54 protein-coding genes (1 of these 54 cut by a window edge) are annotated in these 57671 nt (G+C 56.7%); 22 read left to right on the plus strand and 32 right to left on the minus strand.

All coding sequences use genetic code 11. The annotated features are described in order from the left end of the window. Nucleotides 1-568: glutamate racemase (locus GSQ81_RS11100; protein ID WP_158910809.1), on the plus strand; the 568-nt coding region annotated here is incomplete at its 5' end. A gap of 17 nt (nucleotides 569-585) precedes the next feature. Here the strand turns inward: GSQ81_RS11100 and GSQ81_RS11105 are convergent. The 3 genes from GSQ81_RS11105 to GSQ81_RS11115 all read right to left on the minus strand — a co-directional run bounded on the left by GSQ81_RS11105 (nucleotide 586) and on the right by GSQ81_RS11115 (nucleotide 2474). Beyond that, nucleotides 586-1038 carry a DUF1569 domain-containing protein gene (locus GSQ81_RS11105; protein ID WP_158910810.1) on the minus strand — a complete coding sequence of 151 codons (453 nt, stop codon included), beginning with the start codon at nucleotides 1036-1038 and terminating at the stop codon, nucleotides 586-588. A 100-nt stretch (nucleotides 1039-1138) separates the two neighbouring features. Continuing rightward, nucleotides 1139-1813, minus strand: coding sequence for a dihydrofolate reductase family protein (locus tag GSQ81_RS11110; RefSeq protein ID WP_158910811.1), 675 nt, complete (start codon nucleotides 1811-1813; stop codon nucleotides 1139-1141). Nucleotides 1814-2180: 367 nt separating this feature from the next. Continuing rightward, on the minus strand, nucleotides 2181-2474 hold the full coding sequence (locus tag GSQ81_RS11115) for a hypothetical protein (RefSeq protein ID WP_158910812.1): 294 nt from the start codon (nucleotides 2472-2474) through the stop codon (nucleotides 2181-2183). Between the two features lie 421 nt (nucleotides 2475-2895). Between GSQ81_RS11115 and GSQ81_RS11120 the strand changes: the two genes are divergently transcribed. The 3 genes from GSQ81_RS11120 (at nucleotide 2896) to GSQ81_RS11130 (ending at nucleotide 4687) form a co-directional block, all read left to right on the plus strand. Beyond that, complete coding sequence (locus GSQ81_RS11120) at nucleotides 2896-3279, plus strand: EVE domain-containing protein (RefSeq protein ID WP_158910813.1); 384 nt, start codon at nucleotides 2896-2898, stop codon at nucleotides 3277-3279. A 44-nt stretch (nucleotides 3280-3323) separates the two neighbouring features. Continuing rightward, nucleotides 3324-4085: an enoyl-ACP reductase gene (locus GSQ81_RS11125; protein WP_158910814.1), complete on the plus strand. Its 762-nt coding sequence runs from the start codon at nucleotides 3324-3326 to the stop codon at nucleotides 4083-4085. A 92-nt stretch (nucleotides 4086-4177) separates the two neighbouring features. Beyond that, entirely contained in the window at nucleotides 4178-4687 is a 510-nt protein-coding gene (locus GSQ81_RS11130) for a DinB family protein (protein ID WP_158910815.1), read from the plus strand. A gap of 6 nt (nucleotides 4688-4693) precedes the next feature. On the opposite strand, the gene GSQ81_RS11135 is transcribed toward GSQ81_RS11130, so the two are convergent. The 4 genes from GSQ81_RS11135 to GSQ81_RS11150 all read right to left on the minus strand — a co-directional run bounded on the left by GSQ81_RS11135 (nucleotide 4694) and on the right by GSQ81_RS11150 (nucleotide 8347). Beyond that, on the minus strand, nucleotides 4694-6511 hold the full coding sequence (locus GSQ81_RS11135) for an ABC-F family ATP-binding cassette domain-containing protein (RefSeq protein WP_158910816.1): 1818 nt from the start codon (nucleotides 6509-6511) through the stop codon (nucleotides 4694-4696). A 50-nt stretch (nucleotides 6512-6561) separates the two neighbouring features. Then, on the minus strand, nucleotides 6562-7092 hold the full coding sequence (locus GSQ81_RS11140; RefSeq protein WP_158910817.1) for a hypothetical protein: 531 nt from the start codon (nucleotides 7090-7092) through the stop codon (nucleotides 6562-6564). 93 nt (nucleotides 7093-7185) lie between these two features. Further along, nucleotides 7186-7494 carry a hypothetical protein gene (locus GSQ81_RS11145; RefSeq protein WP_158910818.1) on the minus strand — a complete coding sequence of 103 codons (309 nt, stop codon included), beginning with the start codon at nucleotides 7492-7494 and terminating at the stop codon, nucleotides 7186-7188. Between the two features lie 82 nt (nucleotides 7495-7576). Next, nucleotides 7577-8347: a DUF4239 domain-containing protein gene (locus GSQ81_RS11150; protein WP_158910819.1), complete on the minus strand. Its 771-nt coding sequence runs from the start codon at nucleotides 8345-8347 to the stop codon at nucleotides 7577-7579. Nucleotides 8348-8509: 162 nt separating this feature from the next. Here GSQ81_RS11150 and GSQ81_RS11155 point away from each other — a divergent pair, with 162 nt between their 5' ends. The 3 genes from GSQ81_RS11155 (at nucleotide 8510) to secA (ending at nucleotide 13090) form a co-directional block, all read left to right on the plus strand. Beyond that, nucleotides 8510-9343 (plus strand): rhamnogalacturonan acetylesterase, encoded by an 834-nt coding sequence (locus GSQ81_RS11155; RefSeq protein WP_158910820.1) that lies wholly within the window; start codon nucleotides 8510-8512, stop codon nucleotides 9341-9343. A 50-nt stretch (nucleotides 9344-9393) separates the two neighbouring features. After that, nucleotides 9394-10002 carry a hypothetical protein gene (locus GSQ81_RS11160; RefSeq protein WP_158910821.1) on the plus strand — a complete coding sequence of 203 codons (609 nt, stop codon included), beginning with the start codon at nucleotides 9394-9396 and terminating at the stop codon, nucleotides 10000-10002. A gap of 97 nt (nucleotides 10003-10099) precedes the next feature. Then, nucleotides 10100-13090, plus strand: a complete 2991-nt coding sequence (gene secA, locus GSQ81_RS11165) for a preprotein translocase subunit SecA (RefSeq protein ID WP_158910822.1) — start codon at nucleotides 10100-10102, stop codon at nucleotides 13088-13090. Between the two features lie 56 nt (nucleotides 13091-13146). Here secA and GSQ81_RS11170 read toward each other — a convergent pair whose 3' ends face one another. The 4 genes from GSQ81_RS11170 to GSQ81_RS11185 all read right to left on the minus strand — a co-directional run bounded on the left by GSQ81_RS11170 (nucleotide 13147) and on the right by GSQ81_RS11185 (nucleotide 19740). Next, a complete protein-coding gene (locus GSQ81_RS11170; protein ID WP_158910823.1) occupies nucleotides 13147-13731 on the minus strand; it encodes a hypothetical protein in 585 nt (194 codons plus the stop codon). Continuing rightward, entirely contained in the window at nucleotides 13728-15671 is a 1944-nt protein-coding gene (locus GSQ81_RS11175; RefSeq protein ID WP_158910824.1) for a PAS domain-containing sensor histidine kinase, read from the minus strand. The genes GSQ81_RS11170 and GSQ81_RS11175 overlap by 4 nt, the downstream gene beginning before the upstream one ends. A 2-nt stretch (nucleotides 15672-15673) precedes the next feature. Continuing rightward, nucleotides 15674-17128, minus strand: a complete 1455-nt coding sequence (locus GSQ81_RS11180; RefSeq protein WP_158910825.1) for a sigma-54 dependent transcriptional regulator — start codon at nucleotides 17126-17128, stop codon at nucleotides 15674-15676. 212 nt (nucleotides 17129-17340) lie between these two features. After that, nucleotides 17341-19740, minus strand: a complete 2400-nt coding sequence (locus GSQ81_RS11185; RefSeq protein WP_254060128.1) for a transglycosylase SLT domain-containing protein — start codon at nucleotides 19738-19740, stop codon at nucleotides 17341-17343. Between the two features lie 414 nt (nucleotides 19741-20154). Here GSQ81_RS11185 and GSQ81_RS11190 point away from each other — a divergent pair, with 414 nt between their 5' ends. From GSQ81_RS11190 to cobA, 5 genes are all read left to right on the plus strand, one after another. Further along, a complete protein-coding gene (locus GSQ81_RS11190) occupies nucleotides 20155-20778 on the plus strand; it encodes an RNA polymerase sigma factor (protein ID WP_158910826.1) in 624 nt (207 codons plus the stop codon). After that, entirely contained in the window at nucleotides 20775-21017 is a 243-nt protein-coding gene (locus tag GSQ81_RS11195) for an anti-sigma factor (protein ID WP_158910827.1), read from the plus strand. Before GSQ81_RS11190 ends, GSQ81_RS11195 begins: the two co-directional genes overlap by 4 nt. A gap of 218 nt (nucleotides 21018-21235) precedes the next feature. Beyond that, the gene (locus GSQ81_RS11200; protein ID WP_158910828.1) at nucleotides 21236-22957 is read left to right on the plus strand and encodes a nitrite/sulfite reductase; all 1722 of its coding nucleotides are present in this window, start codon (nucleotides 21236-21238) and stop codon (nucleotides 22955-22957) included. 67 nt (nucleotides 22958-23024) lie between these two features. Beyond that, nucleotides 23025-23663: a bifunctional precorrin-2 dehydrogenase/sirohydrochlorin ferrochelatase gene (locus GSQ81_RS11205; protein ID WP_158910829.1), complete on the plus strand. Its 639-nt coding sequence runs from the start codon at nucleotides 23025-23027 to the stop codon at nucleotides 23661-23663. Next, nucleotides 23660-24442 (plus strand): uroporphyrinogen-III C-methyltransferase, encoded by a 783-nt coding sequence (cobA, locus tag GSQ81_RS11210; RefSeq protein WP_254060129.1) that lies wholly within the window; start codon nucleotides 23660-23662, stop codon nucleotides 24440-24442. Before GSQ81_RS11205 ends, cobA begins: the two co-directional genes overlap by 4 nt. A gap of 3 nt (nucleotides 24443-24445) precedes the next feature. On the opposite strand, the gene GSQ81_RS11215 is transcribed toward cobA, so the two are convergent. The 4 genes from GSQ81_RS11215 to GSQ81_RS11230 form a co-directional block, all read right to left on the minus strand. After that, nucleotides 24446-25111, minus strand: coding sequence for a PEP-CTERM sorting domain-containing protein (locus GSQ81_RS11215; RefSeq protein ID WP_158910831.1), 666 nt, complete (start codon nucleotides 25109-25111; stop codon nucleotides 24446-24448). A gap of 282 nt (nucleotides 25112-25393) precedes the next feature. Further along, nucleotides 25394-26188: a response regulator transcription factor gene (locus GSQ81_RS11220; RefSeq protein ID WP_158910832.1), complete on the minus strand. Its 795-nt coding sequence runs from the start codon at nucleotides 26186-26188 to the stop codon at nucleotides 25394-25396. 3 nt (nucleotides 26189-26191) lie between these two features. Beyond that, complete coding sequence (locus GSQ81_RS11225) at nucleotides 26192-26518, minus strand: PilZ domain-containing protein (protein WP_254060130.1); 327 nt, start codon at nucleotides 26516-26518, stop codon at nucleotides 26192-26194. A 169-nt stretch (nucleotides 26519-26687) separates the two neighbouring features. Then, nucleotides 26688-27404, minus strand: a complete 717-nt coding sequence (locus GSQ81_RS11230; protein ID WP_158910833.1) for an esterase family protein — start codon at nucleotides 27402-27404, stop codon at nucleotides 26688-26690. Between the two features lie 176 nt (nucleotides 27405-27580). Here GSQ81_RS11230 and rpsP point away from each other — a divergent pair, with 176 nt between their 5' ends. The 8 genes from rpsP to pdxH all read left to right on the plus strand — a co-directional run bounded on the left by rpsP (nucleotide 27581) and on the right by pdxH (nucleotide 32563). Then, a complete protein-coding gene (gene rpsP, locus GSQ81_RS11235; RefSeq protein WP_158910834.1) occupies nucleotides 27581-27835 on the plus strand; it encodes a 30S ribosomal protein S16 in 255 nt (84 codons plus the stop codon). A gap of 280 nt (nucleotides 27836-28115) precedes the next feature. Continuing rightward, a complete protein-coding gene (locus tag GSQ81_RS11240) occupies nucleotides 28116-28409 on the plus strand; it encodes a KH domain-containing protein (protein ID WP_158910835.1) in 294 nt (97 codons plus the stop codon). A gap of 28 nt (nucleotides 28410-28437) precedes the next feature. Next, nucleotides 28438-29073, plus strand: a complete 636-nt coding sequence (gene rimM / locus GSQ81_RS11245; protein WP_158910836.1) for a ribosome maturation factor RimM — start codon at nucleotides 28438-28440, stop codon at nucleotides 29071-29073. Nucleotides 29074-29114: 41 nt separating this feature from the next. Beyond that, nucleotides 29115-29939, plus strand: a complete 825-nt coding sequence (gene trmD / locus GSQ81_RS11250; RefSeq protein WP_158910837.1) for a tRNA (guanosine(37)-N1)-methyltransferase TrmD — start codon at nucleotides 29115-29117, stop codon at nucleotides 29937-29939. A 65-nt stretch (nucleotides 29940-30004) separates the two neighbouring features. Beyond that, nucleotides 30005-30361: a 50S ribosomal protein L19 gene (rplS, locus tag GSQ81_RS11255; protein ID WP_158910838.1), complete on the plus strand. Its 357-nt coding sequence runs from the start codon at nucleotides 30005-30007 to the stop codon at nucleotides 30359-30361. Between the two features lie 86 nt (nucleotides 30362-30447). Next, nucleotides 30448-31215, plus strand: a complete 768-nt coding sequence (locus GSQ81_RS11260; protein ID WP_158910839.1) for a ribonuclease HII — start codon at nucleotides 30448-30450, stop codon at nucleotides 31213-31215. Between the two features lie 5 nt (nucleotides 31216-31220). Further along, nucleotides 31221-31937, plus strand: a complete 717-nt coding sequence (locus tag GSQ81_RS11265; RefSeq protein WP_158910840.1) for a PIG-L deacetylase family protein — start codon at nucleotides 31221-31223, stop codon at nucleotides 31935-31937. A 29-nt stretch (nucleotides 31938-31966) separates the two neighbouring features. After that, entirely contained in the window at nucleotides 31967-32563 is a 597-nt protein-coding gene (gene pdxH, locus GSQ81_RS11270; RefSeq protein ID WP_216846421.1) for a pyridoxamine 5'-phosphate oxidase, read from the plus strand. A gap of 10 nt (nucleotides 32564-32573) precedes the next feature. Here pdxH and GSQ81_RS11275 read toward each other — a convergent pair whose 3' ends face one another. The 3 genes from GSQ81_RS11275 to bglX are packed head-to-tail and all read right to left on the minus strand — an operon-like array spanning nucleotide 32574 to nucleotide 36481. Beyond that, entirely contained in the window at nucleotides 32574-32930 is a 357-nt protein-coding gene (locus GSQ81_RS11275; RefSeq protein ID WP_158912188.1) for an SMP-30/gluconolactonase/LRE family protein, read from the minus strand. Beyond that, nucleotides 32914-34134: a glycoside hydrolase family 5 protein gene (locus GSQ81_RS11280; protein WP_158910841.1), complete on the minus strand. Its 1221-nt coding sequence runs from the start codon at nucleotides 34132-34134 to the stop codon at nucleotides 32914-32916. The genes GSQ81_RS11275 and GSQ81_RS11280 overlap by 17 nt, the downstream gene beginning before the upstream one ends. A 13-nt stretch (nucleotides 34135-34147) precedes the next feature. Further along, nucleotides 34148-36481, minus strand: coding sequence for a beta-glucosidase BglX (bglX, locus tag GSQ81_RS11285; protein WP_158910842.1), 2334 nt, complete (start codon nucleotides 36479-36481; stop codon nucleotides 34148-34150). A 287-nt stretch (nucleotides 36482-36768) separates the two neighbouring features. Between bglX and GSQ81_RS11290 the strand changes: the two genes are divergently transcribed. Further along, on the plus strand, nucleotides 36769-37839 hold the full coding sequence (locus tag GSQ81_RS11290) for a LacI family DNA-binding transcriptional regulator (protein WP_158910843.1): 1071 nt from the start codon (nucleotides 36769-36771) through the stop codon (nucleotides 37837-37839). Between the two features lie 13 nt (nucleotides 37840-37852). Here GSQ81_RS11290 and GSQ81_RS11295 read toward each other — a convergent pair whose 3' ends face one another. The 3 genes from GSQ81_RS11295 to GSQ81_RS11305 form a co-directional block, all read right to left on the minus strand. Continuing rightward, complete coding sequence (locus tag GSQ81_RS11295) at nucleotides 37853-39493, minus strand: CRTAC1 family protein (protein WP_254060131.1); 1641 nt, start codon at nucleotides 39491-39493, stop codon at nucleotides 37853-37855. A 189-nt stretch (nucleotides 39494-39682) separates the two neighbouring features. Continuing rightward, nucleotides 39683-40861, minus strand: coding sequence for a tetratricopeptide repeat protein (locus GSQ81_RS11300; RefSeq protein ID WP_256369668.1), 1179 nt, complete (start codon nucleotides 40859-40861; stop codon nucleotides 39683-39685). A gap of 85 nt (nucleotides 40862-40946) precedes the next feature. Continuing rightward, nucleotides 40947-44360 (minus strand): carboxypeptidase-like regulatory domain-containing protein, encoded by a 3414-nt coding sequence (locus tag GSQ81_RS11305; RefSeq protein WP_254060132.1) that lies wholly within the window; start codon nucleotides 44358-44360, stop codon nucleotides 40947-40949. A 550-nt stretch (nucleotides 44361-44910) separates the two neighbouring features. Between GSQ81_RS11305 and GSQ81_RS11310 the strand changes: the two genes are divergently transcribed. After that, nucleotides 44911-45930 carry a LacI family DNA-binding transcriptional regulator gene (locus GSQ81_RS11310; RefSeq protein WP_158910846.1) on the plus strand — a complete coding sequence of 340 codons (1020 nt, stop codon included), beginning with the start codon at nucleotides 44911-44913 and terminating at the stop codon, nucleotides 45928-45930. Here GSQ81_RS11310 and GSQ81_RS11315 read toward each other — a convergent pair. The 11 genes from GSQ81_RS11315 to GSQ81_RS11365 all read right to left on the minus strand — a co-directional run. After that, nucleotides 45927-48341 (minus strand): glycoside hydrolase family 2 protein, encoded by a 2415-nt coding sequence (locus tag GSQ81_RS11315; RefSeq protein ID WP_158910847.1) that lies wholly within the window; start codon nucleotides 48339-48341, stop codon nucleotides 45927-45929. The two genes, GSQ81_RS11310 and GSQ81_RS11315, sit on opposite strands and share 4 nt — an antisense overlap. Nucleotides 48342-48379: 38 nt before the next feature. Then, nucleotides 48380-50026 carry a DUF5597 domain-containing protein gene (locus GSQ81_RS11320; protein ID WP_254060133.1) on the minus strand — a complete coding sequence of 549 codons (1647 nt, stop codon included), beginning with the start codon at nucleotides 50024-50026 and terminating at the stop codon, nucleotides 48380-48382. Between the two features lie 126 nt (nucleotides 50027-50152). Beyond that, complete coding sequence (gene glyS, locus GSQ81_RS11325) at nucleotides 50153-52255, minus strand: glycine--tRNA ligase subunit beta (protein WP_158910848.1); 2103 nt, start codon at nucleotides 52253-52255, stop codon at nucleotides 50153-50155. 41 nt (nucleotides 52256-52296) lie between these two features. Continuing rightward, entirely contained in the window at nucleotides 52297-53247 is a 951-nt protein-coding gene (locus GSQ81_RS11330; protein WP_158910849.1) for a glycine--tRNA ligase subunit alpha, read from the minus strand. A gap of 84 nt (nucleotides 53248-53331) precedes the next feature. Continuing rightward, entirely contained in the window at nucleotides 53332-54084 is a 753-nt protein-coding gene (gene recO / locus GSQ81_RS11335; protein WP_158910850.1) for a DNA repair protein RecO, read from the minus strand. A gap of 94 nt (nucleotides 54085-54178) precedes the next feature. Beyond that, nucleotides 54179-54439 (minus strand): ferredoxin family protein, encoded by a 261-nt coding sequence (locus GSQ81_RS11340; RefSeq protein ID WP_158910851.1) that lies wholly within the window; start codon nucleotides 54437-54439, stop codon nucleotides 54179-54181. A gap of 153 nt (nucleotides 54440-54592) precedes the next feature. Next, a complete protein-coding gene (locus tag GSQ81_RS11345; protein WP_158910852.1) occupies nucleotides 54593-55468 on the minus strand; it encodes an inositol monophosphatase family protein in 876 nt (291 codons plus the stop codon). Nucleotides 55469-55499: 31 nt separating this feature from the next. Continuing rightward, nucleotides 55500-56429, minus strand: a complete 930-nt coding sequence (locus GSQ81_RS11350; protein WP_158910853.1) for a VWA domain-containing protein — start codon at nucleotides 56427-56429, stop codon at nucleotides 55500-55502. Next, nucleotides 56426-56878: a molybdenum cofactor biosynthesis protein MoaE gene (locus tag GSQ81_RS11355; RefSeq protein ID WP_158910854.1), complete on the minus strand. Its 453-nt coding sequence runs from the start codon at nucleotides 56876-56878 to the stop codon at nucleotides 56426-56428. The genes GSQ81_RS11350 and GSQ81_RS11355 overlap by 4 nt, the downstream gene beginning before the upstream one ends. Beyond that, the gene (moaD, locus tag GSQ81_RS11360; RefSeq protein WP_158910855.1) at nucleotides 56875-57141 is read right to left on the minus strand and encodes a molybdopterin converting factor subunit 1; all 267 of its coding nucleotides are present in this window, start codon (nucleotides 57139-57141) and stop codon (nucleotides 56875-56877) included. Before moaD ends, GSQ81_RS11355 begins: the two co-directional genes overlap by 4 nt. A 26-nt stretch (nucleotides 57142-57167) precedes the next feature. Next, a protein-coding gene (locus GSQ81_RS11365; RefSeq protein WP_158910856.1) for a DUF488 family protein crosses the window boundary here: on the minus strand, nucleotides 57168-57671 show its 3' portion. It continues 48 nt past the right edge of the window; 504 of the gene's 552 nt are visible here — the last part of the coding sequence; the start codon falls outside the window, past its right edge; its stop codon occupies nucleotides 57168-57170.

A 57671-nucleotide genomic window follows, 5' to 3' on the forward strand; every position in this document is an offset into this window, starting at 1 on the left:
AGACATCCAGCAAGCCATGCCCATCCCAGTCGTCGGCGTCATCCAACCCGGAGCCGAAGCCGCCCTCGCCGCTTCGGAAGCCTCTCCGACTCAAAAATCAGTCCTCGTCCTCGCCACCACTGCCACCACCCAGTCCCACGCCTACGCCCAGGCGCTCAACACCCTCGGCCTCGCCGCCACCGAAAAGGCCTGCCCTCTGCTCGTCCCTCTCGTCGAAGAGGGCTGGATCGACCACCCTGTCACCGCCGAAGTCCTCCGCATCTACCTCAACGAGGCCTTCGCCGAAGCACCCAACGCCCAAACCCTGCTGCTCGGCTGCACCCACTACCCTCTGCTCCAGCCTCTGATCGGACGCACCCTCGCCGAGCTGAACCACCCTATGACCATCATCGACTCCGCAGCCGCCACCGCCGCCAGCGTAGCCGAATACTTCCCCGCCAACCCCACCGGCGCACCCGCCACCAGCCGCTTCTACGCTACCGATTCGATCGAGAAATTCCAGCGCCTCGGCTCCGCCTTCCTCAATCAGCCGCTCAGCGAAGTCCACCTGCTCGATCTAGGCGGCTGAAGTAGAGTAAAGAACCGCTAAACCCCAAACTGTCTCAGATGATGGTCCAGATGCTTGTACATCCACGCCGACCACTCCTCCGGCGTTAGCTTCCCAAAGAAGCTATGCGGATGCGTCGTGCATCCCTCCGGCCCGGCTGCGGCAAACCGGTCGATCATCCTGCTCAACTGCTCCCGCTCCACCGCCAGGTCCCGCTCATCCTCCACCACCAGCCCCGGAACCGTCGGCGAGTTTCGACGCATGGGTTCGTCTTCCTTAAATGCCATCGGCTTTATGATCCAGCCGATAGCTCGCCCCACCAGCATCCGTGGCGGACACCTGTCGCCAGTGGCCAGCTCCATCCCTCTCGCACAATGCGCTACCGCCTGCGGAGCGTTCATCCTGCCCCATAGCCGCTCGCTGTCCGGCCTCAGCCGCGACATCCGCTCCTTGATCTCTTCCACCGTCTCTGCTTCAAAAAGATTCTTCATGGGTAAGAGTCTCCTTCCTCTATCCGCGAGTGACCTTTGGCGGCCTATAGGAGTGCATTCAGTGTTCCCGTCAGTTGGAAACTGAACGGCAGACATTCCGTCACGGTTCTTCGCCGTTGGGCATGCGTTCGGTCCTTCGGATGACGACGTGAAGTGCACCCTCTCCGGGCGTAGTTGTGTCAGGGGCGTAACCGAGTTTGGGCAGGTCCAACCCGCCGAAGAGATGTTCTCCTTCACCAAGCAAGACCGGCGAAACGGCCAAATGCATTTCATCGATCAGACTAGCGGCCAGGTATTGGCGAATCACGGAAACGCCACCGCCGATCCTGATGCCTTTTCCCTTTGCCGCCTCTTTCGCTTTCGCCAAAGCCGCCGCCGGCCCATCCGTAACAAAATGGAACGTCGTGCCGCCTTCCATCGTAAGGTCGGGCCGCGGGTAATGCGTGAGCACAAAGACCGGCGTATGGTAGGGCGGATCTTCGCCCCACCAGCCTTTCCAGGAATCGTCTTGCCATGGACCGCGAATCGGCCCGAACATATTGCGGCCCATGATCCATGCGCCAATATTCTCGAAAGATTGCACGGCAAAATCGTTGTCGATGCCCACCGATCCGCCGCTCTTTCCGATCACCCTCTTCTGAAAAGTTTCCGTCGGGAAGAACCATGAGTGCAGTTCGTGTCCGCGAAGTCCCAGAGGATTTTTCAAATCCTGTTCAGGGCCTGCTCCAAATCCATCCAACGAAATAGAAAAAGCGGCGACTTTGAGTTTGCTCATCGGCTCCTCGGTCTTTGAATTGTTCCATTCATCCTAAATCGCCGAGGCACCCACCAAAAAAGAGGTCCGGCTTGTTTTACCCGCCCCCATAACAGCAAAATATCTTCAGCACTCAACACAAATGCAGTCATCGAAGCGGCGCTCTCGCGCGAAGTGCCACAAAACGCGTAGGATGGAAGACGTTAAAAGGAGAAGGTTGCATGAGTGCGTCTAGTTCATCGGAGTCGTGGTTGGATCGCTGGTTTCCCCTGCTGGTCATCCTCTTTGGATTGCTCTTTGTCACGTTGCTGGTGTCGTTTAAACCCCTGGGATAAATAGGGGTGCGGCGCAAGCCCTGCCATTGGCAACAATAAAATTTCACAGCGCCTCAGGCCCAGAACGATAAGGGCTCACTCGCCTGCTCTTCCTCGGCAGACTCGGATCGTCTCGCAGCATTGGCGTCGTCCTGTCTCTGACTCTGCCGTTGTCGAGAGCTTCCCTCCGGCTCCCTGCCGACCATAAAACTCTCAAACGGATTCGTCTCACCCTCAATATCCGGGCCGCCTCTCAGCAGCTGGCCGCGAACCTCGGCAGCCCGTTGCGCGGAGGCTGCCTTTTCCGTCGCCCTCGTCGCCGAGAGATCAACCGCATTGAAGTTCGTGGGGTGGCTATGAACGTGCATTTCGCCTCCTGCTGATCGAGTCCACAAAGTTACGGTGCAACTATCGCGCCACATTGCTGCTGGTAGAGATGAGAAAACCCTTATCTGGAGGTCTTGGGACGACATCTGCTTTTCCACAAGTCCTGCCCCTCAAAAACCTGTCAAGCACCCAATCTCATAACTCACACATAAGAAATGAAATAAAGCCGCTTAAAATTGCAAATGAGTTTCCTTCGATCCGCTAGACTGAAATAAGAGATCGAGGAAGAAGTCCCGGCGATCCCCGGGGCTTTTTTCATGGGGCACCACGACAGGAAATCGACCAGAGGTACTAGCCGAAGTCCAGAAAGTCCAGACCTATATCACTTCTTTTGAAGACTTTAGGACTTAAGTACAGGGGGAGGGGTACCTCTTTTCACCCCGCAAGCGAACAGGAGCGAACGTGCCATACCTGCTGAAGACTGAACCGAACAAATACTCCTACGACGATCTCCTCCATGATGGCGAGACCACATGGGATGGCATCGCCAACAACCAGGCCCTGCTCTACCTGCGCAACATGAAGCCCGGAGAAAAGCTGGTCATCTATCACTCCAACATCGGCAAGGCCGCCATCGGCACCGCGAAGGTGGTCTCGGTGGATGCCACCGACCCGAAGAATCCGAACGTCCGCATCAAGCCGGTCAAGCGGCTGAAGCACGAGAAGACGCTCGAAGAGATTCGCCAGTCCGCCGTCTTCAAGGACTCGATCCTCTTCCGCCAGTTCCGCCTCTCCGTCGTGCCGTTGACCGACGAGCAGTACGACTGGCTCACGCTGACCCGCTAACTTGCTATCCTAACCATCGGAATCCAACAGGAGTACATGACACCATGATCGATCTCAAAGGCAAAGTAGCCGTCGTCTTCGGCCTCGCCAACAAGCGCAGCATCGCCTGGGGCATCGCTCAGAAGCTCTCCGAAGCAGGCGCCTCGCTCGCCATCTGTTATCAGAACGAGCGCCTTCAGCGAGACGCCGAAGAACTTGCCGCCGATCTGCCCAGCGCACGGACCTTCCAGTGCGATGTCGCCATCGACGCCGACATCGACAAGGTCTTCGAGCAGCTCAAGTCCGCCTACGGCAAGCTCGATATCCTCGTCCACTCCATCGGCTTCGCGCCCAACATCAAGAACACCGTCCTCCAGACCACCCGCGAAGACTTCCGCGTCGCGCACGATGTTAGTGCCTACTCGCTGATCGCTCTGGCCCGCGCCGCCGAGCCGCTGATGACCGAGGGCGGTTCGATCCTCACGCTGACCTATTACGGCTCTACAAAAGTCTTCCCCAACTACAACATCATGGGCGTCGCCAAGGCCGCGCTCGAAGCCGCAGTGCGCTATCTCGCCGCCGATCTGGGCAGCAAAAAGATCCGCGTCAACGCCATCTCAGCCGGCCCGATCAAAACGCTCGCCGCTCGCGGCATCGGCGACTTCAGCAAGATCCTCAACGCTGTCGAAGAGCGTGGTCCGCTGCATCGCAACGTCGAGGTCGCCGAAGTCGGCAACACGGCGCTCTTCCTCTCGAGCGACCTGGCCAGCGGCATCACCGGCGAGATTACCTTCGTCGACTGCGGCTACAACATCACCGGGCTCTAGTATTCTTTGTCGCTTCGTAGCATTTGTCATTCCGTAGCGAAGCTGAGCAATCTGCTTTGCGCTAGCGTCTGTCATCCACGAAAGGAGCTGAAATGACCATCGCCGAAGTTCTTCTTGAGGACTATGACATCGAGATATCGAACACGCGCCGCACCTTGGAGCGCGTTCCCGAAGGCAGGAACGACTTCAAGTGCCACGACAAGTCCATGCCGCTCGGCAAGCTCGCCATGCACTGCGCGAGCCTGCCGCTGTTCGGCTACTACGTCCTCGAAGACGAAGGCATGGACCTCGCAGCGCCGAAGCGTCCGCATGTCCCGCTCGTCTTCACCACGCGCGAGGCCGCACTCAAGCAGCTCGACGAAGCAGCCTCCCAGTGTCGCGCCGCACTAGCAGCAGCCTCAGACGAGCACCTGCAGAAGCTCTGGAAGTTCAGCTACGGCGAACAGGTGATCTGCAACAACTCTCGTACTTTGACCTTCCGCCAGATGTTCTTCAACCACCTCATCCACCACACTGCACAGCTCGGCGTCTATCTCCGTCTCAACGATGTTCCCGTCCCCGGACTCTACGGCCCCTCCGCCGACGAGGCCATGGCAGGCTGAGCCGATTTAGCCAGCCTTCTCCGTCAACTCCGCCCATCGCGCATACAGGTCATCCGCAGCCGTCTGAGCATCTTCCATTTCGGCCAGAGCCGCGGTCAACTTTGCCGCATCGGTCACAACATCCTGCCGCTCGATCATCTCGCGAGCAGCCTGCAACCGGTCCTCCGCAGCCTCGACCGCAGGTTCAATCCCGGCAAACTCACGCGCCTCAAGATAAGACAGCTTCTTCTTGCCGCCCGCAGCCGGAGCAGCCGCAGACGTAGCGGAAGCAACTGCCTTGCCCGTGGCCCCCGGCGCGATGGCCTCTTCGACCTTCGCGCCTCGCCACTGCTCCCACTGCGAGTAGTCCGAAAATTTCTCCGAACCGCCTTTGCCGTCGAGCCCGAGCACAACGGTCGATACGCGATCCAGCATGTAACGGTCGTGGGTCACTAATACCAGCGCGCCCGTGTACTCCAGCAAACTCTCTTCGAGAATTTCGAGCGTAGCAATATCCAGATCGTTGGTCGGTTCATCGAGCAGCAACAAGTCTGCAGGCTCCAGCATGAGCTTCGCAATCAGCACACGTGCTCGCTCGCCGCCGCTCAATCTCTCGACCGGCTGATTCAACTGCTCGCTGGTAAACAGGAACTTCGTGGCATAGCTCGCTACATGCACCACGCGTCCCTGATAGACGACCGAGTCCGAATCCGGAGCAAGCGCTCGCCGAAGCGTCACATCCTCATCCAGTTCCCGCATCTGGCTGAAGTAGACAATCTTCAGCAGCGGAGCTTTCTTCACCACGCCAGCCGAAGCCTCCAACTCGCCGGTCAGCAACCGCAGCAGCGTCGTCTTTCCACTCCCATTGGGACCGACAAGCCCGACGCGAACACCCGAGGTGATGAGGAAATTTAGCCCTTCGACGATCTTCCGGTCGCCGAGCGTAATGGTTACGTCTTCCAGTTCGACCAGACGCTTCGTCTGCCGCTCCGTCGCAGAGAAATCGATTCCCGCAGTCGCTGTCTGGACACGCGAGTTTACTTCCTTCAACTGCCCGATCAAGTCGTTCGCATTATCGATGCGAGCCTTCGCCTTCGTAGACCGCGCCTTTGGCCCGCGCCGCAGCCAATCCACTTCGATCTTTACGCGGTTCTTCAGCGCATCCTGCAGCTTGGTCTGCGCCTCCATGTAAGCCTCTTTGCCCTCAAGGAACTTGGAATAAGTCCCCTTCAGCCGCAGCAGACCGTCCGCATAGACGCGGTTGAGTTCGACTATTTCTGTCGCAACATTCTCAAGAAAATAACGATCATGGCTAACAAGCACACAAGCAAAAGCAGCCTCATTCAGCAATCCCTCCAGCCATGAAATCCCAGCAAGATCAAGATGGTTCGTCGGCTCGTCCAGCAACAGCACATCAGGCCCGCTTACCACTGCTTCAGCAATGGCCAGCCGCTTGCGCCAGCCTCCGCTCAGCTTCGACGCCTCTACATCCAGCGACGGAAATCCGATTCGTCCCCCCGTCTCGCGCAGCCGCCCTTCGCGCTCTGCCTCGGAGATATGCGCCCGCTTGAGCGCAGCTTCCAACACATCGCGAATCGTCAGGCCGGTGGCAAACTCCGACTCCTGCTTGACATAACCGACGCGTGCCCGCTTGCGAACGGCAACATCGCCCGCGTCCGCATCTTCTTCGGCGGCCAGTACCTTCAGCAGCGTACTTTTGCCCGCACCATTCGGCCCGATCAGGCCGATGCGGTCTCCGTCGGAGACAGTAAATGAGATATCACGAAACAAGGCGATCGCGCCGAAGGCCTTGGTCAACCCCTGCGCATTTAAGATTGGTGGCATCTCTTCAGTCTACCGCGCCTGAAAATGCGTGACGCCGACAGCCAAAGAAGCTACTGCTGGGGCGGAGCAGATGGCTGAACTGCTGCCGCTGGCGGTTCGGGTCGAGTTGGGACGTCTTTGCCATGCTCGGGGTCATAGTCGTGCTTGACCATCCAGGTTTTGAATGCCTCTACCGGCTCCGAGTTCATCCTGCCATTGTGTTCAGCATAGGCAAAGTCCTTGACATCGGTTTCGAGATTGCAGGTCCAGTAGGCATTGGACTTCCCGAATACAGGCATGAGAACGGTCAGCTCCCGGCCCGGCTTCTTCCACTTCGCCGGATAGCTCTCATAGCCGAACGAGGTCTTCAGCTTGTCCGAGCAGGCATAGTTGAAATCGACTCCCCGGGCTTCGCCCTTCTCGAAGAGGTTCGCACGGCCCTCCCCCTTCGACTCGTCGAGGCTTCGCGCGTGATAGAAAGTTGTTTGGTTGCGACCAAAGATGTGGATGCGCAGCGGGTAGTCGGCAGGATTTCTGCTTGCGCCGCTGAGTACGGCAGGCGTGAGAAGAAGGCAAAGAGACAGGGACAACGAGAGGCGCATGAGAACGGGCTCCTGATCAGGCTGAATCTTACCCGACGGCTCGCGTGGCGGCAACTGTCATTTTGTCAATTTCCATGCCGATCAAAATCAGCCCTAGTCGAGATCGAAATCCCGCAGCGGCCGCTCCCCCAGAGGACTTTCCTTGGCCTTCTTGACCGCCTCGGCAAACTTCTTTGCCAGCACATCGTCCTTGTTCTTCTGGGCGTCGACGCTCTGCGCAAAGAGCGAGTCACGGCGCGCATCTGCCTCCCGCAAAGCCTTTGCCGCTTCGCCGAAGTCCTCGAACATCTTCTTCCGGGGAGCCGGCGTATGCGCGATCACCGCGCGCGTCACCGGATCGATCTTCAACATCGCCCCGCAATCCGGACACATCACCTCAAACGCCTCGTCGCTCATCCCCATCGTCCATCACCTCAGGCATTTATTCTAAAACTGTCCACTGAAAACCGCCTGGCGGGGTCACTATCTGTCCTTTATCGCGTGACTACGGCACTGGACTCTGCTGCATAATCACCAGCGCCCGCTGCAAAGGCGTCGACGTTACGGAGACCGCTCCCTCAAACGGCCTTGCCAGGTCCGCAATCGCCGCAAGCGTCACCGCCACCACAAATGCCAACGCCAGCACCTGGCCATAGTGCAGCCATTTCTTGTCGTTCCCCAGAAGACATGAAGAAATCACAGTCGCCATGCCGCCAACAATCAACAATACCCAGAGAACGGTAGGCAGCTTGCTCTCGTGCTGTTCATCGCGCATCCTGCGCCGCTCGCCCAGGTTGCTCATCGCCGTGGTCAGATGGTCCACGCTGCTGGTCTCTCTGAAGGTCTTGGCCTGCGCCGCGATGAGGACCTGCCACATCTGCTCTAAGACCACATCGCCCGCTTGGCTAACGCGTTGCGTCTGCATCGCGGGCCACTCCTGGTTCACGACCGCGTCCGCATACTTCAACGTAAGCGCGCCCATCGCCTCCCGCTGAGGCGATGGCAACCCTGCGGCGATGCGATGCACGTTCAGCAGAGAGGCCGTCTCCAGGGCCACATCGATCTCTGCCGCGCGAAAATCCGTCCACACCGTGAACAGCATGAATCCCAGGATTACCCCATACGTCGTCCCCAGAACGCCCATCTGCCACGCATTGACGTCGTTGATGATCTTGCGGTTCTCGACCGGCCAGAACCGGTTGAGCAATGCGACCAGCAACATGGCGGCCACCAGCGATAGAACGATGGCAAAGGTGCTCTGCCCATAACTCAACATCAGCAATTTCCCCTGACGATATCTTTTGGATTCACCCGCCAGCCTACGCTGAGATTCTGTCCAATGCCATCTCTATTGCGAGCGTGTCTCGTGAAAAGCTTCAAATATCAGAAATATTATTTCTATTGAAATTTATTACTTCGGTCAGCTACTCTTACGGCCATGTCCAGTATCAAGCTCGCCGCCGCTCGTCTCAGCCGCTATTCCGCTCTCCTTCTACTCACTGCCGCAGTGGCCTTCGCGCAAAACTCTCTCCAGCCGCCTCCGACTCCAGAGCAAACCTCGGTCGCGCCTTCGGCTCCGCTGAACCCCAATCTGCCTACAGTCTTCGTCGTCGGCGACTCTACCGCACGCAATCAGGCCGACCTCGGGTGGGGCGACCACTTCGCTCACTCCTTCGACACCACGCGCATTAACGTGGCCAACCGCGCCCGCGCCGGACGCAGCAGCCGTACCTTCCTCAATGAAGATTCCTGGGACCGCGTCCTTGCTGAGATGAAGCCCGGCGACTTCGTTCTCTTGCAGATGGGCCACAATGACGGCGGAAATCTTGACGGCCCCAAGGCCCGTGGATCGCTGAAGGGGCTAGGCGATGAGACCAAGGACGTTACCCTGCCCGATGGCCACACAGAAACGGTCCACACCTATGGCTGGTACATGCGCAAATACATCGCCAACACCCGCGCCAAGAAGGCCACTCCCATCCTGCTCTCGCTCACTATCCGCAATATCTGGAAGGACGGCAAGATCGAGCGCGACATGGGCTACGACGCCGAACTGAAACAATTGGCAGGTGAAGAGCATGTCGCCTATGTGGACATGGCCACGGTAGAAGCCGACCGCCTCGAAGCCACCGGGCAGGAAAAGACCGCGCTTCTCTTCCCCAAGGACCACACCCACACCAGTGCCGAGGGCGCTGAGCTCAACGCCCAATCCGTGGCCATCGCCCTGCGTAAGGCCGACTCGCCGCTCGCCACCTACCTCAAACCGCAGTAAGGAGGACACATCCGTCCAACCTGCGCTAAACTCACCACGAGGAGAGCGCCATGCTGCATCGTCATCACACGATCACAATTGCAACATCGGCCCTAATCTTTCTCTGCCTCGCCCTCCACGCGCAAACGAGTGCCATATCGCAAAAGCCTACCCCCTACAACGACGCCGAAGCCTACAAAATATACGAATCCCTCCTTCCCACGGACTGGACCGTTACTGTAGCTCACGCGCAACGTTTGCTTATCCAAGCCCAAACCGGCAGTATGGGCTTCTGCCTCAAGCCCGATCCTGAATCTGCCGCACTTCTCCAGCCCCTTTTCGACAGCTTCATCGCTCTCAATAAGACCGAGTGGCTCCTCCAACCCACACTCCACCTCGATCTCCCCTACGAATTCGTCTCTCGCGACGATCTGCAATCTTTCTTTAAGTCCGGCGGCGGAAGCTGGCAAAGTCTGGGCGAGCGTTATCCGAACTCCGCCCACAGCTACCTTGTCCTTTCGCCCGTGGCCTTCAACGCAGATAAGACGCTCGCCATCGTCTATATGGGCCATAGCTGCGGGCTGCGCTGCGGCGGAGGCACCTTTCACATTCTAGAAAAAAAGGACGGCATCTGGAAGAACCTGCATTGGAAGGGCACATCCTGCGCCTGGGCCTCCTGATCTGATACCTCCCGCCCCCTGGGACATCTCTGTCCGTCTGCCTCCACACCATTTACACTAGAACTTGGGGGAAAAATGCACCCCGAAGGATACCAGTTTGCTCGATAAAGCTTTTGCAAAAGTCTTTGGCACCAGCAACGAACGCGCTGTAAAGCGCCTTCTGCCAACCGTTACGCTGATCAACGACCTTGAGCCCTCCATCCAGGCGCTCTCCGACGACGAGTTGCGCGCCAAAACCGTCGAGTTTCGCCAGCGCATCGCCGATGCCATCGCCGCGGCCAAGATCAATCCCGAGGACGAAGACGCCGAAAAGGCCACCCGTGACGTTGAACAGGCGGCCCTGAAGGCCATTATGCCTGAGGCCTTCGCTGTCGTCCGCGAGGCCGGCAAACGCGCCGTGCAGATGCGCCACTTCGACGTACAGCTCATCGGCGGCATGGTGCTCCACTCCGGCAACATCGCCGAGATGAAGACCGGCGAAGGCAAAACCCTCGTCGCGACACTTCCCTGCTATCTCAACGCGCTCGCCGGGCGCGGCGTCCATGTCGTCACGGTCAACGACTACCTGGCCAAACGCGACGCCGAGTGGATGGGCAAAATCTACGGCTTCCTCGGACTTACCGTCGGCGTTATCGTCCATGACCTCGACGACCAGCAGCGCCGCGAAGCCTATGGCTCCGATATCACCTACGGCACCAACAACGAGTTCGGCTTCGACTATCTGCGCGACAACATGAAGTTCGAGCTGGCCGATCAGGTGCAGCGCGGCAACTACTACTGCATCGTCGACGAAGTGGACTCCATCCTCATCGACGAGGCACGTACTCCGCTTATCATCAGCGGCCCGACGGACCAGACCACGGACAAGTACGCTCGCGTCAACGCCATCATTCCGTCGCTTGAAGCGGGCGAGTTGACCGAGACCCTCGACACCAAGACCTACACCGGAGATTTCGTCGTCGATGAGAAGGCCCGCGCCATCACCATTACCGACGAGGGCTGGGAGAAGATCGAGAAGCTGCTCGGCATCGGCAATATCGCCGAACCCGAGAACTGGGACCTCAAGCACCACGTCGAAGTCGCCGTCAAAGCTCACAACCTCTACAAACGCGATGTGGAGTACGTCGTCAAAGAAGGCGAAGTCATCATCGTCGACGAGTTTACGGGCCGCCTTATGCCCGGTCGCCGCTGGTCCGATGGTCTGCATCAGGCGGTTGAAGCCAAGGAAGGCGTCGCCATCCGCAAGGAAGACCAGACGCTTGCGACGATCACCTTCCAGAACTACTTCCGCATGTACAAGAAGCTTTCCGGCATGACCGGCACCGCCGAGACCGAGGCCGCCGAGTTCGGAAAGATCTACAACCTGGACATCGTCGTCATCCCGACCAACCGGGTCATGAAGCGCCTCGAGAACTCCGATGTCGTGTTTCGCACCTCGAAGGAAAAGTACTTCGCCGTGGCCGACGAGATCGCCAAGCTCCACGAGGCCAAGCAGCCCGTGCTGGTCGGAACCACCAGCATTGAGAAGTCCGAGTTACTCAGCGAGATCCTCAAGCGCAAAGGCGTTCGCCACGTCGTGCTTAACGCCAAGTTCCACGAGAAGGAAGCCGAGATCGTAGCCCAGGCCGGACGCCTCGGCATGGTCACCATCGCCACCAACATGGCAGGCCGCGGAACCGACATCCTGCTTGGCGGTAACGCCGAGTTCATGGCACGTCAGGATATCGTCCGCAAGAATCTAGCCCGCGCGGTCTCAACTGCCGAAGGCACGATCTCGCCGATCGCCGGCCCTGGCATGGTCCGCTTCTACTACGCCGGACAGGAGTTCGAAGCCACGCAGGAGGCCTGGGACGCCGCCACCGCTACGCACGAGGCGTCGGCAAAGAAGGAGCATGAAGCCGTCATTGCCGCCGGCGGCCTCCACATTCTCGGCACCGAACGGCACGAGTCGCGCCGCGTCGACAACCAGCTCCGTGGCCGCGCCGGCCGTCAGGGCGACCCCGGCTCCTCTCGCTTCTTTCTCTCGCTCGAAGACGACCTTATGCGCATCTTCGCTCGCGAGTGGGTCTCTACCCTGCTGCAGCGCCTCGGCATGGAAGAGGGCGTCCCCATCGAGAGCCGCATGATCTCCAAGCGCATCGCCTCCGCGCAGCAAGCGGTCGAGAGCCAGAACTTCGAGTCGCGCAAACACGTCCTCGAGTACGACGACGTCATGAACAAGCAACGCGAAGCCGTCTATAGTCTGCGCCGTCAACTGATGGGCGGTGTCGACCAGAAGCTGCTCATTACCGACGACTACGTCTCCACAATCCTCTCCAACCTGCTCGACGAGCACGCGCCCGAAAAGGCCCATGCCGACGAATGGAAGTTCGACGCGCTTTTCGCGCAGATCTACGATGTCTTCGGGGCGCATCTCGAAACCGAGATCAATGCCACTGAGATGACCCGCCACGAGCTCGGCGAGGCCCTCTTCAACAAACTTGGCACGCGCTACGACATCAAGGAGCAGATTCTCGGCGCACCGGCCATGCGTTATCACGAGCGCATCGTCATGCTCTCCGTCCTCGACGGCCTTTGGAAGGATCACCTGCTCGCCATGGACCACCTCAAAGAGGGCATCGGTCTCCGTGGCTACGCTCAGCAGGACCCGCTCGTCGCCTACAAGAAGGAGTCCTTCGATATGTTCGAGGGCATGATGCTCCGCTTTCAGGAAGACACTGCTCGTCATCTCTTCCGCATGCAGATCATCGGCCCCGACGGGAATCCCATTGAGACTGCCGAGCAGTTGCAGCAGGCTCAGCTACAGCGTCCCCCGGCCCAGAACGCAGACCCCAACGCGCTTCCAGCCGGTTCGGCACATGCTCCGGTGCCCGTCCCGACAAGGCAGCCGTCCACCACCATCGATGCGCTCGAACGCGAGTTCCAGCAGAAGAAGAAGCGCGAGCTCGAGCTCGCCCGCGCCGCCGGATCCGGAGCGGAGAGCAACGGAGCGACTCCTCGCCGCACCGGAGAAAAAGTTGGACGCAACGACGATTGCCCTTGTGGCTCAGGCAAGAAATACAAGAAGTGCCACGGCGCTGAAGCCTAGTCTGCAACGAAGGCATTTTGCCTCAGCCTGAAGCGGGTCAAAGCTTCGGGCTGAGATCACTCCCCGCCCAGTTTGTCCAGATCGTCCAGCAACAGCTTCGCCTTCGTCGCCAGGGTTGTCGCACCCTCCACATCGCCGGAGTTCAGCGCCTCCTGCGCCTGCTTCCAGAAGTTTCGAACGCGATTGACCTGCGACCGCTGCCTTCTCGCAACCTGTGGGGACAGCCCGTTCAGCCGTAGCTGAATGGTATGGATCAAACTCGCGGCCTCGTGCTGGGCCTCCGGATTGGCTGCTCCCCCGGCAGTTAAATCACCAATCGCAGCTTCATCCGTCATCGGTTCCGGCGTAGCTTCTTCCGCAGGGGCTGTGGTGCTCTTGGGAACCAGATGTCTGCGTTCGCGGTGCGGGCTCGCCGCCGCCGCAGCAATCGGCATCGGCGGCAGATCCACTACCGGCGTAGGAATCAACGGCGGATTCGCCGGAGGAGGTACCGTCACAAGCGGAATCGGCGTCAGCACCGGCGGCAAAACCGGGACACTGGGCCTCTTGTGCAAACTCACGCATCCGCTCAGTCCGCAGGCCAGCCCCGCGCACACTACCGCCGTCATCAATCTTCGCGTCATATCTTCGTACACTTTCAAACGCGCTCTCCCATTCCCTGATGACTGGTTCCAGCGGCAATCACCTTGCGTCCCTCTATCCCTGCTCCCGTCGCAATCGGCAATCGCAGCGTAAACGTTGTTCCCCGTTCCGGAGAACTGGCATCTGCGTTAGACCGCACGTCCATAGCCCCGCCATGCATCTGCAAGATGCGATACGTCATCGCCAGCCCGATTCCACTGCCTTTCGCTTTTGTGGTGAAGTACAGCTCAAAGATACGCGGTAACAACTCCGGCGGTATACCCTCCCCTTCGTCCGCTACCTCTACGATGGCAAACGAATGTTCGCGGCGTATCGTCACACGCATCTTACCTCCGGATGGCATCGCCTGCATCCCGTTCAGCATCAAGTTCAACAATGCCTGCCGCAGCAACTCGGCGTCCACCCGCACTATTACCGGCCCCGCCGGCGCTTCCACAATCACCTGCACTCCATTCTCCTGCATCTCCGCTGCTGTCAGCTCCGTCACCGCGCCCACCACCTGGCGCAGGTCCTGTTCGCGGAGATGCAATTCCATGGGCCGGGAGAAGTCCGCAAGCGTTTGCACAACGCGGTCCAGCCGCTGCATCTCTCCTGCCAGAATATCGACATGCCGCTGCGCTCCGGCGAGCCCCGAAGCATCGCCACTCGCCAGCTTGCTCTTCAATAGTTCCAGATGCACCACCATCGCGTTGATCGGGTTTTTGACCTCATGCCCCACCCCGGCAGTCAGCCTTCCAATCGCCGCCAGCCGACGCGCTACTTCCAACTCCTGCCCCAGTTGCAGCGCCGACTCCGTGTCTCGCAGCGTCAGCAGCGTTCCCATATTGCTGCTTCCGCCTAATCCGTCGCCAATCCTGTCGAGCGAAATCTGCACCTGCCTGCCATCCTCCAGCGTCACGCCCTCCGCGCTTACCTGGCCGCCGCCTGCAAACGCTCTTAATACCGCCGCACCCAGCGCCGTGCTCGGTTCAAAGATCTCTTCCAATCGCTTGCCCACCAGTTTGCTCTCAGGCTTGCTAAGGAAGTAGGCCACGGCATCGGAGACCATCACTGCCCGATGGTCCGCGGTAAACAAGAGCACGCCATCGCGCAGCGTATCCAGCATCTGGGCGAGGTTTGCCTGCAATGCTGTATAGCCTTCCTCTGTGCTGCGAATCTGCTGCCCCAGGCGGTCGATGGTCTTCGACACCCTTACTACCGCATCCTTGCCCGAGTCTTTCTCCTGCGCGGTCTGCAAGGCGTTGCGGTCGGCAATGGTCAGGCTTTCGAGCTTACGGCTGATGACCTCGATCGGCTGCAGCGCAACATTCGCCAGCAACCCGGCGGCAATCATCGCAGCCAATGCGGCCAGCAGCGCGAAGATCAGCGCATCCTTCAGCCACGGTTCGTACGAAGCGCGAAGAAATGTCGACCGCACGCCCACATGCACCATCAGAAAGGGCTTTCCGTTCCGGTCCAGCACCTGCACGATATCGAGCACACGCGGCTGCCCGAAGACCATCTTCATCTGCGATGCCATGCTACCTGCCTGCACGCTCTGCAGGCTCATTCTGTTCGTTGACTGTTGATCTAACGCATCAGGGTCTGTGCTCATCAGCGTCAGCCCATGCGCATCGGTCACCGTTACGTCCTGCACTGTAGGCGAGTAACGCACCACCATATTCATGCCATCGATCAGAGGCTGATTGCTCTGCAAAGCATTTGTCACTGCAGTCTGAAGAGCGGCGTCCGTCTTGTCCACCGGAGGCTGCGCGTGAAGCCCTGTCTCCACCGCCTGCCGGGTCATCAGCCATACTTCATGCGCCAGCACGTCGTTCGACGCCGCCGTCTGCTCAATCCTCTGCCGCAGCAACTCGCTCACAAACAGCGCCGACAGGATGAGGACGATCGCAAACGTCAACCCGGTAGCCGACACCACCAGCTTCGTCTTCAGCCGCATCGCTACTCCGTCACAACAGTAGACGCACTCTGGTATTCCTTCAGCTTGTTCTGCAGTGTCTTCGAACTGATCCCAAGTATCTCCGCGGCCTTCGTCTTGTTATTGTGCGTCGACAGCAGCGTCTTCAGGATGAGTTGCCGTTCCGCCTCGTCCACCGTCGTCCCTACCTCGACGCGCACGGTATTTTTGTCTTCCAGGTAGCGCTGCACTTCGCTCGAAGTCCCGCCCGCATCGCTCTCCACAGCCATTCGGTTGCCCCGCATCGGAGCCGGTGCAAAGCCCGGTTCACCAAAATGTGGCGGCAGATGTTCCACTCCCAGCATCCCCGTACCCGCCAGAATCACCGCCCGCTCAATGGTGTTGCGCAGCTCACGCACGTTGCCCGGCCACTTGTACTGCTCCATCCGCGTCATTAAGGAGTCTTTCAGACCAGCCACGGTGCAATGGTGCCGCTCGTTCATATCGTCGATCATCTTCTCCGCGATCGCCGACACGTCCATCAGGTGGTCGCGCAGCGGCGGCATATGAATATTGAAGACATTCAGCCGGTAGTAAAGGTCACCTCGCAACTCGCCGCTCGCTACCGCATGTTCCGGATCTTTATTAGTCGCCGCGACAACTCTCACATCCACCGGCGTCTCGACCTTGCTGCCCAGTCGCCGCAGCTTCCTGTCTTCGAGCACGCGCAGCAGCTTTGCCTGGGTGCCTGCCGGCATCTCGCCAATCTCGTCCAGCAGCAGCGTCCCTTCCTCTGCCAGCTCAAAGCATCCGGCCCTGCGCTCCAGCGCTCCTGTAAACGCGCCCTTCTCGTGCCCGAAGATCTCGCTCTCGATCAGCGTCTCGGGAATCGCCGCACAGTTCACGGCGACGAAAGGCTTCAGCCTGCGCGAGCTGAGATCATGCAGCGCTCGCGCCACCAACTCCTTGCCCGTCCCGCTCTCTCCCGTCACCAGCACCGAGACGTTCGACGGAGCTACACGCTCGATCATGTTGAAGATGTCCTTCATCTGCGGCGACGACCCCACCAGTGGCCCGAGCACGCCCGTATCCCGTAACTGGCGACGCGTCGCCTCCAACTCAACATCGGCCTCGCGCTGTCGGCTCGCATTATGCAGAATTGTCCGCAGCCGCACCGGATCGACCGGCTTGGGGATGTAGTCATACGCTCCCATCCGCATCGCTTCCACGGCCGACTCAATCGACCCCTGCGCCGTCAGCATCACCACTGCGATCCGCTGCGGCAGCTCGCCGATGCGGTTCAGCAACTCCATGCCGTCCATCCGCGGCATCTTCAGGTCGGTCACCACAATCGCCGGAGCCCACTCCACCGCCCGCTCCAGGCCCTCAATCCCATCCGCCGCACACTCTGCCCGATAGCCCCAGCTTTCGATCAACTCCGTCAAGCCACTTCGTGCGTGTACTTCATCTTCAACAATCAGAACTTTTTCCGAGCTCATACCGACCTTTCAATCTTTGGCATCGATACTTCCTTGGATGCACACCCACGTCCCAGTGTATCCATTCCAGCCAGCAAAAATTGCAGGGCCACTTTCACATTTTTCTGTAAAAGGGACATTTCACCACAAGTCATGGGCGAAGTTACCAAAGATTTGAAGCAGCCGCCATTCTGAACTGCACCTTCGGATCATGCTGTTGCTGATCTCTGACACTAGCTTCCCGGATACAGAATCCGGTACATCTCCCGGTTCCGCAGAATCGCCTGCACATACTCCCGCGTCTCCGAGTAAGGAATGGACTCCACAAATTCCGGAATGTCCTTGTAGTCATTGCTCGACATCCACCGACGAATCGGAGTGTCGCCAGCGTTGTAGGCTGCCAGCGCATACTCCTTTTGCCCGCCGAACCTGTCCAGCACCTGCCTCAAGTTTATTGTGCCCAGCTCAAGATTAACCTTCGCGTTCAGCAGATCGCTCGTATTGAAGTGTCTGATCTTTTGCTTCTTCGCCAAGGACTTGCCGACCGATGGCAGCAACTGCATCAACCCATACGCATTCGCCCGGCTCACGGCACCGGCATTGAACTCCGACTCCTGCCGAATCAGTGATGCCACGAAGTAAGGATCGAGTCCATTTTTCTTCGACTCCGCTACCAGATCCGGCCAGAAGGGTTGCGGAAATAGAAGGTGCCAATAGAGCGTCGGCACCTGGTCCACCGGCAGCGAGTAGAACGAGATCCCGCTATGCTTCATGGACTGCACCGACCGCGTGTACTCCCCATAGGAGGCATAGATCTCGGCCTCCGCCAGCGCTCCCCACTCGCTCGATGTCTCGCTAGCCTGAATCTCCGGCCCGATGTACTCGTTCAGCGCCGCATTCGCCAGCAACCGCGCTTTGATGAGATGGGTGTCATTCTCCGGCAGTTCGCCGGTAAGCTCCGGCACATCCAGTTGCGGAACCGCACTCAACACCGGCGAAGGAGCCACCGCTGGCTGGTCTCCCAGCACCTTCAGCCGCTGCCGCGCCAGGTTCGCGTAGTAGAAATTGGTGTACGTCGTCGCCAGCGTGCGATAGTAGTTCACCGCCTGGCCAAAGTTATGCTCCTCGTCCTCGTAGATGCGCGCTCGCCAGTACAACGCGCTCGAAACCTCAACGCCTGCGGGGTACATCTGGATCTGCTCGTCCATCAGCCGCGCCGCCTCGGCATAGTTGCGCAACCTGTAGTTCATCCACGCCGCGCGCCAATGTGCCGACGGCGCATAGGCGCTCTGGGGGAACATCTTCACCAGCATGGAGTAGTGATACGTCGCCTGCTGCGCATTGTGCTTCAGCAGGTACATATTGCCACCCGAATAAAGCGCCTCCTCGAGCCACCGGCTCTTGGGAAACCGCTGAACCATCTGAGCGATCAGCGCGTCATGCCCGGCCTCGTCGTCCTCGTCACGCGAAAGCTCCGCCAGCAGGTACAGCTTGAGTGCCGCGCTGTCTCCCGTCGTCTCCGGCAGCGCCTCCACCTGCTTGCGGCTGATGCGCTTCAGCTTCATGTCGCACACGGCGGAATAGATCTTCAATACGTCGAGATCGCTTGCGCTCAACCCGGCGCTGTTGCTCGCGATGGCATGGTACTCATCGCTGGCGGCGGAATATTGCTTGGCGTCGAAGAGTTGGTCGGCATGGGCCTTGCGTTCGGCCGCCGTGAGCGGCACTCCCATCGCCACTAACTGCGTCCGCGCCTGCCCTGCCTCAAAGCTCAAAGGCTGCTTGAGATAGATGCCGCGAAAGATCACCGCCGCCCGCGCCGTGTCATTCGACATCTGGTACGCCCGTCCCAGGGCATAGCGAAAACCTACATGCGATGCCTGCGGCGTATCTTCGAGCGGCTGCAGCACCTTTAAAGCTGCCTGCGGATTGAGTTGCTGGAGGTAAGCGTTGGCCAGCAGCACTGGGGCGTCGGCGTTGAAGATGCTCCCCGGATGCCGCTCGGCGAAATTGTTCAGCAGAGCATATGCGTCCGCTCCGTGACCTGCTTGCAAGGAGGCCTGTGCGCCGAGGTAGTCGGCATAGTCGTCCAGTGCCTTCCCGCTCTGGTTCGCCTGGCGGTAGGCATTGGCCGCATCGTCATATTTATGGTCCAGCATGTAGGCGTGACCCAGGGCCAGATATGCGGCAGCCGCTCCCTCACCCGGATGCGACCGCGCATAGCTCTCAACCCCCCGGTACGCTGCCACGGACCGGGTCGCCGTCAACTGCTGCGCCATCGGCCGCAACTGCTCGGTCGCATGAAACGCGCTGGTCAGCTTGATGCTTCGGGCCGTGGCTTTGGGAGCGGGATGATGCCTTCTGTGCGCGGCAGATCTGCTGTTGGCTGGCCGCCGTCGACCCGAGGCAGAGGTATGTGCCCCTCGCCTTGTGGTCTTCGCTGCCGCCCGCGTTGAGCTTTTCTTTCCCCTGGCAGCGCTTTTTTTCTCTTTGGAGGAGGTCTTCTTTTTAGACGCTGTCTTCTGAGCGGTTTTGAAATGGGCGTGACTGGGCGATTTCGCCGTCTGCGCCACCGCGCCGTCACCCATGACAACCATCGTTCCAACCAGCAGAAGACCAATCAAAGCCGTCAATGAAACTCGGGCACAACGACGCACGATCAATTCGTTCTTAATTTCACCCACCTGTCTACTCTAAGCTGCGTACGCTCCCGCAGGGTCGCCACGGTGTAAGGCAGAATCACGCCAGGTACGCCAATGGCGAATGCAACGCCTCGACGCCGGAAATCGCAATCAACGAGAAAGCTGCCTCAAATCAGCCACTTACGCTGAGAAAGCAAGTTCGCAGAAATTACAAGTTTGCCCATGCCTGCTTGCTCAACTCAAGCATCGATCTGAAAATAAAGACCTTGCCCCAAGCGATATCGAGAGGTCTACCCTTTATCGGCTTCAGGAGCCGCCCGCATTGCTCTACCCCACCACTGCATTTACTATGATGCAAGTAACCGGCTTTTAATCAGCATCTCTGTTTTTGGCACCCTTCTGCACATGTCAGCCATCCAATCCCCAGCGACGGAAGAAATTCATCCCGATGTAGCGCTTGTAGCACGCGCGAAAGCGGGAGACACGACTGCCTTCGAGCAGCTCGTGCGGCAGTACGAACGCCAGATCTTCCGGGTAGCGCAGCATATTACTCAAAACCGTGAAGACGCCGAAGACATTACGCAGGACGCATTCCTCAAGGCTTACGAGAAGCTGGAACAGTTCCAGGGAAACTCCAAGTTCTCGACCTGGCTCGTCCGCATCGCGGTCAATGAGAGCCTTATGCGGTTGCGCAAGCGCAAGACCAGCAAGACTGTCTCGATGGACGCCGATGTCCAGACCGAAGAGGGAGCAATCCCAAGAGATTTCGCCGAATGGCGACCCAATCCTGAACAGAACTACAATCAGGCAGAGCTGGCCGAGATTCTCCGCAAAACAATCCAGGGCCTTCCCCCCGGTTTTCGCACCGTCTTTACCCTGCGTGACATTGAAAATCTCTCCACGGAAGAGACTGCGGAGGCACTCGGCTTGAGCGTTCCCGCCGTCAAATCGAGGCTGTTGCGCGCGCGCCTGCAGCTACGCGAGCGTCTCAGCAGATACTTCCACAAGAAGGAGGGTCAGCCAGCATGACCTGCACCGACTTTCTCAGCCAGCTAACCGATTATTTCGACGGCCAGATCAGCCCCGAGCTGCTCGAAGAGGTTCGCGCTCATACCGCCGGGTGCAGCCACTGCGAAGTGGTTCTCAATACCACCCGCCAAACCATTGAAATCTATCGCGGTAACGAGGTCTACGAGGTCTCGGACGATTTCCGGGAACGCCTCCACTCCGCCATTATGCGGAAATGCGGTCAAAAGGCGAGTGCGTAGGCCCTCTTTTTCTTGACGCATGACAAGGCTCCGACTATCCTAATATCAATGGCGATACCTTGCGCAGCCTGTTGTTGCATGTGTTGTTGCGACTCTGTGCGCCCTCGCCTTTGCCCCGCTTCGTAGACTGATCCAGCAAGTCCCGAGCACCTCAGCAAAGTCATAAGCGCCCACGAACCTGGTGGGCCCTTCTTATTTCTGCTTCACCAAAGGAATCTATGACCACCCCTTCCGCCCCCGTTATCAAAGAGACCAAAGCCCAGAAGACAGAGCGCCTCAAGCTCGCCAAGAATCCCTGGGAGGCCTTTGATGAGATCCGCCAGTTCGCCCGTGACGGCCGCGATTCCGTCCCCGAAGAGTGGGCGCTCTACTTCCGGTGGTGGGGAGTCTACTCTCAAGGCGACGGCCTCGGCCTGGCCGGTGGCAAAAATGGCGAGGGGAAAGCCACCGAGTTCTTCATGCTGCGCATCGGCCTGCCTAACGGCCTGCTCACCAGCCACCAGCTCCGAGTCATCGCTGGTATCACAAAAAAGTTCGCCCGTAATCTGGCCGACATTACCACTCGTCAGAACATTCAGCTTCACTGGCTCACCATCGCCGATCTCGTCGAAGTCGTCGATACTCTTACCGAAATTGGTCTCTCCCCCAAGGGAGCCTGCGGCGACGTCGTCCGTAACGTGACGGGCTGCCCCCTCGCCGGAATCAATCACGACGAGCTTATCGACGCCGCACCTCTTGCTGTCGAAGTAGCGAGAACGCTTACGGCCAACAACGCTTTCGTTAATTTACCCCGCAAGTTCAAGATCTCCGTCTCGGGCTGCCCTCTCTGGTGCAACTACCCCGAGATTAACGACGTTGCTCTCACCGCCATCAAGCACCTTGTAGACGGTAAAGAAGAAGTCGGCTACACCCTTCGCGTCGGCGGTGGTCTCTCGACGGAACCGCACATCGCTGCGCGCATTCCCGCCTTCATCCGTCAGGATCAGGCCCTCGCCACCGTCATTGCCGCTGCAGAGATCTTCCGCGACGCCGACGTCCTCCGCGAAAACCGTGCAAAGGCGCGCTCCAAGTATCTCTTCATGAAGTTCGGCTGGACGCCTGAGTCCTATCTTGAGGCTCTCGAAGCCAAGCTCGGCTACAAGCTGATTCCTTCGCCCGCAGAGGACGAGAATATCGCCGACGACATCTATCGTGACCACATCGGGATCACCCAGCAGCGTCAGCCCGGCCTCTCCTCGGTCGGCGCCAGCGTTCTTCGCGGAAGGGTCACTGGCGACCAGTTGCAAAAGCTTGCCGATCTCGCCGACAAGTACGGCAATGGTCAGCTTCGCGCAACGATCATGCAGAACATCATCATCGTCAACGTGCCCAACGAGATGACCGCTGCCCTTGTCATCGAACTGAACACGCTTGGCTTTCTGGTCGATGTCTCGACCTTCTGGCGCGGCGCCATCGCCTGCACAGGGACCGAGTTCTGCAAGCTCGCCATCACCGAAACCAAGGGCTTTGCCAAGTGGTTGGTCAGCGAGATGGAAGACCGTCTCCCGGGCTTCGATCAGCAGATCAAGCTACACGTCACCGGCTGCACCAATAGCTGCGGCCAGCATTGGATCGCCGACATTGGTCTTGAAGGCAAGAAGATCAAGAAGGACGGCAAGCTCGTAGATGCCTTCCAATTCTGCGTTGGCGGAGCCGTTGGCAAGTATGCTCGCACCTCTCGTCCCCTGGGCTACCGCGCGGCTGCAGAAGACGTACCCGATGCCATCGAGCGCTTGCTTCAGGCCTATCTGGCTGATCGGCAGGCTGATGAAGACCTCCGGGCCTACTTTGCGCGCCACGATGACAACACGCTCCGCGCATTGCTGAACGGCGAGGCCATCGATGCGGTTGAGCGCGATGCACCCCCTGTCGGTGCGGGTCGCCTCGCTCCGGGCGAGTAGGACATTGCAGACATCGGGACATTCGCTATAGGTTTCTATGTCTCCGCTATCATCAAAGGAAGATATTATGTCCCTCTTTCCCATCTTCCTCAAGCTCGCTGCTCGCCCATGCGTCGTGATTGGTGCCGGGCATCTGGCTGAATCCAAGATCGAATCTCTCCAGGCCGCGAACGCTCAAATCACGGTTATCGCTCCAGAGGCCAGCGAGCGCATTCAGAACCTAGCCGCCGCTGGGGAGATTAAGTATCAGCAGCGTCCTTACGCCGATGGCGACCTGACGGGCAGCTTTCTGGTGGTGGCTGCGACGAATGTTCCCTCGGTAAACCGTGCCGTCTTTGCGGAGGCGACCGCAAGAGGCGTCCTATGCAACGCCGTGGACGATCCACCCTTCTGCGACTTTTATTTTCCCTCGGTGGTTCGCAGAGGCGATCTTCAGATTGCTATCTCGACCGCCGGTGCCAGCCCTGCTCTCGCTCAGAAGATACGAAAAGACATCAACGCACAGCTTCCTCTCGATGCAGGAGAATGGCTCGCTGACCTCGGCAATCTGCGTCGCGAGGTCGTCGCTGCCGAGCCGCTCAATGACGAGCGCAAGTGGCTTCTTCACCAGCTCGCACAGCGCGAAGTTTGCGGCTACGACGAATGCCCCTCTCGCCTGCTGGCTCGCGAACACGCCAAGATCAACCCGCCGGAAGACAAAGCTTGAGCGGCCACGAAGAAGCCGGGATTTCGCCGATCTCATCCTCATCTCGAACGAGGCAGTCAGCGGCTGAGCGTGGTCATGTGTATCTTGCCGGAGCGGGTCCTGGTGATCCTGACTATCTCACCCTGCGTACTGTTCGGCTCCTTGAGACGGCAGACCTTATTCTTCCCGATGATCTTGTCTCCGATGAGATTCTAGCCCTGGCGCATGAAGGGGCAGAGATTATTCCTGTCGGGAAGCGGTGTGGTCAGCCGCGTATCACCCAGGCCGAAATCCATGTTTTGATGATCGACGGGGCGCAGGCAGGCAAATCGGTCCTGCGTCTCAAATCCGGCGATCCTCTTATCTTCGGTCGCGCCGGGGAAGAGATCCAAGCGCTTCGCGGTGCCGGTATCCCCTTTGAGATTGTGCCGGGTATTACCACAGCCTTTGCCGTTGCCGCTGGACTGCAGACGCCGCTCACCGATCGCAGTTCGGCATCGAAGCTGATCCTCGCCACGGCACACCATGCAGCGGGCAAGGTACAGCTCACGCCGAAGTGGACAGGAGCGTTTCCGCCAGATGCAACCCTTGTCATCTACATGCCGGGCCGTAACTTTCGCGCGCTTGCCGATGATCTGATCGAGTCAGGTATCGCTGCCGATACGCCTTGCGTTGCCGTCTCCAAGGCATCCACCGATGCAGAGCAGGTCCATGCCGCGACCCTCGGATCGATCGACGATGCTGCTGTTGGGCCTGCACCGGTGATACTGCTTATCGGGCAGGCCATTCAGGTTGGTTGAGCTTTAGCCCTTGATCCGGCGGCGTACGATACCCGCTGCGCCGATAAGGCCCGTCAACAGCAGTGCAAGGCTCTCCGGCTCGGGAACAGGCACGATGACCGGAGGCGGAGTAGAACCACCAGGAGGCTTGTTTCCGCCCGGAGGAAGATAACCACCTGGAAATCCTCCCGGTGGGGAGTAGAACGGTGGCCCCGAAGTGGGATTGTCGGGTGTGACACCTGTATCTGTATAGGACGGCGGAACATTGGATGCGATCAATTGTTGATCGTCGGAGTTTTCCACCGGTAGAAAATCAAGAGAACGCTGAGAAGCAAAGTCTCCCGGAGTCTCCTCATTTATAACCGGCTCGTCGGAATCTCTCTCGGGCAATACGCCACAGGCCAGATTGTAGCGGCGAAGAACCTCGGCGCGGGTCATTCGCGGTCTGTGCGGATAGGGACGATGCGGCCTGGCGACGGGCTTCGGCTTGACGTAGCCCGCCAGCTTCATGCGGGCATAGCGCTCCGCTCTGAGCTTCGCACGGCGCAAACGAGCCACTGCCTGAGAATGCTCGAGCTGCTGTTTATAGGCGATGAACCATCGTTGGCATTCCGTCGACGCACGAACGCCTGTCGCCGATCCGGTCACCAGAAGCACGATCATCAGAAGCAACAGCGTTCGTCGCCGCATTGAATTGCCCTAAGCGAGATGTCGCTTGATAGGACATAGAGCAATTCAAATGCCAGAGTGGGTATTTCCTTATATATCTACGATTATGGATAAAAACTGAGGTTCCACCAGAAATGTAGAAACAACTTGGGCAACAAATTTCTCAAATAGGTCACTTCGATGTGACAAGTTTTGCCTACTTGCTAACGAATGCACATAATGACCAACCCGCTGCAGAGAATCCAGAAAGGTACCCCCTGGCATCTCGCGGGCAGAATTTTTGTTTTCAGGCAGTTGGTGCGGCTACATCTTGGCGCGCAGTGGCTGCGATGGCTCGGTTGCTATCCCAGCGCTGTTCAGCTCCTGGGTGTATTTCTTCAGCAGTTCGTGATGCAGGCAGTAAAGCGCAAGCTCCAGACGGTCGGAGACGCCTAATTTGTCGTAGATCTTACGAAGATAGTTCTTGATGACCTGCTCGGTCGTGCCGATCTGGTATGCAATCTCCTTGTTGCGCATACCGCGGGTGATGCAGCTAATGATGGCCAGCTCCTTCTTCGACAGCTTGGGCTGGACCTTGGGGTCGGTGAGCGAGGTCGCCTGGGCACGATAGGCCTCAATGACCCAGCTAATGGATTGATTGTCGATCCAGGTCTCGCCGTCGGCAATCTTGCGGACGCATTTGACCAGAAGATCGGGGGAGATGGAACGCGGCACCACACCACGGACTCCGCGGCGGTAAAGCTCGACCGTGTTGGACTCATCCGCCTCCGAGACCTGGACGATCAGCTTGGCGTCCGGATGCTGACGCACCAGTTCTGGAATGGCGTCGATAGTTCCGGCTATTAACTGGCCTTCTAGGACGACGACGTCGGTGGGGTAGCGCTGCAACGCGAGGTAGAGGTTATTGAGAGTTTCTACCTGGGCGACGACCCGGATGTCGTCCTCGAGAGCGAAGATCTTGCGGATTCCAACACGGTAGATGGCTTGCGAATCGGCCAGAACGACGCGAATCCCTGTTGGGTTCGCGCTCTCCTGAAGAGCATTCTCCTCCGGTACGTCGTCCTCACTCCGGGTTTTGTCAAAATGAACAACCGTCATAAATCAGGCCTTTAGAAAATATTCGTCGATCACAGCAGCGGCCTTCTTCTCACCATTCTCTACGGAGTGGCGTACCACGCGGCCCCGGCAATGGATGGTGACATCGGTAGCAGAGCCCATTACCGCCGAGGGCATCGTAATAGTGAACTCAATTTTACTGTCAATCTTGGGAAGGTGGTCGCTGACAAAGAGCAGGCCATTCGCAGAGATATTCTCGGTCACTGCGTCAATGTCTCCGTCCTCAGTACAGAGGTGGATGGCCAGTCTCATAGGAAAACGGACTGCGTTGCGAACTGGATTGTCTCCATTCGTCCTGGGCCGCTGACTCACACGTCCTCCTTCGCTCAACCTCGCGGCCGCGATGCGGTCCGTTGGCTGACATAGAGGAGTCTACCGTACGCCTCAGATTGAGCAAGAGAATTTTACTGGGCAAAGAAGTTGAGAAAGCCGACGTGGAACAGGATGCCAATCTTCTTCAAAGAACTCTCCCTTGGTGCGTTTACAGATAGGCCTGAATCATGCGTTGCCAGGTGTGCCAGTCGTGGCCAGCGTCGTCGCCCCAGACGTCGAGGCGACAGGGAATCTCCTTGGTATGGAGAATGTGGGCCATCTGCTGGTTCATGTCGCGGCACACGTCGTTGATGCCGGTGGCGAGGACACAGGTGTTGCGACGATAGGAGTCGAAGTAATGAGCATCGCTCATGTTTGGCATGTAGTGGGTGGGGAGGTTGAGGTAACAGTCCTGGTCGTAGTAGCCGGAGAGAAAGCCGGAGGGGTCGAGCGCACCTCCCATGGAGAGGATTCCGGTGAAGATCTCGGGATAACGGAGGGCAATATTGACCGCATGGTAACCACCAAAGCTGCACCCGATGGCGCTGAGGCTGGAACTGGAACTGCCGTTGCGGTGGTGAACGAAGGGGACAATCTCTTCGAGGATGTAGTGCTCGAAACGAAGGTGCCGGGCGACCCGAGCGCGTGGAACGACGGTGCGGTTGTACCAGCTTTCGGCGTCAACGGAATCAATACAAAAGAGTTGCAGGTGACCAGCTTCGAGCTTGTGCCGGACGGCGTTGACCATGCCGCGGTCCTCGAAGTCGAAGAAGCGTCCGCAGGAGGTAGAAAAGGCGATTGCTGGTGGCCCGGCATGTCCGAAGACGAGGACTTCCATCTCCCGCCCGAGGGCAGGCGATAACCATTTGTGATATTCGCGGTTCACTGGCTCTATTGTAGCGAGATTGAGAGATGGGAATTTTGGGCAGCCTGAGCATTGCGAAAAGCTGTCTTTTCGGCCATACTTAGGTGTTGGGCTGTATCAGTCCTGTCCTGTGTTAAGAATTTCGCGGACCGGCGTCAGGCTCAAAATAACAGTTCTGAAAGGCATTCCTAGTGTTGATGATCCGTTTGGCGCGCGTTGGAGCGCGTAAGCAGCCCCACTATCGCGTCGTTGTAATCGAAAAGGACCGCGCCCGCAATGGCCGGTCGGTTGAAGTCGTGGGCACGTACAATCCCCGCACAAACCCCGCGACCGTCGACCTGAAGCGCGACCGCATTGACTACTGGGTAGGCAATGGCGCGCAGTTGTCGGACCGGGTCGGAAAGCTGGTGGCTCAGGCCCCTGCTGCGACTGAGACTGCGTCTGCCGCTTAAGTCACGTTACTGGTGAATCTTTGGGAACGAAAAGCAGGGTTCCCAAAGATTTCGTAACAGAACCGGTTCCTTATCGCATCGTGCACATTACTCACGTAGAATTTCTCTATTGCACCGTCGATGAATCGGCTGTGCAAAATGGGAACAGCATGGTGTACTCAACCAGGCTCCCCATGAACCGTTGTGATGCTCGTAGCAGCACAGCCTGGAAGATCTCGCATCAGATGAGACTAAAGGTTGAGCGTGAGCATTGTGGCGTGACTCCCAAGAGGTGTGTGTAATGGATGAAGCCATGCAATTGGCGTCAGGTGACGATTCTGCGAAAAAGATGAGCGACCTGGTCGCTGAACTTGCCCGCGCGTTGGTGGATAAACCGGAAGAGGTCTCTGTAGAGACCATTCAGGATGGCGACGGGACGCTGCTGCGGCTGCATGTGGCGCAGAGCGACGTGGGCAAAGTGATCGGTAAGCAGGGCAGGACGGCGCGCTCGATACGAACCGTGTTGAGCGCGGCCAGCATGAAGCTGAAACGCCGCTTTTCACTGGACATCGTAGAAGAGAACAGAGCATCGTGATCTGCTGAGTTAATTTTCGTTTCAACCTATGACAGCAAACGCTTCTTCGTGGATCGCGCTGGCTCACCTGCTACGGCCTCAAGGCCGTAAGGGTGAGTTGCTTGCGGAGCTATTGACCGACTTTCCTGAACGGTTCGAAGAACGAAAACAGGTCTTTCTTGCCGCGCCAGGCTTTGACGGCGAGGCTACGCAAGCACGTGTCGCGGATGTAGTCGCGTTCTGGCTGCCTGTGGGCAAGAACGAGGGACGCATTGTGCTGCAATTTTCCGGGGTGGATTCGATTAGCCAGGCAGAGGCACTGGCCGGGCTTGAGGTTCTTGTTCCGGACGATGAACGGGCACCGCTGGACGACGACGCGGTCTATATCAGCGAATTGGTCGGCTGCACCGTTTACGACGGCACAATTGCGGTGGGCGTGATCGCCGATGTTCAGTTCCCTGCCACGGCGGATGGCTCCCGACGGCTGGAAGAAGCTGCACCTTTGCTGGAGGTTACATCCCCCGATGGTAATGAGATTTTGATTCCCTTTGCGAAGGCCTTCGTGGTCGGGGTGGATACTAAAGTGAAGCGGGTGGACATGACTCTGCCAAAAGGACTGCTGGAGGTAAACCAGTCCCCGAGTCCGAGTGAGGATGTGAAGACTCGCGAGGGGTCGAAGCGGTAGCTGGTCTTTGCGGCACAGTGCAGGCCCTAAACTGAATGCTTATGCGCTTCGATATCATTACGATCTTTCCCGGCTTCTTCGATAGTCCGCTGGACTATGGGATTCTGAAGCGCGCCCGTACAACGGGGTTGGTGGATGTGGCTACGCATGACCTGCGCGGCTTTACTCACGACCGGCACCGGACGGTGGATGATCGCCCGTTTGGCGGCGGCGAGGGCATGGTATTGAAGCCGGAGCCAATTTATGACGCTATCGCTTCGCTGGGAATTTCATCCAAAAGCGACCGGCAGCAAAACAAGGAGACAGTGATTCTGCTGTCGGCACAGGGACGGCCATTTACTCAGGCTATGGCGCATGAACTTGCCGCTACGGAGCGCGTGGTGATTATCTGCGGGCGCTACGAAGGCGTGGACGAGCGCATAAACGAGATGCTCTGCGACCGCGAGATCTCGATTGGAGATTACGTGCTTTCGGGTGGAGAGCTGGCAGCGGCTGTGATTGTAGACGCCGTAGTCCGGTTGCTGCCGGGTGCGCTGGGCAATCCTGATTCGTCTCGGTTTGAGAGCTTTGGGGCCGATGACGTGGCCGAGGATGGCGAGTCTGTGGATGGGGTTCCGCGGAGCACGCATGGCGCGGGAGGGTTGCTGGACTATCCGCACTACACGCGGCCTGCAGAGTTTCGCGGGATTGCGATTCCAGAGGCTTTGCGAGGCGGAGACCACGAGGCGATTCGACGCTGGCGGCGAAGAATGGCGCTGGACAAGACGCTGCGAAACCGGCCCGATCTGCTGGACAAAATTGCGATCAGCGAGGAAGACCGGGAGATGCTGGCGGAGCTTCGGCCGGATAGCGAACATGAGGCTTAAATAGGGACTTTGGCGACCATATTCGTGTACACTAAAGACTCGAGTCCAAACACAGGAAAGTTGTCATGTCGATCAATCCAATCATGCAGAAGCTGGCCGCCAAGTTCGAGCGGACCGATTTACCCGAGTTTGCCCCTGGCGATACCGTCCGCGTTCAAGTCAAGATCCGCGAGGGCGAAAAAGAACGTCTGCAGGCGTTTGAAGGCATGGTGATTGCCTCCCGTAAGGGAGCCCAGGGCACCTTTACCGTTCGCAAGATGAGCTTCGGCCAGGGCGTCGAGCGCATCTTCCCCTACAACTCCAAGGTCGTCGACAAGGTCGAGAAGATTCGCTCCTACGAAGTTCGCCGCTCCAAGCTGTTCTACCTGCGCGGTCTGCGTGGCAAGGCTGCCCGTCTGCGTGAAGTCGAGCGCGCCAAGTAAGCTTCCATCCTTCTTTTTACAGAGCCACGACTTCGGTCGTGGCTTCGTTTTGCGCGGTGCCGGTTATACACTCGTTGATGACGCGTATGGCCTCTGTTGCATCGATTCGAATCTCGAAGACAGTCACTGCCGCAACTGCAAAGCAGCGGATGCTGAAGCAGCTTGTGTGCAGCGATGCACCCGAACAGGCGTTGCGTTACCACGGCTTTCGCAGCATTGCCGGTGTGGATGAAGTTGGCCGTGGAGCGTTGTTCGGACCTGTGGTCGCGGCTGCAGTGATTCTTCCCGAACGCCTAAGCGGACTGGCAAACGCCGGGCTGACGGATTCGAAACAGTTGACACAGGAGCAGCGCGAGCAGTTGAACAAACGCATCAGGCGGATGGCGATTGCGGTTTGCATTGCCGAGGTGGACGCTGTGACGATCGACCGCGTGAATATCTACCAGGCGACGCGAATGGCCATGCTAGCTGCTGTGCGGGGTCTGGAGGTTACTCCCGATCATCTGCTGATTGATGCCATGCGGCTGGACCATCCCTGCAAACAGACAAAGTTGATCTATGGAGACTCGTTGAGTCTTTCAATTGCTGCCGCTTCAGTAGTAGCTAAGGTGTACCGGGATGCGTTGATGCGCGACTTAGACCTGGTGCATCCAGGATATGGGCTGGCGTCGCATAAAGGCTATGGCACGCCGGAGCATCGGCGCGCGCTGGCTGAGCGTGGCCCGTGTGCGTTGCACCGGCGAACGTTTGCTCCAGTACGCGCAGTCGATCCAGATGCTATGGTCGAGGCACAGGTCGCGGAAGAGTTGCTGTTCGATGATTTCAAATTGGAAGAGGGGACGAATTGGGATTGAAATTGATGTGTGTTGTAGCGCATCCCGATGATGAATGTTTTGCATTCGGTGGAGCGCTGGCGTTGGCCGCGGAGAATGGAGTTGAGACTTACGTCATCTGCCTGACCGATGGGCAAGCTGCTACGAACCGGGGCGATGCGACGTCGGGCGAGGCGTTGGGAAAGCTGCGGCGAGAAGAGTTTACCGCGTCGTGCAAGGTACTTGGCGTGTCCAGGCAAGAGTTGCTGGACTATCACGATGCTCGTTTGGAGTTTATCGATTTTTCGCAGGCGGCCGGGCGGCTGGTGGAGAAGATGCGACAGTTTCGTCCTGATGTCGTAATTACATTTGGCACCGATGGCGGACTGAATACGCACCCCGATCACATGATGGTTTCGATGCTGACTACGGCTGCGTTCCATTGGTCAGGGCAAGCGAAACGGTATCCGCAGCTTGGCCCGGTGCATGAGCCGCAGCGGCTTTTTTATCTCAGCACGAACTTCTTCATCCCTGGCAGGCAGGCACCGAAGCCGATGCCCTGGACGGTCACACTCAACATTGAATCCGTGCGAGCTCAGAAGACAGAGGCATTTCGACAGCATGCTTCGCAGGCTCCTTTGATGGAGCAGACGAAGGAGCTGTTTGCAAAGTACGGGGCCGAGGAGTTTTATACACTGGTGGCGGCGAAGGAACCGCAGCCAGCGCATCTAGAGGAAGATCTATTCGATGGGCTGGATGAATAGCGTACCCTGCGGCAGTGTGGTGAACCAATATGAACATGACTGACGCAGAAGCTGCGGTGGAACCAATTGCACTGTTTCGCGCATGGATGCGTGAGGCAGAGGCTGGAGAACCCAACGATCCGAATGCTGTGGCGTTGGCTACTGCGACAAGGGAGGGTGCGCCGAGTGTTCGCATGGTGTTGCTGAAAGGATTGGATGAGCGTGGATTCGCCTTCTACACCAACGCAGAAAGCCGGAAGGGTTTGGAGCTGTCCGAGAATCCGCGAGCAGCGATGTGCTTTCACTGGAAGTCGCTGCGCAGACAGGTGCGTGTAGAAGGCTTAGTTTCAGAGCTGCCCGATGCAGAGGCTGATGCTTACTTTCATAGCCGCTCGCGAGGTAGCCAGCTTGGAGCAGTCGCCTCGCGGCAGAGCAGACCGTTAGCCAGCCGACAAGCATTGGAAGAGCGTGTCCTCTCTGTAGAGGAACGCTGTCCTGATGATGTTCCCCGCCCTGATTTTTGGCGCGGGTATGTTCTGTGGCCGGAGCGGATCGAGTTTTGGATAAATGGCGCCGAACGGCTGCATGACCGCTTCTTATTTTCGCGTGTCGATAGCACCTGGATGAAGGAACAGCTATATCCCTAATGACCGTGTTCTAACGCAACCCCTTCACCTTGGTCCGCACCGAATAGAGTGATTTGCGCGTGAGAATAAACAACGTTCGCCCATCCTTTCCTCCAAAAACAAGGTTGATAGGCCTCTCCGGGACGTCAATCGTATCGATCAGTCTGCCCGAAGGGCTGTATACGCATATCTGACCAGTCGCAATAAATACATTTCCTTCAGCATCCTGAGCAACACCTTCGCCACCCTGCTCCGCAAAGAGCTTTGTGTTCATCAATGTCCCATCAGACCCCACATTGGACACGTAAGTTTTCTCTTGCGATTCATCGCTGCTATAGAAGAGATAACCAGGAACTATATCGTTATTGATTTCAATTTGCCGAAACAGGCTTCATGCCAAGTGCTTTCAAATAGCCTGGATTAACATGACAGTTCTGCAACTTGATGTTCTCGAGCAATCCTGCAAAGGCACGGTTGGTTGCGTCCTGATCCGGTCTTGCCTTGAGGCGCTCTTCGACCTGCCCTGTTCCTCGCGGCAGTTTGGCAAAGGCAACGATTTTGTCCCATTCTTCAGGCGGTGTAATCGTGACGACGGCTGAGCTCTTCGACATTTTCTTATAGGGCCAGAAGGTCCAGCCTATGTCGTTTTTGTTGAGCAGATCGACGAACTGCGTAATCCACTCGTCGGTATTTTCTCCGGACTCACCCATCCAGATAGGAACGTTATAACGATCACGAAAATCGAGATACTGCTGAATGACTGAAACATCAGTCTCGGACCAATACTTGTGAAACGTGTAGGCAGTATTGTTGTCGAATGGCTGATGGAAGACCGAAAAGTTGCTGTCCCACTGTGCGCCACCAAGAAAGAGGATGTGGTGGGTATCGACCTGACGGATAGCTGTCGTCAGCTTCTTGTAAACCGGTTCAAGCTTGGCATTTAACGGTGCAAGGCTTGGATAGTGTGGGATTGGCTCGTTCAGCAGGTCGTAGCCAAGCACGGTTGGATTGTCTTTATAGCGACCGGCAATTCGTTGCCATACGGCGACCAGATGAGCCTGCTCACGCGGACTATCGTATAACCAAGGATAGCCATAGCTGTCATCGATATTCGCCCCAGTCTGGCCGCCCGGAGCAGCGTGCATATCTATGATGACGTATAACCCTTCCTCGTGACTCCATTGGATGACGCGGTCGAGCAGAGCGAAGCCTTCTGAGTTATCCGTCTCGAAGAACTTGTAGTGGATCGGGATGCGAATAGTGTTGAAGCCAGCCTCGTGCAGAAGATGGATGTCCTGCCGTGTGATGTAGTCTTGCCGATACTGACGCCAGAAGTCTGTAGCCTTGTCCGGCCCGAGCAGTTCCGTCACAAGACCTTCGATCTCGCGAGCCGATTGCGGGCCACCATCGAAGTTCCACATGTAGCCCTCTGGCATAAACCAGTTGCCAAGGTTTGTTCCGCGGATAAGAAACGGCTTACCATGCGCATCAACAATCTGCTTTTGCTGTGTATGAGCGAACTGCGCAGATACGCTGAGCGGTAAGAGACAAAAGAGAAAAACGGCGACACACAACATTCGACGAGTCAGCATAAGTTACTCCTTCTTATTGCGACAAAACTGTGAAGGTCGCGTGATCGGTAGCGGCCGAGCTGGTTCCTATCCAGAGATCGAAGATACCGGGCTCGATTGCCCAGTGGTGCGTCTGCGAGCTCCAGAAGCCAAGATCACGAGTGTCGAGTTGCAGCGTGACCGTCTGCGTCTCTCCCGGCTTGAGTGTTATACGACGAAAACCCTTCAGCTCACGCACTGGACGAGAGGCGCTCCCGGACCGTTGATGAGTATAAAGCTGCACGACCTCATCACCCGCAACCGATCCGGTGTTCTGTACATCGACCGAGACCGCCAGCGATGAACCTGACTTTACAGAGGAAGAGGCCAGTTTGAGGCCATCCAGTTTAAAGCTGGTATAGCTAAGCCCGTAACCAAACGGATAGAGCGGTGCGCTGGAGCCATCCCAATAGCGTGTGTCGGGATCATGGGGAATCTGAGTTAGATTGCGTGCATAAAAAATAGGAACCTGACCTACACTGCGCGGCCAGCTTACTGGCAACTTACCTCCGGGATTTGCGTCGCCGAAGAGTAAGTCAGCGATTGCATTTCCGCCTTCCGTGCCTGGATACCATGCATCGAGAATGGCCGGTACATGCTGCGAGGCCCACGTAATGTTAAGTGGCCGCCCGTTGAGAAGCACCAGAATTATTGGCTTGCCAGTTGCCACCGCAGCTTCAAGAAACTGCTGCTGCCTTCCGGGAAGTGTAAGTGTGGAACGAGAGGCGCGTTCACCGCTCATGTTCTGTGCCTCCCCGAGGACGAGAACGGTGACCTGAGATTTCTTAACGAGATCGATCGCGTGAGCAAACTCCGTATCCCGTTCCGCATCTGTCTTCAGCGTCGGCGGCGGACTGGGAAATTGGCTGTCAAAGATAGAGGGTTGCCCGCGCGCGATCTCAACTCCCTTTGTTGAGGACACGGTAGCATCTGCGCCAAGGCGCTGGCGGATGCCTTCGAGCACAGTGACTGCATCGGCAGGATGTCCGGCCAGACTCCATGAGCCCATGATGTCAGGCTTCGAATCGGCTAGTGGCCCGATGACTGCGATCGACTTCAGTGATTTACTGAGAGGGAGCAAGTGGCCTTCGTTGCGCAGCAAAACGGCAGTTCGCTCAGCAGCGACTCTGGCTGCATGGCGCTGTTCCGGCGAGACCAGTTGCGCGGATGCCTTCGATGGGTCAGCGTAGGGATGACTGAAGAGGCCAAGGCGATATTTGGTGGTAAGAATGCGCCGCACTGATTCATTGATGGTTGATTCCTTCACAAGTCCGTCTTTGACTGCGGCAGCAAGATTGTCACGATAGACATGACTCGTCATCTCCATGTCGACGCCGGCGTTCACGGCGCGCGCGGCTGCATCCTCGGGGCCGGAGGCAAAGCCATGCGTGGTCAAGTTAGTGACGGCATCCCAATCGCTAACCACAAAGCCATCGAACTTCCATTTGTCGCGAAGAACATCCTGCAATAAAAACTTGTTGCCAGCGGCTGGCACTCCGTTGAGGTCCATATAGGCTGGCATCAAAGAACCAGAGCCCGCGCGAACCGCAGCCTCAAACGGAGGAAAGTAGACGTTCCATAGCTGCTCATCCGAGATATCGGACGAGTCGTAGTCCCGTCCACCCACCGCAGCTCCATATCCTGCAAAGTGCTTTACGCAGGCAAGAATGTGGTTTGGGGAACCTAGCCGATCTCCCTGAAAGCCACGAACCTGGGCTGCTGCCATCTTGGAGCCAAGGTATGGATCTTCGCCAGCACCTTCCATAATGCGACCCCAGCGTGGATCGCGCGCAATATCGACCATTGGGGCGAACGTCCAATTGACACCAACCGCGCTGGCTTCCTTCGCGGCCATGCTCTGAACATGCTCGACCAAGTCCGGATCCCAAGAAGCTGCGAGGGCGAGCGGAACGGGATAGATAGTGCGAAATCCATGGACAACGTCGAATCCGAAGATAAGCGGAATGTGGAGACGGGTGCGGTCGACGGCGATATGTTGAAGGCGATTGATCTCGTTGGCATCAGTGAGAAAGAGGAATGAGCTCACTTGCCCGTCAAGAATGCGCTGATCTGGCGAGACATCTTGCGGCTGATTGAGCGCAATCTGGCTCATCTGTCCAATTTTCTCCTCCAGCGTCATCTTTCGCAGAAGATCGTTCACAAAACGAGCCGATTGCGTATCGCCAGCGCTCTGAATACGGTGATTTTGGGACGCTGGCCGCACTTGTGCCAACAGGCTGTGTGGGCACACACCACCTAGCAGTGCGAGCGACAAGCCGCCCACGGCAAATCGATGGATAAAGACTCGTGAAGCAAAACGACATGTCATTGGTAACTCCTGAAGTGATTCTTCCTTGAACGGGCACGCTGGATAATCAAGAGCCTAAAAGCTCTGCCATCGACGGCCACACAAAAACGTAGCTTATCCCGTAGCTCGATAAGTTTAGACAAACGTTTGTCCATTGTCCAATGAGAAATGGATGCCCAAAGCACCTCTCTTCGAAGTATGGCTGTTGGATGACGAGTCAAATTTTTGTATGACCACTCTGTGTTTCCTGTTGATACTCTCTAATCAGGACATTTCTTTACGCGAGAGACACTGCCAGCTAATCGTCTATGCCAAAACAGCCCGCACACCCTCCACGTACGGCACGCCCCGCCAGCCTCAAAATACTGGCCGAATATCTAGGCCTCAGCCCGTCTACAATATCGTTCGTCCTGAACGATGCCCCCGGCAGATCGATCCCAGAGGCCACCCGGCAACGCGTCAAAGCTGCGGCAGCCAAGTTCAACTACCAACCGAGCATGATTGCGCGTACCCTGCAGGGAAAGCGCATGCAGACCATCGGCGTGTTGCTGCCGGAGCTAGGCGAGGGATATCACTCCCAAGTCCTCAGCGGCGTTGGCGGCCTTCTGATGCGAGAGGGTTTTTTCTACTTCACCGTCCACCACCGGCACAAAAAAGAGTTGGTTTCTACCTATCCTGAACTGTTGCGGTCTCGCGGCGTCGATGGCATCCTAGCGATTGATACGCATCTGCCAGAAGACGCAGTGCTGCCATTACCCACGGTTCTTGTCGCGGGACATACGGAGCTGTCCGGGGTGACCAATGTAATTTTGAATCACGAGATGGCCGCGGAGCTCGCGCTCCGGCACCTCCACCAGCTTGGGCATCGCAAAATAGCATTCATGCAAGGACAGCCTTTCAGTTCTGACTCCGATACTCGTTGGGCTGCAACGATGCATGTAGCGCGAGAACTCGGGCTGGCAGTAAGCGACGACCTAACGATTCATCTCGAAAAAGATTCCCACTCGCCTGAGATCAGCTATCCCGGGATTCGCCACCTTATCCAGAGCCGACGGCCCTTTACGGCGGTTCTTTGCTTCAATGACGTATCCGCCATGGGAACCATACGCGCATTGCATGAAGCTGGACTTCGTGTACCGGCAGATGTGTCTGTACTCGGGTTTGACGATATCCAATCTTCTCAATATCAGGTTCCCAGCCTTACAACCATTCGTCAGCCGCTACAGAAGATGGGTAGTACAGCCGCCCGAATGCTGTTGAAGAAGCTCGCAGACGAGGTCACACCAGAGTTGATTCGAGTTGACCCAGAGCTGATTGTCCGCGAATCGACAGCGCAGGCGTGTAAGCCGCCAAAGAAGCGTGCCAGCTCTACAAACTAATCTTGCTACAACGTTATTGCGTAATTGCGGCATGCCGCGCTGGCGGTATGGGGGTAAGAACACCTCCCTGCTTCAGATGATAGAAGCGATCGCCTGCAATATTCTCAAAGAACTGTCGTTCCCCGTTCGGCCATAATACTTCGACCTTATCGATTCGGTCCTCGTGCCCTAGTCCGAAGTGCAGTCGAAGATCGCTTTGCGATAGATAACTCCCCCCGCTTCGAACCTCATCCATTTGCCGCTGCTTGCTAACCGTCACCCAGACCCGGGCGTTTAGTGCCATCAGGTTCTTTGGACTGCCTTCAAGGTCAAAGCTTACCCAGTGATTCGCCGGATCGCTTTTGGCTTGGAGAAGCATAGGGCCACCAGTCAGATTTTCCACTACTACATCGAGCTTGCCGGTATTGAAGAGGTCGCCAACCGCAAGTCCCCGGCTGACCTGAAGTTCACGCACAGCTTCCCCCGACTCTTCACTTACATCTTTGAATGTACCGTCGTGCTGGTTCTTGAAGACGAGTTTGGGTTCTTTATATCTCGTTCCCATCTTCACGCTGTCCACCTGTGGATAGACGTGACCATTTACCAGAATCAAGTCTTTCCAGCCGGAGTTATCGAGGTCCAGAAAGGCATCTCCCCAGCCGACGTAGGGCGAGCTCGAACGCGAGATCCCAGAGGCGCGCGAGACGTCGGAGAAGGTCATTCCGCCATCGTTGCGAAACATCGCGGCGTACTCATCGCTGAAGTGAGTTACCACAAGGCTCATCCTACCTACATTCAGATAGTCTCCAAGCGCGAGACCCATATTTGCCTGCTCCGTTCCGTCTTCGCTTACGGCAACGCCTGCGTCGTAGGCCATCTCCTTGAAGTGTCCATTGCCTTCGTTATGGTAGAGGTAGTTTGGTTCACCATCATTCCCAACGAAGAGATCGAGTTTCCCGTCATTGTCAAAATCCGACCACACCGCTCCCAGTCCAAAGAAATGATTTGCGTCATCGACGCCCGCCTGCCTTGCAACCTCGGTAAAAGTACCGTCTCCATTGTTGCGATATAAGGTGTCGGGAGCCCCTTTGAGCCCACGCGGTCCGCATTGAACAGCTATGCCATGATATTGGCAAGTCTTGCTGGATCCGAACTTTGGCAGATCATTCATGTCCAGATCGACATAGTGCGGCACAAATAGATCGGAGTTTCCGTCACCGTCATAATCGCCAAAGGTGACGCCGGTGGCCCATCCTGTATCTTTGTCGAGTCCCGCTGCCTTAGTGACATCGGTAAACGTGCCATCACCGTTGTTGCGATAGAGCACCACGCCGCCGAAACAACTGACAATCAGATCCGGCCTGCCATCGTTGTTATAGTCGCCCACCACCGCGCCCATTGCCCAGCATGGATAACCCACGCCAGCCTTCTCCGTAACATCCGTAAACGTTCCGTCGTGGTTGTTATGGAAGAGCGCGCTTCTCGCCTTCTTCCCGCCCAGCGTCATGGAGACGCTGGGCGCGTTGGTGAAATAGATATCGAGCCATCCGTCGCCATCGTAATCAAGCAGCGCAACACCACCACTCATCGATTCAACAATGTATTTTTGTTCCGGACTGGAGAGGTGTTCGAAATGAATACCGGTTGAAGCCGTAATATCCACTAGTTGTGGCACTCGCTCCTGGTCGGCGGAACGTTTACCCGAAATATTCGGGTGTGCAGAGTCCGATACTGACTTTGCCTGCGCTTGAATAAAACCGGTACACAGAATCAGGATGGCAGAACAGACTAGCTTTGTCGGGCATGATGAAAGGCCCACCCCATGCAATCGCCATATCTGTATCCTACGCAACGCTGAATGCATTTACTTATCCGGCTCATTCTGCGGACTTTCGAGCCGCATATCTTTATAGACCGCTCCCAGCTTTTCCTTGATGCCTTTGTACTTTTGATAGGCATCCATTTCACGTTTCGCATCGGCTGGCCGTTTCAACTTGCGAAAGGCCGTACTCAATCGATAGTGGGCCAGTACATTGGTGGGGTCAGCAGCAATCAGAGATTCCAGCAGCGGCAGAGCGGAGGAAGACTCATCCTTCTCGATATAGACATGGGCCAACCCCAGCGTTGCATCCACATCTCCCGGCACGAGCGCAAGTGCATGTTGGTAATATGCTATCGCTCCGTCGAAATCATCTTTTTCCACGGCGATGTCTCCAAGCCTCGATATTGCCTTCTCATCCCGACTATTTGCCTCGATGGCCAGCTTGTACTCCTGTTCTGCTTCCGCACGAAGCTTCAGATCAGAAGACGTACGCAGCGCCTCTGCCAATTCAAAGTGAATTCCCGGCAGGTTCGGATCAATTGCAATCGCCTTGCGAAGATCGGCGATCGTCCCTGAAGTATTTCCGATGCGATTAAGTTCGTGCGCCATCGCCTGATGCATCTGTCCGGAATTCGGCGCCGCCACCGATAAATCCAGAAGGGCTTCACCGGCCAGATCGGAATAGATGCGATAAGCCGCATAGAGTATTCGCGGATCAGTGGGTGCATCCTCTCGCAAGGCCTCGACAACTGCTGCCGCCCTGGGAAGCTCCTGCGCAGCAGTATAGAGCTCGATCAGCTCCAATCCAGCCTCAATCCGTACGCTTGGCTCTTTGAGTTGATCGACCACTGCCTGCAGATCAGCACGCGCCAGGTCACTCTTGCCAAGATTTCTTTCGCACATCCCGAGAAGCGCTCGGATCTTGATTAGTCCCGGCTGCTGTTCCACCGCACTGCGCAGGTGCGGCTCCGCCTGGGCATAATCCTTTTCAAAGAAGAGAAGCACGCCTAAATTTGCCTGCGCATCAATATTATTCGGATCCAGCGCAACAACCGCAGCAAACTCTTTCGCTGCGAGGGTTGGATTTTTTTGACTCAAAAGCTCATGTGCTCTCTGCTCATGCGCTTGAATCAACTTTGCTGATGAAACATTCGCAGACTGCGCTATCCCTGAGCCAACTCCACCCAGGCTCAATAGAAGAAGAAAAGAAAACACCTTCATTGCAAGACCGTTTGACCTTTCCAATAGGTCGTCCGATTAAAAGACATTGGGATGGCGGAGAATTCCGCCATCCCAACGGAGTGTATCAGAAGGTCAAACGACCACTCAGTTGCAGAGCACGAGTAGGATTAGCCAGGCCCGTAATTTTCGACGTTCCCGTTGTAATCGCGCCGTTTGGATCAACAGACAAATTAATATTGGGTTCCGAAAAATTCGCATGGTTGAATGCATTATTAGCATCAGCACGAATCTGCAGGTGGACCTGCTCCCAGATGACGAAGGTCTTGCCAAGGGACAGGTTAACAAGAGCAAATCCAGGTCCAGTCAGCTGGTTTCGTCTCTCGTTGCCGAAAGTTCCAGAGGCCGGGACTGCAAATGCCGCTTCGTTAAACCATTGGTTGACTCCACGTCCGGAAAGCTTCGGATTTCCGATCACGTTGGGATACCATTCAAAGTTACTGCCGGCCAGCGAATATGAGTTGGTCCCACTCGCCATCTGTGCAGTAAAAGGTTGGCCACTCTGAAGAACGAGCGTTCCTGATGCCTGCCATCCTCCGATAATTTCATCCAGGAACGAATTGTTATTCAAGAATTGCCTGCCTTTACCAAAAGGTAACTGATACAGGGCACTCCCTTTGAACGCGTTCCTAATGTCAAAGTTCGAGTTTCCATAGTTCGCCTTTGTGTCGAAAGCATTCTGCCAGGTTTCGTTGCCTCCATGGCTTCCCCAACCCGAAGAGTCCATATCATCCAGGAAGTGCGACCAAACATAATTGAAATTGAAGTTAAGTCCATGTGAGAAACGCTTCTCGATGGCAGCTTGCAGCGAATTGTAGTTTGAGCTCGCGTGTTCGTGAGGCACGGTGCCCGTTGCAGAGATCGATCCAAATTGTGGGTAGGGCCGGAATTGTTGATCGCTGCTTGAGAGCCTGCCCTCCGGGACCTGATTGATGTCGACTGGAAAGGGTAGGTCGTGACCGTAGCTTGCCACGTAGGCGAGAGAAGCCACGGTGTCGTTATTCAACTGCCGCTGCAGTTGGAGGTTCCATTGATAGGAGCCACCTACCGGCTGATCGTATTGGACATAATTGACCCCTTGACCATTGAATGCGTCGGGGGTTGTTGGGGCCGAAAGATAGGGCAGGTTCGTTCCTGTTCCCGAAAGAATCACAACTGGAGTAATACCGCTGGTATTGTCCGTCACTTGGCCCTGCGAACCAAAGGCGCCTCCCATTACGTTGCCGTTATAGGTGTCGTTACTCCAGTTATACGCATAGAGGCCAAATCCGCCTCGTACCGTTGTGTTGAGGTCTGGCTGGTAGGAAAACCCAACCCGAGGCAGGAAGGTGTTGTAGACAGGAGCCTGAATGGTTGTCCGGCCATTCGCATGAGTTGACCCATACCACATGGCGCCCAGAGTAGCAGTTGACGGATTCTGGATCGTCGGATCGAAGGAAAGTTCATTCCCCCTGATCTCACGCCAGCCGGTCTGAATTTGATAGCGCAAGCCTAGATTAATGGTCAGGTTCGAACGCACCTTATAGTCATCCTGAACGAACAACTGTGGGACTTTCATTCTGCCACCATATTCCGGCGTTACCTTCGCACTCCACTGCTGTGTTTGACCAAGCAGGAAGTCCGCATAGCTGAATCCCGTGGAACTGCTGCCTACATGTTGCGCCGTATATTGACCGGTGTAATTCATTGTTCCAGCGTTGGTATTGCCCCAAGCGGTGGAATTGTTCTGATAGATCAGGAGTTCGCCACCGAAGTGCAGAATGTGCTTGCCCCGAATAAGGGTAACTACATCGGATGGATCATACGAATGTTCTTTGTAAACTGCGTTGATATCAGATGAGATGATCGCATTGCCATTGGGAGCATTATTGTCATATCCTCCCGAAATATTAATGCTCGGGAAGTTATCCGCCTTGGAAAACTGCCATCCAAGCTTTCCTGGATATCCCTTACCAAGGGTCGCAGGCACAAAGAAGTTGAGTTGATTGGTATAACCCAATCTGAGTTCGTTGGTCATACTCGATGTAATCGTCCACACGTCGGTAACCTGTGCGTTATTCCTGCTAACGTCCCCGGTTCGACAGTTGATAGGGCAGATACCTGCGCCAAAGCTTTCGCCAGGATTGTCGCCCTCAGTATCGGAAATGGTCAACCTGTTGCCGGACGTAACGTCATAGTCCACTCGTCCGAAATAGCGTGTGAACGGATTACCAGCCCCAGAAGTATAGGTGTAGTTGTTGACCGTGAGACCGTTACTTTGCACCACTCCAGCCGCATTGGAACCAGGAAAGTACGTCTGAAGATTAGAAGCGACCGGGTCGATCCGGCTCCCAGGGATCTTGTTGCCATTGTGGTACTCATCCGCAAAAGAAGTGCGGCTGATGCAGGGGCATGTCGCTGTCGTACCGTCCGAATAAGTGTGCGTACCTGACTGCTGAATCACAGTCGTCGTGGCGGGATCGTAAAGGGTAGGGTATCCAGTGAAATCGCCGCTCATCACAGCAGCGGTAGGAATTGTATAAGCGACGGTGGGATTGCCCCCATTATCGATGATCTTGTCGTAATCGAAGAAGAAAAAGAGCTTCTTCTTGATAATGGGACCGCCGACGGAGCCGCCGTAATTGTGAAACCGCAGGAACGACTTCGTGGGGGTCTGTCCGGGAAAGGTATAGTTGTCCGCATTGAGCGCATCGTTCTGAAAATACTCGTAGGCCGAACCGTGAAACCTGTCCCCACCGCCCTTGCTGATCTGGTTGTAAAGCGTGCCGCCGATGCCATACTGCGCGGAGAAGTTCGAGGTCATGATCTGGACCTCTTGCACCGTCTCTTGAACACTGATATCAGAGTTCGCGCTCGCGGGCAGCGTTGTCGTCGCGCCGTCCGCCAGGACTGTACTGAAAGGCAAATTCCCATTCACTGCGAGCGTTGTTCCATTTGAAGTACCCGAACCCGTCGTTCCTTGCGCACCCATGGGTGCCCCCGCGGATCCTGCCAGCAGAATAACGAAGCTCGACCAGTCCGGCCCCTTCCCTACCTGGGGAAGCTGGGTCAGCGCCTCTGAACTCAGCGTGCTGGACTGCGCGCCGCTCTCTGTCTCTAAAAGAGGAACGTCGGTGTTGACGACAACCGATTCCGTTACGGCGCCGACACTCAACGCCGCGTTGACCGTCGTGTTTCCAACGACGACCGTAATGGAAGACCGCACCAGTTGAGTAAATCCTGGCTTCGAAAAAGTGATCTTGTAGTTGCCAGCGACGATCGAAGATGTGTCATACACGCCCGATTGGTTTGTCGTCAGATCCTTCGACACGCCGGTGTTAATGTTCACCACGGTTACAGTGGCATCCGGCAAGGCAGCCCCGGATGAATCGCTTACGATACCGCTTATGTCACCTGAATTGGTCGCCTGCGCAAACCCAATCCCGGTAAGTCCCGCGCACAGAAGACCTGTGAGCATTCCGGTAAGCCATCTTGATTTCATAGTCTTGCCTCCAAAAGTTGCTACAGCTATTGCTTTAATTGCTCATTGATATAACCATTGCGGCCAAAGACAAACGTTTGTCTTTAACGAGTCTACGAATGCGCTAGTAATTAAGCATGATCGATAGTGCCGCAGTCAAGCTTTTTTATTTAAATGCAGCAATCGCCGTCATCTGCACCGCTCCGTTCTCGAAGGGTTGAGTGCGGGTGAAGTGAGATCCAGTTTTGAATAAGGGGTGTGAAAAATTTGGAAATCTTTTATGCCGTTTTCGCTATTACCGGCGTCAATAAAAGATCCCCAAACGTATATAGAAATGATTCCTGCTGCTTCGTAATGCAAGAGTGCACTAGCTCAATCAAGTCGTCAGGCGCGTGTGGCAAATATCCCAACCGGACTGTGCCTGATCTTTTCAGGAAGAGCATTTTAGTTGTAGCTTATTTATTTAGAACGTTTAAGCGCAAAGTGTTCAAAGTATAGTATTGACATAATTGGGCTTATTGCTGAGCCGCCCGGGGGAGGCACCTCGGCAACCTAGAATGGGATTGACAATATGAACATTAAAGCCGTCGCCCGAAGAGCCGGGGTTTCCACTGCCACAGTTTCGCGAACCATCAATGGCTCGGACAAGGTCACCCCTAAGACCGCAGAGCGAGTTCGACGCGCTGTCGAAGCGCTTCAGTTTTATCCCGACACCAATGCCCGCTCTCTCGGCTCCGGACGCAGCAGTCTCTATGGCTTGATCATCTCCGACATCACCAATCCGTTCTTTCCGGAGTTGGTAAAGTCCTTCGAAGACATCTCGGTCGAGCATGGCCAGGAAGTCCTTGTTGCCAATACCAACTACGATCCCGCGCGCATGGAGAGCTGCGTCACGCGCATGATGCAGCGCAAGGTAGATGGTGTCGCCATCATGACCTCCGAGATGGAAGATCGGCTGATCAAGGTCTTCAGCCATAGAAATATTCCCCTGGTATTTATGGACGTCGGAGCGTTGGGCCCTGGAGTAAGCCGTGTCCGCGTAGACCATGCCGCTGGCGTAGCCATGGCGATGGACCATCTTGTAAGTCTCGGCCATAGCAAGATCGCCTTCATCAGCGGCCCGCTCGATTTATTTTCAGCCCGCACCCGCTTCCAGGCATTTCTTCAAAGCCTTGAGAGACACGGGCTCAAACGCGACTCAGCTCTCATTCAAGAGGCCAACCATCGCGCCGACGGTGGCCACGAAGCAATGCTACGGATCCTCAACTCCGGTGCAAAGCCGACAGCGATTGTAGCCTCGAACGATCTGACAGCAATCGGAGCTATGGGAGCAATTCACGAGCGTGGATTGCGCATCCCCGAAGATATCTCGATCGTTGGCTATGACGATATTCAACTGAGCGCCTATACACAGCCCTCGCTGACGACTCTCCGTCTGCCGCGCATCGAAATTGCAACCGCAGCCTTTCGAGCGCTCTATAAGTCATTGCAGTCTAAGACGAAGAAGCCGCAGATTGGCGAGGATTATGATATTCAACCAACATTGATCCTGCGCAAATCCACTGGCCCCGCAATTAGAAGCAACCGCTAAATTAATTCGGAGGGAGCGGCCGTCAGCTTGAATTCGACGGTCTGCGATCCAAGCCGTGGGTGCTTTGCCGTCAGCCTCACGACACCCGCCTGTTCCTTTGCGCGAACCCAGACCGCCCCGGTTCCTCCGATCAGGGCAAATGGATTATCCCCAATAAGCTCGGCAGGCCCCTCCAGCGTGAACAGGATCGGATCATTAGCGTAGGTGCGTACGGCGCCAAATTCATCTGTCACCCGAAGCACCACTCGAGTGGTGTCCGCACCATCGGCTGCAAGGCTCGTGTCATCCGGCAACAGATGGAATTGACGATCAACGCCAAGTCCGGACAACGATTTGGAGATGACCTGCTTGCCCTTCAGATATCCGTCGATACGCAGATCTCCCCAGGAAAATTCAAACTGCTTCGTATCCATCTTCGAAAGCTCAAGGACGAACGGAGGATAAACCAGATTCCCAAATTCCTCCTTGTCGGGATCGAGTTCTGCAAACAAAGTCCATGGATTGCTCTCGAGGCTGCGCTCGCGAAGATAGAACTTCAAATGGTCGCAGTTCGAGCAGACAACGGCCTTCGAGAACCCAACCGACTCATCGCTCTTCGCCCAATGAAATGCAGGCTCCAGAACGACCTCTTCCGCAGGATCGCACTGTGACTTATAGAAGCCTGCTGCCGGTTTGGGCTCGCGGAACATATCGGCAACGCCGTGGTAGCAGATGCGATCGCCGGCCCCAAAATTGGAATGAGTGTTGTAGTCAAAGGCGCACCAACCGATGCCGCCGGCATACTGCGGATCCGATGCAAGCTGATTATGAATGCGGGCATGACGCAGCGTATGCTCACGCTGCCGCTCATCGTCATCCGTCGTCTTTGTCGGAAACGTATGACCTACAAATTCAGTGTTGAGATATCTTGGATGATTTGGCTTCTTAAGGGGAAAGCCGAAATCATTCATCGTAAAGACATCTTCGAGAAACTCCGATTCCTGGAAGTAGCGAATGCCGCCCGTCTGCCGCGTCTGATCGAGAGCATGCGCCAGTGCATTGGTGCGGGTATAGAAGCTGTGATCGTCTTGAGATTCGTTGATGCGCACGCCCCATAAAATAATGGAGGGATGGTTCCAGTCACGCCGAATCATTCTGCCGACATTGTCGATAGAGATCTGCTTCCACGGCTCCGGCCCGATGTGCTGCCACCCCGGAATCTCTTCGAGAACAAGAAGCCCAATCTCGTCGCAACGATCTAGAAAATGCCGCGATTGCGGATAATGCGAGGTGCGGACGATATTGCAGTGCATTCCTTTGCGGAGGATTTCAGCGTCTTTGCGCTGAACGCGTGCAGGCATCGCCTGACCGACAAATGGAAAAATCTGATGCCGATCAAGTCCGCGCAATTTAATAATCGTCCCATTCAATGAGAAGCCATGGTCAGTGAACGTCGCCTCGCGAAATCCAATGCGCCGTGTGTCTTCATCGATCACCTGCCCAGCACGAAGGAGCCGCACATGGACGCTATAAAGATGGGGTCGCTCAAGATCCCATAACTGTACCTTTCCAATGCGATCTAAGGAGACAGTGTGCAGCGCAGGATCTGAAGTAGTCTGTACGCTCGCATATACCGGCGCACTGGTCGTTGGATCGAGCGGAGAGACCGCGTCGCTTGTTGGCACGTATTTTTTTACAAGCTGACTCTGCTTGGCGACAACCTTATCTCCGTCCCGCAGTTCAATCTCAAGCGCGAGCCCATCCTCAGGATGAGGGCCCGCAAGAAAACAATCCACATCAAGAGACGGAGAATCACCCAAAACATCCTTGGGGTGAGCAAAGATATTGTCGATAAATGTGGGCGAAACAACTCGCAGCGACACTTCGCGATAGATGCCACCGAAGGTCATGTAGTCAATCTCATATCCAAAGGGTGGAATATCGGCGCGCTCTGTCGAATCAACCTGAACGACCAGCACATTGTCTGCATCAGGATGAAGATGAGGCGTGAGCTCAAAGGAGAATGGCGTATAACCACCCTTGTATTCGCCAAGAGAGACGCCATTGATCCAGACAGTAGATGCCGTCATCACGCCTTCAAAATCGACAAAAACTCGCTTGCCTTTAGCGCTCGCCGGATACTTGAAGCGTCGCCGATAGGTGGAAACAAACTCATAATCCTTGTCATCAAAGTTGTGCCATGGAAGACGGACATTCGTGTGCGGTACGACGACTCGCTCAAACGAAGAGTCATCAAATTCGGGAGCGTGCGCGCCTTCTACTTTCGCAGGATGGTAGCGCCAGTTGCGGTTTATCGGAATAACAGAGCGTGTAGGAGTGCTCTCCGCCGATGAGGCAAGTGCCGCAGCGCTGGGAAGGGTAGATGCAGCAAGAAGTGTGCCTGTCGTTTTGATGAAATCGCGTCTCAACATAAAGTTCTCCAATATTCTTCGATCCTGAAACCCACCTACTATTTTTGACGCACGTCACGGTCATAAAGAGGAAGCGTGTGCAGCCGAATACGAACCACTGATTTAGTTACGCCCCTGAAGTTCAATCCACGATCCGTCTGATCTCCATTCCAGATGCGTGAAGCCTGCCAAACGCCATTGACATATCCGCCCTCATCGGCGCTGAGAATCTCCAATTGCTCGTTCTTCGCCCCGGCTCCAGAAGCCTCGTTCACTTTGAAACTGACGCTCGCATCGAAGCCTGTCACCAGAAACTCCAAGGGGCCTAGCTGAGCCACGATCGCCCTGCCGTGGTCATCAGCAGTTCCGGGAGGTACTTCGCCATCCCGCTGCGGAAAACCGAACGACACCACTGCATCCACTCCGTCGAAATGCAGAGACTCCCGGGTCGCGCCTTTTTGTTCGACCGCAGTTTGCAGCTTGCCTTCGAAATTCAGCTTGGCGATCTCTCGATCCATGGGGCCTACGAGCGCATAGTTCTCGGATAAAGACTCAGGCACCTTCTGCTCCGTGCCCCACCATCCCGTATAGTCCACGCCAAAGGGAGAGAAGCCAATCGCACCATGACCGAGAGCATAAAAGAAATATTTACCGAAGTTCGCGGTCCTTCCGGTCTCTGGGATAAAGAGCGCATTGTCGTTCCGATGGTAAGTCGCAACCGTCTTGCGATACAGCTCTACATCATTGGAGTAAAAGTCAGGTGCGAGAACATCGATCGACGGTGCAGCCGCTTTCCATATGCCGATGTTGCCCTGCTGTGGGCCTCCGCTCGGATACTCTTGTCCAGGACTGGCGTGGTCACGATTTTCAAGCGCAGCGACAGGATAAGTAATCCACACGTTGCAATACATCGGCAGCGGATACTCCGCCTTCCCCGCTCGCGCCACCTCATTGATATACCGTGCCGTCGAGTATGCGGCGAAGCGCTCGTCCGCATCCGCGCCAAAGACCTGCGACCATGTCCCGGAAGCAAGATGAAGAGCATTTACCAGCGAGGAGGGAACGTGCGTGTTGAAGTCTTTCTGCGCGGCAGGCGAGAAATCGCGAACCGATCCAATCGATCCCGATTCATTTTCAACCTGAATCATGATGACCGTGTGCTGGGCAGAATCGATCTCTTTGACATGCCGCATAAGAGCCGAGAAGGCAGACTTATCTGCATCAAGGTTACTCTCCGAGTTAGGAGAAAGAACGTCAAGAACCTTGCCATACAAACTTACTTCCCGCGGATACTTCTCAGGATGCGTCTTCACCCATTCCGGGACATAATGCGCCTGGCCATTCTTCCATGTGCCAAACCAGAGCAACACCAGATGCAGATGATGCTCCCGTGCACCATTCACCAAAAGATCAACGCCTGCAAAATCGAACTTGCCCGGTTCCGGCTCCATCGTCTCCCAATAGACAGGCGCTTCAACCGTATTGACGTGCATGTCTTCGAGAGCTGGCCAGACTTTGGGCAGTTCACTCGCCCACGAACTGGAGTTATTAATTTGAGCGCCGAGCATCAGGAATGGCTGTCCGTCAACGATCAGCGCGAAACGGCCATCCTTCTTTTCCAGATGAGGGATGTCGTCGGCGAAGGAATAGAGGGACAGACTACACAGGACGATCAGTAAGGTGGCAGCGCGAGAAAAGTGTGTCAAGGATGACTCCGATCCATCGAACGATTAATGGCAATACCCACTAGACGACAAAATCATTTCAATGTAAAGCGTTACATCATTTCCCGTCGTGGTCACGAATGCACCCCAATTTGGAGGATATTTGATCTATCCAGCCGTCACAATCTCGGAAAAATCCGCGATCCCCGAGAAATCTCCCAGCACCTTTGTAAGAAGCGCAAGCCGATTTGCTCGAACCTCAGCCTCAGGTGCCATCACCATCACACCGTCAAAGAAGGCATCGACCTGCGGACGCAGCGTGGCAATCGATTCGAGTGCAGCTTTATAGTTCTTCTCCGCGCGCAAGGCCGACACTCGCACTGCCAGCTCTGCAGAGCGCTGTGCCAAAGCCTTCTCTGTAGCCTCCGCCAGAAGAGCATCTTCTACGCGAGCACCCGGAGCGATTCCCTTCTCCGCCGCCTGGGCCAGAATATTCTTCATTCGTCTGAAAGCCGCCGAGACTGCTGCAAAATCATCTGACCCACGCACAGCCGTCACTGCCTCCGCGCGGGCTACAGCATCCCGCACATCCTCTGCTCCGGCCGCCAGCACTGCCTTCACCACATCGTAGGCCTGTCCGCGAGCCTCTCTCAGATAGAACTCTAGCCGCTCGGCAAGGAATCCACGAACCTTGGCTGCCAGAGCCTCATTCTGCCCGCAAGCTGCGGCAGCGACTTCAGCCAGCGTCAACGGCAATGCGACTGTCGTCTCCGCCAGAATTTTCACAATTCCGTTAGCCGCCCGCCGCAACGCAAACGGATCTTTGGATCCTGTTGGTTCCATCCCCAGACCAAACATTCCAGCAATGGTGTCTGCCTTGTCGGCAATCGCCAATACCCCGCCCTCCACGGTGCGCGGGACCGAGTCCTCCATCGACACCGGCTTGTACTGGTCATAGATTGCATCGGCAGCCGCCGCGCTGAACCCCTGCGCCCGTGCATACAGGCCGCCGACAATTCCCTGCAACTCGGTAAACTCCTTCACCAATTCACTCGTCAAGTCCGTCTTGGCCAGCGAAACCGCCTCATCGAGTGCCACCGGATTCAGCTCGCACTTACGCTGAAGCAACAGTCCAGCCAGTCCGGACGCCAGCTTCCGCACCCGCAAACTCTTCGCGGCATAGCTGCCAAGATCTTTCTGGAACGTCACATTCTTCAGCAACTCCACCCGGTCCGCCAGAGGCACTCGCTGGTCGAACTCCCAGAAGAATCTCGCATCATTGAAGCGCGCTCGCAGCACCCGCTCGTTTCCGTGCCGAATCACCGCCAGCCCTGTTTCATTCGCCTCGGTGTTCAAAACCGCCAGAAAATGCGGAGCGAGCTTGCCGGTTTTGTCCTCCACTGCGAAATATTTCTGATGGTCACGCATCACCGTCACCAGAACTTCTTCCGGGAGTGTCAGGTACTCCGGCTCAAACCCGCCCATCACCACCGAAGGCCACTCTGTAAGCTGGGTAACAGTCTCAACCAGTTCCTCGTCCTCGCGCCAACGGGCTCCAACGACGGTACGCGTCACAGCATCCAGAGCCTTACGAATCCTCTGCCGACGAACCTCAACATCGGCCACGACAAAGCTCTTCTCCAGCGTCGTTTCATACTCACTCGGCGACTTCAGAGCAATCGGCTCGTCTCCGAACAGCACCCGATGCCCATAAGTCACAGAACCGGCCTCGTAACCACCAAAACTGACTTTTACCAGCTTCGCTCCCAGCAGCGCGACCATCCAGCGCACAGGGCGCACGAACCGTTCGGGCCGGCCAGCGCGCCAGTACATGTTCTTGGCCCAGTAAATTCCCGCAAGCTCTTTGGGCAACTCAGACGCGATCACATCTGCTGCGTTGAGCCCTTGTTTTGTTGAGGTCGCCGCTATGTACTCCCCCTTGGGAGTGGTGATGGTCTTAAGGGAAGCGACAGTTATACCCGCTTTTTTGGCAAATGCCTCCGCGGCAGGAGTGGGCACACCGTCTTTATAAGCCACCTTTACCGAGGGGCCAACCAACTCTTCAGTGATGTCCTGCTGGCGCTCGGCCACGTTCGCCACCCAGACAGCGAGGCGCCGGGGCGTGGCGAAGCTCTTGCTCGCAACTCCGGCAGAGACAAGCCTCTCCCGCTCCAGCATTGCCACCACGCGCTGCTGCAACTCTGCCTGCGCGCCGGCAATCATGCGCGCGGGAATTTCTTCCAGACCAATCTCGAACAGAAACTCCGCCATAACCTTCCTTACGTTTTCGATATTTCGCTTGAAATGATTCGCTAAACTGCTGCTTCTAAGAGTTGCCCCTGCGCGGCGTAGATCCTGGCCACACCTACGACCAGCGTCCTGATCCGGGCCATGACTCCCACTCGCTCCGTGACGGAGATAGCTCCGCGCGCGTCCAGCAGGTTGAAGACATGAGAGCACTTAAGGGCCAGCTCATAAGCTCCCAGCACAGGGAAACGCTTCAGTTCGAGGGGGTCCATCTTTTCAAAATTCTTAGCCTGATTCAGCAGGCTAAGGCACTCTGACTCGTAGAGGTTCAAATGCTCCCACAGCTTACTGACATCGGCATAATCAAAGCTGTACGCCGAGAACTGCTCCTCTTCCGCAAGCCGCATTTCGCCGTAAGTCACCTTGCGGCCAGTATCTGGCTCAACTGCCCAGACGATGTCGTAAATGGAATCCACATCCTGCAAAAATCCCGCGATTCGCTCCAATCCGTAGGTAATCTCACCGCAGATCGGATCGAGGTCCATGCCTCCGCATTGCTGAAAGTAGGTGAACTGCGTGATCTCGAGGCCGTCGAGCATAACCTGCCACCCTACACCCCAGGCTCCGCCCACGGGCCACTCCCAGTTGTCTTCTTCAAACTTGATATCGTGCTCGCGAAGGTCAATTCCTATCGCCGTCAGCGACTCCAGGTACAGCTCCTGAATACGCACCGGAGGTGGTTTAAGGATGACCTGCAGTTGAGTATGGCGGAAGAGACGATTGGGGTTTTCGCCGTAACGGCCATCGGCAGGGCGGCGCGAAGGCTGCGCGTAGGCAATCCGAACCGGCTTGGGGCCGAGCACGCGCAGAAAGGTGTCGGGCGACATCGTGCCTGCGCCAACTTCAACATCGTAGGGCTGTTGCAGCACACAGCCCTGGTCGGCCCAGAACCGCTGCAAGGTAAATAAAAGCTCCTGAAATGTAAGCGCTGCCTTCTTCTCGCCTGTCGCCTGCATGGGTCTCTTTTCTGCTAACTATTTATGTACTCAATTATCCAGTTATTTAACCGATTCTAAATGGTGTTCATTTTTGGAAGAAGTTCAGAGGGTATTTTTACCGGTTCGAGTCAAAACACGGGCGCTGGCCAGCTTTCGTTCAAGATGGCGCTCCAGGGTGTCGATGGCGAATCGCTGTAGGTTTGCCAGTTGCTGGGCTTGCCATTGCTCCTTTGCCAGTTCGCGCACTGTGCCGCGGAAGATGCGCCCAGCGATGGCTGCGGACTCCGCCGGGAGCGCGATGCCACTGTTCCGGCGATCGTCGGAACAAGTCACTCCATCGCTAGTAGCCGAGTACCAGACGGCGCCGCCGCGCAGATCGAGCCCACACACGACACAGTGGCCGAGCTCGGGCATCCAGCCCATCAGGCGGTTCATCCACAAAGCGAAGTAAGTGACAGGGACAGAGGTGCTTCCGACCTGAATCTCTTCAAGAACGGCAAGGGCCAGCCGGAATACCGCATCTTCAGGAGCCTGCTCAGGCAGAGCTTCTTCAAGGACTTCGGCCACCAATTGCAGAGCCGCGGTCCGAGCGTAGTCGATGGGCCGGCTTAGCGGAGAGGAAAGAATCTCGAAGGCATCGAGCCGCACAAGTTCCTGCCGGGGCCGCTCGGCGTAGGTGGCGCGAACATGGGTCATCGGCTCCAGCGCTCCACCGAAGCGGCGTCGAGAGCGCATGGCGTGTCGGGCTACCCCCTTGATGCGGCCCTGTTCGCGCGTAAAGAGGCTGACAAGGAGATCCGCCTCCTGAAAGGGCCATGCCCGTAAAACAATCGCCTCGCTCTGCCGCTCTATCATTCGCTACTCTGAGGTTCAGGGTAATGCAGGGTCGACCAATGCAAAACGCGCAGCCGTTGGGCTGCGCGTTGCATTGATTGCTGCGTCGGCTGAACTAGCGGCCGAAGTGGCTGGCGTTCTTGGTCTGGTACTCTGCCCATTTCTCGGGCAGGTCGTCGCCGGCATAGATCGCAGAGACCGGGCAGACAGGAACACACGCGCCGCAGTCGATGCACTCGACCGGATCGATAAACAGTTGCTCGGAGTCGGCATAGCCGTCCTCATCCTTCTTCGGGTGGATGCAGTCCACCGGGCAGGCGTCTACGCAAGCCGAGTCCTTCGTCCCGATACAAGGTTCCGCAATCACATAAGCCATCTCGTTAAATCTCCCTTTTTACAACTTGAAAAGCACTGGTTGTGTCTGAGCTTGTGTCTCGATTTTAGCAGCACTTGTCGGGTGCGCTGCAAATGAACTTCCCCGCAAATATAGGACTTTTCTGGACCTATTTCGAGTTGAGGCCCTTCGCGATTACTTTGCGGCCTCGGCGCGTCTGGCGGCAAACTCCGCTGGCGTGGGGATTGGGTCCAATCCTCTACCGGCGAAGAGTTCGACGAAGATGTGCTTCATCTCCGGCAGAATGAGGCCATTGGTGGCAAGCACTTCGCGGCTGTCGAGCGTGAACTTGCCGCCGTCGAAATGAGTCACCGTTCCGCCAGCCTCGGCCACCAGAAGAACTCCGGCCGAGGTATCCCAGGGGTTGAGGTTGAACTCCCAGAAGCCGTCGAGCCGTCCGCAGGCGACATACGCCAGATCAAGCGCGGCAGAACCCGCGCGGCGAACACCGTGCGAGCGCAGCGTGATCTCCTGGTAAAAGTGGACATTGGGGCTGGCGTGGCGCTTGCGGCTCGGGAAGCCGGTCGCCGTAAGAGACTCCTGCAGCGTCTTCGTCTTGGAGACATGGATGGCGCGGCCATTGAGGAATGCGCCCTTACCGCGCTCGGCGGAGAACATCTCGTTGCGAAGAGGATCGTAGATGACCCCGGCAACCATCTCTCCGTCCGCATCTGCAGCCAATCCGGGAGGACGATGTTCAAGCCCCAGCACCACGCAAAAAGCCGGAAAACCATGGGCGAAGTTGGTAGTGCCGTCGAGCGGATCGACATACCAGCGATACTCACTATCCAACTGGTCACGGGTTCCCTCTTCGCCGTAGACGCCGTGGGTGGGAAAGGCCGCCTTCAGCTTTTCACGGATAAGCTGCTCGCTGGCGCGATCGGCCTCGGTAACGATGTCCACGTCACCCTTGTACTCGGTGGAGACACCTTTTTCGTAAAACTTGCGGAGCAGAGCCCCGGCTTGGCGCGCGATTCCGTCGGCGGTATGGGCAAATTCAAATTTGTTCACTAGCTACCTCTCAGTCTTCTCACTCATAAGACTAACGCGCATCGGAATAGTACCCCGTGCGATAGCGCAGAGAATATTTGCTCCCCAGGGCCGGGTCGTTCATCTGCACGCCGATCTTACGCAACGACTGATCGTGGCGCACCCCCTGCGGAGCGTAATAGCCAATGACGTACTGGGTGCGAAGGTCGTCGGAGATGTGCGCGAAGGCTGCATCAAGATTTTTGGGATCTTCGACGTAGTAGTACTTGCCGCCGGTGTCCTCGGACATCTGGATGAGAGCATGTTCGCCGCCGGTATTGCGCCCAGCATCGGCCTCGACGGGCACAATAATGAGCGAGTAAATCATGACTCCGGCGCGCTGGGCCTGCTCTAGAGCCTGCTCATAGCGTGTGTCTTTCGTGTCGACGCCGTCGGTGATAAGGACGAGGACACGACGGCGGCCCGCATCCTGGCGGGTTTGCGAGAGTCGCTGGGAGGCGAGGTAGATCGCATCGTACAAAACGGTTTCGTCGCCAGGCTGCAAGTTGTTCAGACCGTGCTCGATCTGCTTCTTCTGGTTGGTAAAGGGGACGATCTCGCGAACGGTATCGGAAAAGTCCATAAGGTCGAACTCGTCCTGATCGCGCAGGATAGCGTTGACGAAGTGCTTGGCCGCCTCTTTTTCAAGGCGCTCGTTGTTGAAGACGCTCTCGCTTGTATCAAGGGCAAGGACAATGGAGAGCGGAGTAGTCGACTCTTTTTCGAAAAAGGCTATCTTTTGCGGATGGCTGTCTTCGCTGATCTGAAAGTCAGTTTGAGTAAGGCCGGGAACAGGCGCTCCATGGGCGTCGGTGACGTTGACAGCCACGTTGACCAGACGGGTCTCGACCTTGATGGTAGGCACCTGTTGCGGAGGCGGACGGCGCTCGATAGGGGCCTGGGGCAGCAACACGGCAGCGAGAGCAAGGGCGGCGAGCTTCATCCGCGCGTCTCCTTTGCGGCGACCAACTCGTCGGGAAAGGGCTCACCCGCGGCCCAGACGACTCCGTCAGCGAAGTACTCCTTCTTCCAGATGGGAACAGTCTTTTTGAGCGTATCGATGAGCCAGCGGCAGGCATCAAAAGCGGCTGCACGATGGGCCGAAGCGACAACGATCAGGACGCTGGTCTCGCCTACTTCAAGGCGTCCAAGGCGGTGCAGGAGAGTCACGTCGCGGATAGGGAATTTCGCGAGCGCCTCGGCTGCAAGACTGCGCATCTGGTTCAGCGCCATCTCCTCGTAGGCTTCGTAGTCGAGGAAGAGGGTCTGCCGCCCCCGGGTATTATTGCGGACGATGCCGTCGAAGACGCAGACCGCGCCGTCGGGGGCAGACTTGATCTCTTCGAGTGCCTGCGCCGAGGGGATGACCGCTGTACTGAGCTCGACTCTCATACCTCGCACCTGCTTGGTGCGCCTCCACTGACCGGAGGTAGCAGGGCTACTTCGTCGCCTTCGCGCAGCGTGGTCGAAAGTGCGGCATACTCTTGATTGACGGCCACGGCAAGCGCCCTCCAGACGTCGCTCTGCTTAGACGTTTGAGCGCGTAAAAGGCTGAGGAGAGAGTCGACAGTTGCGCCGTCGGGCAGGTCGATGGGCTCGCGCTCGCTTGCGAAGAGGTCTTTCAGGGTTCCGAAGTAGAGCACGTTGACGCGCATGTGGGTAGGATATCGCGCTAACGAGTTTAGTCGAACAGGCGCGGATTGGCTTCCTCTTCGGGCGACGGATACCAGAGGCGGCGGCCTTCAATCCGGGCAAACTTCGTCAACTCGTGCGGCTTGCGAAAGCTGCGCCCAGTAGCAGGAACGAAGATATCTTCCACACTGCCGCCGCAGGCAAGCACAGCGTCTCCGATGAGTGAGCGGTGGCACCGCCAGGGCACAGCTTCGGCACACATAATCGCCGTTGCGTCGAGGTCTGGCAGAGCCATCAGCCAGTCGATCTGAGCGGAATATTCGGAAGTCTGCATATAGTCGGCATAGCCACGGAAACTTTCGTTGCGCCACCCTCGGTTAATGCTGTCTTTGTGGGTGGGGCGGCGGCCTCCGAGCGCTTTTCTCCAGACGGGAGTAATACCTGCGGCTTCGAGGGCTGCGAAGAGAGTTGGCTGCTCGAACTGTGGATTATGGCGGGAGCGAGGGATCGTTCTGACATCAATGAGCACGCGGCAGCCGTTGTCTTTAAGAGC

Source organism: Granulicella sp. L56, from assembly GCF_009765835.1.
Lineage (GTDB): Bacteria > Acidobacteriota > Terriglobia > Terriglobales > Acidobacteriaceae > Edaphobacter.

Bases quoted from the DNA above. Each gene is read 5' to 3' on its own strand.
- GSQ81_RS11105 (WP_158910810.1), bottom strand. From the start codon at position 1,038: ATGAAGAATCTTTTTGAAGCAGAGACGGTGGAAGAGATCAAGGAGCGG.
- GSQ81_RS11160 (WP_158910821.1), top strand. From the start codon at position 9,394: ATGCTGCATCGTCATCACACGATCACAATTGCAACATCGGCCCTAATC.
- GSQ81_RS11155 (WP_158910820.1), top strand. From the start codon at position 8,510: ATGTCCAGTATCAAGCTCGCCGCCGCTCGTCTCAGCCGCTATTCCGCT.
- GSQ81_RS11205 (WP_158910829.1), top strand. From the start codon at position 23,025: ATGTCCCTCTTTCCCATCTTCCTCAAGCTCGCTGCTCGCCCATGCGTC.
- GSQ81_RS11175 (WP_158910824.1), bottom strand. From the start codon at position 15,671: ATGCGGCTGAAGACGAAGCTGGTGGTGTCGGCTACCGGGTTGACGTTT.
- moaD (WP_158910855.1), bottom strand. From the start codon at position 57,141: ATGCGCGTCAACGTGCTCTACTTCGGAACCCTGAAAGACCTCTTCGCA.
- rimM (WP_158910836.1), top strand. From the start codon at position 28,438: ATGACAGCAAACGCTTCTTCGTGGATCGCGCTGGCTCACCTGCTACGG.
- recO (WP_158910850.1), bottom strand. From the start codon at position 54,084: ATGATAGAGCGGCAGAGCGAGGCGATTGTTTTACGGGCATGGCCCTTT.
- GSQ81_RS11125 (WP_158910814.1), top strand. From the start codon at position 3,324: ATGATCGATCTCAAAGGCAAAGTAGCCGTCGTCTTCGGCCTCGCCAAC.
- rplS (WP_158910838.1), top strand. From the start codon at position 30,005: ATGTCGATCAATCCAATCATGCAGAAGCTGGCCGCCAAGTTCGAGCGG.
- GSQ81_RS11300 (WP_256369668.1), bottom strand. From the start codon at position 40,861: ATGAAGGTGTTTTCTTTTCTTCTTCTATTGAGCCTGGGTGGAGTTGGC.
- pdxH (WP_216846421.1), top strand. From the start codon at position 31,967: ATGAACATGACTGACGCAGAAGCTGCGGTGGAACCAATTGCACTGTTT.
- GSQ81_RS11110 (WP_158910811.1), bottom strand. From the start codon at position 1,813: ATGAGCAAACTCAAAGTCGCCGCTTTTTCTATTTCGTTGGATGGATTT.
- GSQ81_RS11180 (WP_158910825.1), bottom strand. From the start codon at position 17,128: ATGAGCTCGGAAAAAGTTCTGATTGTTGAAGATGAAGTACACGCACGA.
- GSQ81_RS11330 (WP_158910849.1), bottom strand. From the start codon at position 53,247: ATGCAGGCGACAGGCGAGAAGAAGGCAGCGCTTACATTTCAGGAGCTT.
- GSQ81_RS11195 (WP_158910827.1), top strand. From the start codon at position 20,775: ATGACCTGCACCGACTTTCTCAGCCAGCTAACCGATTATTTCGACGGC.
- GSQ81_RS11145 (WP_158910818.1), bottom strand. From the start codon at position 7,494: ATGGGGATGAGCGACGAGGCGTTTGAGGTGATGTGTCCGGATTGCGGG.
- GSQ81_RS11350 (WP_158910853.1), bottom strand. From the start codon at position 56,429: ATGAAGCTCGCCGCCCTTGCTCTCGCTGCCGTGTTGCTGCCCCAGGCC.
- GSQ81_RS11260 (WP_158910839.1), top strand. From the start codon at position 30,448: ATGGCCTCTGTTGCATCGATTCGAATCTCGAAGACAGTCACTGCCGCA.
- GSQ81_RS11290 (WP_158910843.1), top strand. From the start codon at position 36,769: ATGCCAAAACAGCCCGCACACCCTCCACGTACGGCACGCCCCGCCAGC.
- GSQ81_RS11215 (WP_158910831.1), bottom strand. From the start codon at position 25,111: ATGCGGCGACGAACGCTGTTGCTTCTGATGATCGTGCTTCTGGTGACC.
- glyS (WP_158910848.1), bottom strand. From the start codon at position 52,255: ATGGCGGAGTTTCTGTTCGAGATTGGTCTGGAAGAAATTCCCGCGCGC.
- GSQ81_RS11355 (WP_158910854.1), bottom strand. From the start codon at position 56,878: ATGAGAGTCGAGCTCAGTACAGCGGTCATCCCCTCGGCGCAGGCACTC.
- GSQ81_RS11140 (WP_158910817.1), bottom strand. From the start codon at position 7,092: ATGCGCCTCTCGTTGTCCCTGTCTCTTTGCCTTCTTCTCACGCCTGCC.
- GSQ81_RS11200 (WP_158910828.1), top strand. From the start codon at position 21,236: ATGACCACCCCTTCCGCCCCCGTTATCAAAGAGACCAAAGCCCAGAAG.
- GSQ81_RS11340 (WP_158910851.1), bottom strand. From the start codon at position 54,439: ATGGCTTATGTGATTGCGGAACCTTGTATCGGGACGAAGGACTCGGCT.
- GSQ81_RS11115 (WP_158910812.1), bottom strand. From the start codon at position 2,474: ATGCACGTTCATAGCCACCCCACGAACTTCAATGCGGTTGATCTCTCG.
- GSQ81_RS11265 (WP_158910840.1), top strand. From the start codon at position 31,221: ATGTGTGTTGTAGCGCATCCCGATGATGAATGTTTTGCATTCGGTGGA.
- GSQ81_RS11310 (WP_158910846.1), top strand. From the start codon at position 44,911: ATGAACATTAAAGCCGTCGCCCGAAGAGCCGGGGTTTCCACTGCCACA.
- GSQ81_RS11280 (WP_158910841.1), bottom strand. From the start codon at position 34,134: ATGCTGACTCGTCGAATGTTGTGTGTCGCCGTTTTTCTCTTTTGTCTC.
- GSQ81_RS11150 (WP_158910819.1), bottom strand. From the start codon at position 8,347: ATGTTGAGTTATGGGCAGAGCACCTTTGCCATCGTTCTATCGCTGGTG.
- bglX (WP_158910842.1), bottom strand. From the start codon at position 36,481: ATGACATGTCGTTTTGCTTCACGAGTCTTTATCCATCGATTTGCCGTG.
- GSQ81_RS11220 (WP_158910832.1), bottom strand. From the start codon at position 26,188: ATGACGGTTGTTCATTTTGACAAAACCCGGAGTGAGGACGACGTACCG.
- trmD (WP_158910837.1), top strand. From the start codon at position 29,115: ATGCGCTTCGATATCATTACGATCTTTCCCGGCTTCTTCGATAGTCCG.
- GSQ81_RS11315 (WP_158910847.1), bottom strand. From the start codon at position 48,341: ATGTTGAGACGCGATTTCATCAAAACGACAGGCACACTTCTTGCTGCA.
- rpsP (WP_158910834.1), top strand. From the start codon at position 27,581: ATGATCCGTTTGGCGCGCGTTGGAGCGCGTAAGCAGCCCCACTATCGC.
- GSQ81_RS11240 (WP_158910835.1), top strand. From the start codon at position 28,116: ATGGATGAAGCCATGCAATTGGCGTCAGGTGACGATTCTGCGAAAAAG.
- GSQ81_RS11135 (WP_158910816.1), bottom strand. From the start codon at position 6,511: ATGCCACCAATCTTAAATGCGCAGGGGTTGACCAAGGCCTTCGGCGCG.
- GSQ81_RS11190 (WP_158910826.1), top strand. From the start codon at position 20,155: ATGTCAGCCATCCAATCCCCAGCGACGGAAGAAATTCATCCCGATGTA.
- GSQ81_RS11305 (WP_254060132.1), bottom strand. From the start codon at position 44,360: ATGAAATCAAGATGGCTTACCGGAATGCTCACAGGTCTTCTGTGCGCG.
- GSQ81_RS11130 (WP_158910815.1), top strand. From the start codon at position 4,178: ATGACCATCGCCGAAGTTCTTCTTGAGGACTATGACATCGAGATATCG.